Source organism: Roseateles sp. P2_H4 (assembly GCF_056403315.1).
On the sequence record NZ_JBFUFR010000001.1, the window covers coordinates 1 to 54644 of the forward strand.

Below are 54644 nucleotides of genomic sequence, written 5' to 3' on the forward strand. Positions count from 1 at the left end.
CTGACGGCCCGTGCCGGCCGGGTGGCGCCGTCGTCGCGCACGCGCTCGCCCCCCAGCAGCGCCAGGTGGGCGAGCAGGCTGGCCGCCAGCGCGAGCAGGGCGGCGCGGGGGAAGAGCAGGCCGGCGCGCATCGCACAATGCTGCCATCACCCCGGATCTCCGCCCATGAAACTCGCCAGCTACGCCGACGGCTCGCGCGACGGCCATCTCGTCGTCGTGTCGCGCGACCTGACCCAGGCGCATTACGCCACCGGCATCGCCACGCGCCTGCAGCAGGTCCTCGACGACTGGGGCTTCCTCGCTCCCCAGCTCGAAGACCTGGCCGTGCAGCTCAACCACGGCAAGCTGCGCCACGCCTTCGCCTTCGAGCCCGAGAAATGCGTGGCGCCGCTGCCACGCGCCTTTGGCTGGGCGGTGGTCGATGCCGATGGCGGCGTGCGGCGCGAAGCCGGCCAGTTCCAGGCCTCGCACCAGCCCCTGAAGGCGCCCGCAGCCTGCGAGCCGGTGCTGGCCGCCATCAGCGGCGACCTGGCTGCCGCCAGCGACACCGCTGCCGCACTGGACGCGCTGCGCCTGCTGACTTTCGCCGTGGACTGGCGCCTGGACGGCGAATTGATCGCCACCCACTGCGCGCCGCTGGCCGTCACACCCGATGAGCTGGGCGAGGCCTGGGCGGGCGGCCGCCTGCAGGCCCGGCTGAACGTGCTGCACAACGGCGCCAAGCTCGACCCGCGTGATGTGGCTGCAGCGCCCGGTGAAGTGCTCGCGCGGCTGGCCCGCCTGCGTTCGCTGCGTGCCGGCCAGCTCGCCGGCGCGACCCTCGGCAGCCTGGAACTGCCGCTCGCCGCCGGCGACAGCCTGCGTCTGGACCTCAAGTCCGCCGAGGGCGCCAGCCTCTTCGGCGCCATCGACCTCGACCTCGCACCCCCGCCCGCCCTCGTATGAGCCAAGCCATCATCATCGACACCGACCCCGGCCAGGACGACGCCATCGCCCTGCTGCTGGCCGCCGCCAGCCCCGAGTTGGAGCTGCTCGGCGTGACGACGGTGGCCGGCAACGTGCCGCTGGCGCTGACGACACTGAACGCCCGCAAGGTCATGGAACTGGCCGGCCGCCGCGACGTGCCCATCTGCGCCGGCGCCGACCGGCCGCTGGACGTGCCGCTGGTGACCGCCGAGCATGTGCATGGCGATACCGGCCTGAACGGCGTCGAGCTGCCCGAGCCGACTCTTGGCCTCGACCCGCGCCATGCGGTGGACTTCATCATCCAGACCCTGCGCGAGCGCGAGGCCGGCACGGTGATGCTGTGCCCGCTCGGCCCGCTGACGAATATCGCGCTGGCCCTGCGCCAGGCCCCCGACATCGCGGCGCGCATCCGCCGCATCGTGCTGATGGGCGGCGGCTTCTTCGAGGGCGGCAACGTCACGCCGGCGGCCGAGTTCAACATCTACGTCGATCCCCAGGCCGCGCATGAGGTCTTCACCAGCGGCGTGCCCATCACGATGGCGCCGCTGGACGTGACCCACGAAGCGCTGACGACGGCGGCCCGCATCGAAGCCATCCGCCACCTGGGCAACCGCGTCGGCGGCGTCGTTGCCGCGTGGATGGAGTTCTTCGAGCGCTTCGACGAAGAGAAATACGGCCAGGACGGCGGCCCGCTGCACGACCCCTGCGTGATCGCCTGGCTGCTCAAGCCCGAGCTGTTCAGCGGCCGTGACTGCAATGTGCGCGTCGAGACGCAGAGCGAACTCACGCGCGGCATGACTGTCATCGACTGGTGGGCCGTGACCGGCCTGCCGGCCAACGCCCAGGTGTTGCGTCATGTCGACGCGGACGGCTTTTTCGCGCTGCTGACGGAGCGCCTGTCAGCCTTGCAGTGAGCGAGCCACCAGCTTGAAGTCCGGGTCTTCCGGGAAGGGCTTGACCGTGAACCCGAGGCCGCGCATCAGCTTGAGCATGTCGCTGTTGTTCGTCAGCACCAGCCCTTCGATGTCGGCCAGGCCCTTCTCGCGCGCGGCGTCGGTGATGCCTTCCATCAGCCGCGAGCCCAGGCCCTTGCCGCCGAAATCGTCGGCCACCAGCAGGCTGAACTCGCAGCTGGTCTGGTCGGGGTTGGTGATGATGCGCGACACACCGACGATGCGCTCGGCCTCGTCGAAACCGCCGTCGTCGCGTGCCGTGCGCTCCGTGAAGACGGCCACCAGCGCCATCTCGCGGTCGTAGTCGATCAGCGTGAGGCGCGCCAGCAGCCCCGGCGGCAGCTCCCGGATCGCGCTGGCGAAGCGGAAGTAGCGGCTCTCGGGCTTCAGGCCGCGCACCAGGTCCTGCAGCATCTGCGCGTCGTCCGGCCGCACGGGGCGCACCGTCACCTCGCCACCGCCGGCCAGCGGCCAGACCTGCTCGAAGCGCGCCGGGTAGGGCAGGATGGCCAGGTGCGGGTAGTCGAAGGCGCGCGGGCTGCCGGCCTGTTGGCCTGGCTGCAGCACGATGCGCGCATCCACCGCGACGGCGCCGGTCTCGTCGACGATCAGCGGGTTGATGTCCATCTCGCGCAGTTGCGGGAACTCGCAGACCATTTCGCTGACGCGCAGCAGCACGCGCTCCAGCGCCTCCAGGTCGGCCGGAGGGCCGCCTTGCCAGCCCGCCGTCAAGGTCTCGGCGATGCGGGCGCGCTCGATGAGGCGGCGGGCCAGGAACTGGTTCAGCGGCGGCAGTTCCATGGCGCGGTCGGCAATCAGTTCGATCATCGTGCCGCCGGCGCCGAAGACGATGGTCGGCCCGAAGGCCTCGTCGGTCACCAGGCCGACGCAGACCTCGTGGCCTCCTCGGCCTCTGTGCGCGCGGGCCATCTTCTGCACCGTCACGCCGTTGATGCGCGCCTGCGGCTGCAGCCGCTTCACGCGCGCCACCATCTCGTTGAAGGTGTCGCGCGCTGCGGCGCCGCTCTGGATGTTCAGCGCCACGCCCTGCACGTCGGTCTTGTGCGAGATGTCGGGCGAGTCGATCTTCAACGCGACAGGAAAGCCCATTTGCGTGGCCAGCATCATGGCCTCGTTGGCGCTGCGCGCCAGCACCGTCTGCGTGACCGGGATGTGGAAGGCCGCCAGCAGCGCCTTGCTCTCCATCTCGGTCAGCGTGCGGCGGCGCTCGGCCAGCACGCTCTCGATCAGCAGCCGCGCGGCCTCGACGTCGGGCAAGGCCAGGTTGGACATCGGCGGCGGTGTCTGCAGCAGCAACTGCTGGTTGGCGTAGAACGATGCGATGTTGCCGAAGGCGCCCACGGCCGCCTCGGGGGTGCGGAAGTTGGCGATGCCGCCATCGTTGAGCACGCGGCGGGCTTCCTGCACGGAGKCGTCGCCCATCCAGCAGCCCAGCATCGGCTTGGCCGTGGCGGCCTTGGCCGCGACGACGGCGCGCGCCACGTCGGCGGCGTCGGAGCCGATCTGTGGCGCGTAGACGGCCAGCACGCCGTCGATGGCCGGGTCGGCCGCAGCAGCCTCCAGCGCGAGGCGGAAGTGCTCCGGCGTGGCTTCGGCCGACAGGTCGAGCAGGTCGGCCAGCGAGGCGCGCCTGGGCAGCTGTGGCGAGAGGGCGCGTGCGCCATCGGGCGACAGCCGGCCAAGCTGCAAGCCGATCTCGCTGACCCAGTCCGCCGCCAACACGCCCGGACCACCCCCGTTGGTGACGATGGCCAGGCGCCTGCCGACAGGCCGGTAGCGCGCGGCCAGGCATTTGGCGGCCGAGAACAGCTCCACGAAGCTGCGCACACGCACCGCGCCGGCGCGACGCAGGGCGGCGTCGAAGACGTCATCACTGCCGACGATGGCGCGGCAATGCGTCAGCGCGGCCTCGTTGCCGGCGCTGCGCCGGCCCGCCTTGAGCACAACGACCGGCTTGGCGTGGGCCGCCGAGCGCAGTGCACTCATGAAGCGGCGTGCGCTGGAGATGCCTTCCAGGTAGACGACGATGCTCTGCGTGCGGCTGTCGCTGGCCAGGAAGTCCAGCACCTGGGCCAGGTCCACCGCTGCGTTCGGGCCCAGCGACACGACCTGGCTGAAGCCGACGTGGTTCTGCTGCGCCCAGTCCAGCATGGCCGAGGTCAGCGCGCCGGACTGCGACACCAGCGCCAGCGACCCCTCGGCCGCCAGCGGRCCGGCGGCACTCGCGTTGAGCTTGAGGTGGGGGCGCTGGAAGCCCAGGCAGTTGGGACCCAGCAGATGCATGCCCTCACGCCTTGCGATGCGCTTGAGCTGGGCGGCCTGCTCGGGCTCCACGCCGTCGCTGACGATGAGCGCCGAGCGGCAGGCGATGCGACCGGCCACCTCCAATGCCGCGGCGATCTCCTCGGGCGGCAGCGCGATGATGGCCAGGTCGGCCCGCGAGCGCGCCAGATCGCCCAGCGTACCCGTCGTGTCGCCGTGCAGGAACTGCGGCGGGTAGGCGCCGGGGGCGGCCGCCAGCGCGGCGCGCAGCACGCGCGCCTGGCGGGTCTGGCGCTCGGGATCATCCGGTGGGCCGGCGAAGACCACCACCGAGCCCGGCATGAACAGCGGCGTGAGGAAGTGGTGATCCATTCGAGGAACTCTAGTCGGCGCCGATCAGCACCTGGACATGGGCCGCGACGCTGCGCGCCAGCGGGCTGAGGACGTAACCGCCTTCGAGGCAGGAGATGACGCGGCCGCGGCAGTGGTGCTCGGCGACGTCCATCAGCTGGCGCGTGACCCAGGCGTAGTCGGCGTCGACAAGGCCCAAGTTGCCCATGTCGTCCTCGCGATGGGCATCGAAGCCGGCGCTGATGTAGATCAACTCGGGCCGGAAGCGTTCCAGCGCCGGCAGCCAGTGCTGGGTGACGGCGGCGCGGAAGGCCTCGCTGCCGCTGCGCGGCGGCAGGCCGACGTTGACCATGTTGGCTGCGTCCTTCAGCGAGCGGGCGTCGGCGCCGTTGAAGGGGTAGAGGCCGATCTCGAAGATGCTGCACATCAGCACGCGCTCGTCGCGGGCCAGGATGTCCTCGCTGCCGTTGCCGTGGTGGACGTCGAAGTCGACCAGGGCCACGCGCGTGAGGCCATGCACGTCCAGCGCGTGGCGGATGCCGACGGCGACGTTGTTGAAGAAGCAAAAGCCCATGGCCGCGTCATGTTCGGCATGGTGGCCGGGCGGGCGAACGGCACAGAAGGCGGCCGGCACCTGGCCGCCCAGCACCAGGTCCGTCGCCAGCACGGCGGCGCCGGCGGCGCGCAGGGCGGCGGGCAGGGTGTAAGGGTTCATGCAGGTGTCCGGGTCCACCTGCACATAGCCCTGGGTGGGCGCTGCGTCGAACATGCGCCGCACGTGCAGGGCCGTATGCGCCCGCTCCAACTGGGCCTGGGTGGCCTGGGGCGCGTCATGGGGCAGCATGTAGTCCAGCAGGCCGCGTGCCAGCAGGGTGTCGGCGATGGCGTTCAGGCGCTCGGGGCATTCGGGGTGGCCTTTGCCCATGTCGTGACGGAGGCAATCGGGATGGCTGATGTAGGCGGGCAGCATGGCTTGTCTCCGGCGCGGCGTCTGTCATCCGGCTCTGGCGGCCATGCTAGGCAGGCTGGCCGGCGCGGTGTTGACTCAACGCAAGCCGCGCGGAATCGCCTCTGACTTTGGTGGTGAAATCTGCGTGTCGACATCATTTATGCCTCAGTGCAAAATCGCGTCGACAGGGGCTTGCCGACAGAGCGCGTAGCGCCACGGACCGCATTCGCAGCGGATGCAGCCAGGAGATGCCGGTGCCAAGCCGCGAAAAATTGCTCGAAGTGATCGCCATCCAGACCGAGGTGGCTCGTCTGGGCCTGGATCTGGGCGGGCTGATGAGCCTGGTCGTGCAGCGCACATTGAGCCTGGTGGGCGCCGACGGGGCGGCCGTCGAGCTGGCCGAGGGCGACGACATGGTCTACCGCGCCGCGGCCGGCATGGCCCGTGGCAGCCTGGGCCTGCGGCTCAAGCGTGGCGCCAGCCTGTCGGGCCTGTGCGTGCGCGAGGGCCATGCCCTGCACTGTGACGACGCGCTGGCCGACCCCCGCACCGACCGCGCGGCCTGCGAGAAGCTGGGCCTGCGCTCCATGGTCGTCGTGCCGCTGCGCCATCAGGGCGAGACGGTGGGCGTGCTCAAGGCCATGTCCAGCCAGGTGGCTCATTTCAATGACCGCCATTTCGCATTGCTGGAGCTGCTGTCCGACCTGGTCGCCGCAGCCATGTATTTCGCCACCCGGTATGCCCCCGGCGAGCTCTTCCACAAGGCGACGCACGACGGTCTGACCAACCTGCCCAACCGCTCCCTCTTCCTCGACCGGCTGCGCTCCTCCCTGTCCCAGGCTGGGCGCGATGGTCAGCCCTTGGCTGTGCTGATGCTGGACCTGAACGGCCTCAAGCCCATCAACGACAACCATGGCCATCGCGTGGGTGACGCGGCCCTTTTGGAGTTCGCCGGACGGCTGAACGCCAGCGTGCGTCAGTCCGACACGGCGGCTCGCCTGGGCGGTGACGAGTTCGGCATTCTGTTGCGGCCCCTGGCCCCTGAAGGCGGGCTGGAGGCGACGATCGCCCGCCTGCGCCAGCAACTCAACGGCGACTTCCACTTCGAAGGCCGCAACCTGCCGCTGGCGGCCAGCCTGGGTGCGGCCTGCTTCCCCGAAGATGGCAGCGATGTCGTGCAGCTGCTGGAACTGGCCGACCAGCGCATGTACCGCCAGAAGCGCGAGATCCAACGCGCGCTGCAGCACGTCGTCGCAGCCTAGAACGGGCGATGGCAAGATGGGGCTCCCCCGTCCGGAGCCTGTCACCATGCAACGCCGCCTCGTCATCGTCAGTGCGCCCGCTCTCCTGCTGCTGCGTCCGGCCTGGGCACTCAACCTCAGCGAGGGGGACGCCAACGCCGGCATCCGCACGGCCCTGGAGCGCGGCGCCAACTCGGCCGTGGCCTTGCTTGGCAAGCAGGACGGCTTCCTCGGCAATCCCCTCGTCAAGATCGAGCTGCCCGGCTATCTGAAGGACGCCGCCAAGCTGCTGAAGGCCACCGGCCAGGGCAAGAAGCTGGACGAACTCGTCACCGCGATGAACCGCGCCGCCGAGGCGGCGGTGCCGGCCGCCAAGCCCCTGCTCGTCAAGGCCGTCAAGGACATGAGCGTCGACGACGGGCTGAAGATCCTGAAAGGCGGGGACGACTCGGTGACGCAGTTCTTTGCCGGCAAGACGCGTGAGCCGCTGGGCCAGCAGTTCCTGCCCATCGTGACCAAGGCGACCGAGAAGGTGTCGCTGGCCGACAAGTACAACGCCGTCGCCAAGAAGGCCGGCGGCTTCGGCCTGGTGAAGGGCGACGAGGCCAACATCCAGCAGTACGTGACCGCCAAGGCGCTGGACGGCCTCTATCGCATGATTGCCGAAGAGGAGAAGAAGATCCGCCAGGACCCGGTCGGCACCGGCAGCGCCATCCTCAAGAAGGTCTTCGGCGGCCTTGGCTAGAGGCCGTGTGCCTGGTGCCACTCGGCCAGCGAGTGGTCCGGGTACGCATCGAAACGCGGGTCCTTTGGCGAGCCTTCCACCTCGACCCAGTCCGCCTTGGAGCCCACCATGCAGTGCACATGCTCAGGTGGCGTCGGCAGCGGCGTGTCGATGGCGCTGGCGTGCGGGTGCACGAGCTCGGGCCAGGTCGGGTCCCACAGCCACAGGGCGCTGCCGCATTTCATGCAGAAATAGCGTCGCGCGCTGCTCTTGTGCTTGCCCTTGCCCGACTTGTCGGGCAGCTTGGCGCGGTAGATGCGCAGATGCCGCTTGCCCTTGACCTTCATCGACAGCGTCTTCGCTCCGAGGTTGATCGCATAGCCGCCCGCACCGGCCGTCTTGCGGCAGATGGAGCAGTAGCAGCGCATGAAAGGGACGGGCGAATCCGCTTCGACGGAGAACCTGATCTGGCCGCAATGGCATGAGCCTTCGAGGTGCATTGGGCTGGCCTTTCCAAGAGATGGCGTGCAGGTGGCCATGATGGCCGACAATCCCGGCCCTTGCCTGTTTGCTGCCGCTTCGGCGGCTTTGCGATGAATTCCGATCTTCCCGATCCCGTCACCCCGTCCGAAGAACCGGCAGCCGCTGCGGCTGCGCCCGTGTCCGCGCCAGAGGCGACGCCCGCCACCGAGAGCGTGTCCGAGACGCCCGCCGACGCTGCGCCGGCTGTTGCCGAGGCCGCGCCCGCTGCATCGGCGGCAGACGCCACGGCCGAGCTGAAGGCCCTGTTCCCGGCGCTGTTCACCGGGAGGCCGAAGCCGGTCAAGCTGCGCGTGCAGGCCGACATCCAGGAGCGTGCGCCCGGCAAGTTCAGCAAGGCCCAGCTCAGCGCCTTCCTGCGCCGCTACACCGGTAGCACCGGCTATCTGATCGCGCTGACCCAGGCCAAGACCCGTTTCGACCTCGACGGCCAGCCGGCCGGCGAGATCACCGAGGAACACCTCAAGGCGGCCCAGGAAGAGCTGGCCCGCCGCCGCGGCCTGAAGCAGGAACGCGAGCAGGTGGAGCAGGAGCGCCACCAGCTGGAAGCGCAGCAGCGCCGCAACCGCGGCCAGCTGCTGTGGGACTTCGAGCGCACGACGCTGACCGAGGCCAACTTCTGCGTGCTCAAGGGCGTCGTGCCCGAAGAGCTGCCAGGCCTGCTGGAGATCGCCCGCAAGGAGCGCGCCGAGGCCCCGCCGGCACCGCCGCGTGAGGCGCGTCGCGACGGCCCCCCGCCGCGACGTGATGACCGACGTCCCGGCGGTGGTGGTCGACCGGAAGGCCGCCGCGATGATCGTCGTGAAGGCGGCCGCCCGCCCCAGCGCCAGGGGCAGGGCAGGAAGCCCGACCAGCCGCGTCGTGATCAGGCCGCCAAGCCCAAGGCTCCCGAGGCCGCTCCGGCCCAGGAGGCTCAGCCGCCTGGCAAGGATCAGGCGACCGAGTAATCAGGCCGAATACCGCTGCTCCAGGTAGGCGAGCAAGGTGCGGATCGTCTGCGCCTCGCCGCCCACCGGGCGGCCAGGGCGCGGCGCGTCGTTCCAGGCGAACAGGTCGACGTGCAGCCAATCCTGCTGGGCCGGCAGGAAGTCTTCGAGGAACAGCGCGGCGTTGATGGCGCCGGCCAGCGGGCTCTTGCCGGTGTTGACGATGTCGCCGATGGTGCTCTCGATGCCCGAGTGATACGGCGCCCACAGCGGCATATGCCAAAGCGGGTCGTCCAGCTTCAGGCCCAGGTCGACGAGGTCGCGGGCCGTGTCCATGTGCTTGGCGAACAGCGCCGGCAACTGGGCGCCCAACGCCACCCGCGCGGCACCGGTCAGCGTCGCCAGGTCGATGACGAGGTCGGGCTTGCCTTCGGCGGCATAGGCCAGCGCGTCGCAGAGGATGACGCGGCCTTCGGCATCGGTGTTGCCAATCTCGATGTGCAGGCCCTTGCGGGTCTTGATGACGTCGCCGGGCCGGTAGGCGTTGCCCGAGATCGAGTTCTCGACCGCCGGGATCAGCAACTGCAGCCGCACCGGCAGCTTGAAGGCCATGATGAGGCCGGCCAGGCCCAGCGCATTGGCCGCACCGCCCATGTCCTTCTTCATCTGGCGCATGCCTTCGCCGGGCTTGATGTTCAGGCCGCCGGTGTCGAAGCAGACGCCCTTGCCGACCAGGGCCAGCTTGGGGTGCTTGGGATTGCCCCAGTTCACCTCGATCAGGCGAGGTGAGCGCGTGCTTGCGCGGCCAACGGCGTGAATGCTGGGGAAGTTCTTCTTCAGCAGCGCGTCCCCGACGGTTTCGGTGAAGGTCGCGTCGTACTGCTTGGCCAAGGCCTTGGCGGCGGCGGACAGCTCGGCCGGGCCCATGTGCTCGGCGGGCGTGTTGACGAGGTCGCGCGTGGCGGTCATGGCCGTCGCCAGCGCGATGCCGCGCTCGGCGTCGCTGCCTTGCTTCAGCGCGAGCGTCGCCGGCGCCCGCTTGGCCGGCTTGTAAAGGTCGAAGCGGTAGCCGCCCAGCTCCCAGGACATGGCCGCCGCCTCGGGCAGCAGGGCCAGGCCGGCGTCATCCAGCTTGTAGAGCCCTTCCGGCAGGGCCAGCGGCAGATGGCTCAGCGCAAAGGGGTGGGCCGTGTGCGCCACGCCGGCAAACACCTGGGCGAGGCGGCCGTCGGCGCCGGGCAGCAGGGCGTGGCTGTCGGCGGCACCGACGAAGCCGACCGTCGCCAGCCAGGCGCGGGTGGCCTCGGGCAGGCTGGGGGCCAGGGCCTGGAAGGCAGCCCGGTCGACGACGGTGATGGGGGTGGCCTTGGCCGGGAGGGTCTTTTTGAGCTGGACGGTCATCGCGGGAATCCTGGGTTCCAAAACCGACATTGTCTTCACACCGGGTGACCGCAGGCCACAAGTGCAAAGAAGTGTGTTTGGCCTGTCAACCACCCCCGCCGGGCTGGCGTTGTGCCTCCCAATCGCGCCGCAATCGGCGTGAGACGGCCCCCAAGGGCCACCAGCCATCATGAAGATCCAGCCCCGCACCGAACACCAGCCGCGCCGCCTGCCCCTCCCCGAGGCGGCCTGGAGCGCCGAGGAATCCGTCGAAAAGGGCCGCAAGCACGAGGCCTTCGACACCGGCTTCTACAGCGGCGAGCGCCGCGGCCTGGCCCGCGCCATGCGCTTCGACCGCAAGCGCTGACACCCCCAGCGATCCACTTCCCAGCCCGCCGTCCGGCCCCGGACGGCGGGCTTTGTTTTGGGCCGATCGGGAAATCCTCCCGAATCCGGAGCGCCGACAACGCCGAGAATGCGCCCCCATGAAAGCCGCCCGCCGCTCCATCGCCTTCTTTTCCGGCCTCCTGCTTTACTGCTTCGGCGCGGGCGCCGCCATGAAGTACGCCAGCACCGGTCTGCCGCGCCAGGTCTATGCCCAGCTGGGTGGCCGCAACAGCCTGCCGGTGATGCTCGGCGAGGCCGTCGCCATTGCGGTACTGCTTTTCCTCGTCTCGCTGACCTGGGGATACCTGACGCTGCGGCCGCAGCGCCGCCGCCATCGCCCCTATGTCGCCTGGATGATGTCGGGCATCGGCGTGGCCTGGGCGGGCTGGCTGATCTTCGGCGCCTTCAGCTTTGCGCTGAAGCCGCGTGCCTATTCGGCGCCGCTGCAGAACATGCTGCTGTCGTCCAACGCGGCGCCGCTGTTCGGGGCGCTCAACATCTTCGGTGTCGTCGGCGGCGTCTGGCTGGCCGGCCGCCTGGCCAAGCGGCGCCAGGAAGGCCTGCCGAGCACGCGCTCGCGGCGTCGTGCCAGCGAGGAGGCGGCGGCCGCCGATGCGGGCGCCGACAGCACGGTGTCGACCATCGCGCCGCATTCCGTGTCGCCACCGGCGAACTGAGCCGCGACACCATGCCGCGCGCGGTCTGCCCGCGCTGCGAGCGCCCCGCCTCCACCTGCCTGTGTGCGACGCTGCCGGCGCCGCTGGCCGTGAGCACCGAGCTGCTGATCCTGCAGCACCCGGCCGAGGCCGGCCATGCCAAGAGCACCGCCGTTTTCCTGACGCTGGGCCTGTACCCGGCTGCGCGGCTGCTGCGGGGCGAGGCCTTCGACCCGGCGCTGGGCGGCCCGACCACGGCACTTCTTTACCCGGGCGAGGGCGAGCCGGCCAGGCCAGGCGACGTCGACCGACTCATCCTGCTGGACGGCAGCTGGCGCCAGAGCCGCCGCCTGTTGGCGGCCAACCCCTGGCTGGCCGCGTTGCCGCGGCTGAGCCTGCCGGAGCAGCCCGGCCGCTACGCGATACGCCGCGCGCACCGGCCCGGCCAGCTGTCGACTTTCGAGGCCGGTTTGCATGCCTTGGACCTGCTGGAAGGCGGGCCGGAACGCTTCGCGCCGCTATGGTCTGCGTTCGACGCATTTGTTCATGCGGGCCTGTCCCGGCGCGGTGAAAGCAGTTTGGCCTAGGATTTCAGGATGTTCTCGTTCCCGCGCCCCTTCCTTTCGGCCCTTCTGGCCGCTCCGCTGCTCGCGCTCGCCGCACCGCCCGAGGCAGCCACCGAGCATGTGCAGGCGCGCCTCGTTGCCAGCCAGGCCACGGTGGCGCCGGGCCAGCGCTTCACGGTGGCGCTGGCGCAGAACATCAAGCCGCACTGGCACACCTACTGGCTGAATCCGGGCGATTCGGGCCAAGCCACCAGCATCGACTGGCAGGGCACCGAGGCCGGCGCCATCCAGTGGCCCACGCCGTCCATCCAGGCCATCGGCCCCATCGTCAACTACGGCTACGAGGGCAAGCCCGCGCTGCTGGTCGACCTGACCGTGCCGGCCGACGCCAAGCCGGGCAGCCGATTCAAGCCGACGGCCGAGGTGCGCTGGCTGGTCTGCAAGGATGTCTGCATTCCCGAGCAGGTGTCGCTGGGCCTGGACCTGCCGGTGGGCGCCGAGGCCAAGGCCGGCGCCGACGCGGCCCAGGTCGAGGAGTGGCGCGCTGCCATTCCCAAGCCCGCCCCCTTTGCCGTGCAATTGAAGGCGGCCGCCCAGGGCGTGCAGCTCAGCGGGCCGGCCACTGGCGTCACCAAAGCGTATTTCTTCGCCGACACCTGGGGTGCCGTCGCGCACAGCGCACCGCAGGCGCTGAAGGCGCAGGGCGGCGGCTGGGCGCTGGATATTCCGGCCGGTGACGAACCTGTGCCGGCGGGCAAGCCGCTGTCCGGCGTCCTCGTGCTGACGACGGCGGCCGGCGAGCAGGCCTGGACCGTCTCCGCGCCCATGCCGCAAGGCGCCGGCAAAGGCCCCGGCCCGGCCGACCTGAGCGCACCGACCGCGGCCGCCGCGCCCACGCCCAGCCCCGAAAGCGACCTCGGCCTGCTGCCCGCGCTCGCGCTGGCCTTGGTGGGCGGCCTGATCCTGAACCTGATGCCCTGCGTCTTCCCGGTGCTGTCCATCAAGGCCCTGGCCCTGGTGCGCGAGGGCAACCACAAGGCGGAGGGCCTGGCCTACACGGCTGGCGTGCTGCTCAGCTTTGCCGCCCTGGCGGCCGTGCTGGTCGCGCTGCGCGCCGGCGGCCAGCAGGTGGGCTGGGGCTTCCAGTTCCATTCGCCGGTCTTCGTCCTCATCGTCAGCTATCTGCTCTTCCTCGTCGGCCTGAACCTGTCGGGGGTCTTCGACTTCGGCGGCAGCTTCACCGGCGTGGGCTCCAACCTGGCCGCTCGCCAAGGGTTGGCCGGCAGCTTCTTCACCGGCGTGCTGGCGGCCGTCGTCGCCACGCCCTGCACGGCGCCCTTCATGGGCGCGGCGCTGGCCTTCGCGCTGGCCCAGCCGGCCGCGGTGATGCTGGCCGTCTTTCTCGCCCTGGGCCTGGGCCTGGCCCTGCCCTTCCTGATCCTCGCCTTCTGGCCTGCCGCCCAGCGCTGGCTGCCGCGGCCCGGCGCGTGGATGGACAAGTTCAAGCAGTTCCTGGCCTTCCCGATGTATGCCGCTGTCGTCTGGCTGCTGTGGGTGCTGGCGCAGCAGGCCGGGCCGGATGGCGTGGCCATGGCCCTTGGCGGCCTGGTGCTGATCGCCTTCGCGCTGTGGGTGCGCCGAGCTGGCCAGGGCGTCGTCAGTGGCGTGGCCATGGTGGCCAGCTTTGCGCTGGCGCTGGGCGTGGTGCATTGGATCAAGCCGGTCGAGTTGACCGAGGTGCGCGCTGAATCCAACGTCGAGGCCTACAACGCCGAGCGCCTGGCCGAGTTGCGCGCTCAGAACAAGCCGGTCTTCGTCAACATGACGGCGGCCTGGTGCATCTCCTGCCTCGTCAATGAACGCGTGGCCCTGTCGCGCCCCGAGGTCAAGGAAGCCTTCGCCAAGGCCGGCGTGGCCTATCTGAAGGGCGACTGGACGCGCGAGGACCCCCACATCACCGCCGTGCTCAAGGCCCATGGCCGCTCGGGCGTGCCCCTCTACCTCTACTACGCGCCGGGTGCCGCCGAGGCCCAGGTGCTGCCGCAAATCCTCACCCCCGGCCTCATCGTCGAGGCTGTCTCCACGCCCCCCACCGCTTCCAGGAGTTCGACATGACCTTGCTTCGCCGCAGCCTGCTCGCCGCCCTGATCCTGCCCGCGCTGGCTCACGCCACCGCCAATGTCGACGCACCGGCGCCGACCTTCTCCGCCACCACGGCCGATGGCAAGACGGTCTCCCTGGCCGACTACAAGGGCAAGACGGTGGTGCTGGAGTGGACCAACCATGACTGCCCCTACGTGAAGAAGCACTACGGCGCCGGCAATATGCAGACCCAGCAGAAGGCCGCTGCTGCTCAAGGCGTCGTCTGGTTGCAGGTCATCTCCTCCGCGCCCGGCCAGCAAGGCTTCGTTGACGGCGCCGCCGCGCAGAAGCTCAATGCCGACCGCGGTGCCGCGCCCGCCGCGACGCTGCTGGACCCCAAGGGTGAGCTGGGCAAGCTCTACGGCGCGCAGACGACACCGCATATGTACGTCATCAAGGCCGATGGCACGCTGGCCTACAAAGGCGGCATCGACAGCCTGGCGACGTCCGACAAGGCCGACATCGCCAAGGCCGAGCCCTATGTGACCGAGGCCCTGGCCGCCGTGGCCGCCGGCCGCAAGGTGGAGAAGGCGTCGACGCGGCCCTATGGCTGCAGCGTCAAGTACGCGAGCTGAGATGAAGCCCCTCGGCCAGTCGCACACCGCTGGACGCGGTGCGTCTGACCGGTCCCCCGAGGGGACGGCGATGCTCGCGGCATCGAGCCGCGAGCACATCGCCAGACGGGCCGGCTCGGGAGCGGCCCAGCGCTCGGCCCGGAAGACCCCGGTTTCGTAGGGCGTGGGCAGCGCTCAGCGCAATCAAAAGCTGAGTTGATCAGAAGACAGACAGCCCCGTCTTCGCGACGAAGAGCTCCAGCGCCCGGCGGCCCAGCAGGGAGTTGCCTGTCGAGTCCAGCGCGGGCGACCAGACGCACAGGCTGAGCTCGTCGGGCACCACGGCGACGATGCCGCCACCCACACCGCTCTTGCAGGGCAGGCCGATGCGGAAGGCGAACTCGCCCGCTGCGTCGTAGGTGCCGCAGGTCAGCATCAGCGCGTTGACGCGGCGGGTCTGCGCTTCGCTGAGCACGGGCGTGCCGGCCAGCGGGTGGCGGCCGTCGCGACACAGATAGCCCGCGGCGCAGGCCACCTGCTCGCAGCTCATGCGAATAGCGCACTGGTTGAAGTAGACGTCCAGCACCGTGGCCACGTCGTTGTCCAGCGTGCCGAAGCCCTTCATGAAATTGGCCAGCGCGGTGTTGCGAAAGCCGGTGTCCGCTTCGGACTGCGCGACCTCCGAGTCGATGGTGACGGGCTCGCCGCAAAGCCGGCCCAGCAGCGCCAGCAGTTCGGTCTTGGCGTCACCCTGTGAGACCAGCCGGTCCGCGACCGCGATCGCGCCGGCATTGATGAAGGGGTTGCGCGGAATGCCGCGCTCCGTCTCCAGCTGCACCAGCGAGTTGAAGGGGCTGCCGGACGGTTCGCGGCCGATGCGATCCCACAGGGCCTCGTCCAGCGCGCGGATGGCCAGCGTCAGCGAGAACATCTTGGACATGCTCTGGATGGAGAAAGGCACCGCGCTGTCGCCTGCATGCGCCGTCTTGCCGCCCACCGTGCGCAGCGCGATGCCGAACTGCAGCGGCGACACGCGCGCCAGGGCCGGGATGTAGGTGGCGACCTTGCCACCGGCCGCGGCCAACTGCGGGCGCAGTTCGGCGTTGATCTCGTCGAGGATGAGCTGGAAGTCCATGGCGGCCATTCTGGCCCGGGACAATCGCACCACCATGCAAGCCCTGCTCGATGCCATCGCCGCGATGGCGGCCCTTCCCCAGGATGCCCGACGTCTCTTTCATGGCCGCGGCGGCCTGCACCCCGGCTGCGAACACCTGACGCTGGACGCCTACCCGCCTGCGCTGCTGCTGACCAGCTTCGAGCCGCTGGCCGATGACGCCCTCGCTGCCATCGGTGCGGCGATCGCCGCGCGCTGGCCCGAGGCGCCATGGGTCTTCCAGTGCCGGCAGGAAGGTGGCCGCGTCGAGACGCGGTTGATGGCCGATGTGCTGCCCGAGCCTCACGTCGTCACCGAGCTGGGTACAAGCTATCTCGTGCACCTGCTGCGCGGCCAAAACCATGGCCTTTTCCTCGATATGGCGGAGGGCCGGCGCTGGGTGCGCGAGCGGGTGGCGCCCGGCGACAAGGTGCTCAACCTGTTCGCCTACACCTGCGCCTTCTCGGTCGTGGCGCTGCAGGCCGGCGCGGCCGAAGTGGTCAACGTGGACATGGCGTCAGGCGCGCTCGCCATCGGCCGCAGCAACCATGAACTCAACGGTGTGAAGGCCAGCGCCAGGTTCCTGGCCCACGACATCTTCAACTCCTGGGGCAAGCTGACCCGCGGGGGACCTTACGACCTTGTCATCTGCGACCCGCCGAGCTTCCAGAAGGGCAGCTTCGTCGCCACCAAGGACTACGCGCGGCTCGCCCGGCGGCTGCCCGGGCTGTTGGCGCCGGGGGGCCATGCGCTGCTGTGCCTGAACACGCCCAAGCTGGGCCTGAACTTCCTGCGCGACGTGATGGCCGAGCACGCACCGGAGCTCGAGTTCGTCGAGAGGGTCGTGAACCCGCCGGCGTTTGCAGACGTGTCGGAAGACCGGGGACTCAAGGTGCTGGCCTACCGCCTGCCCTGAACCCGGGGCGGCCGCGCCTCAGCCCAACCGTCCCAGCTCCGCCAGCAGCTTGGCACGTGCCGCCGGGTCGTTGACGGCTTCCGCCAGCCGGTTGAAGAACACCGCGCGGCTGTCCGTGCCGGTGGCCGCGCGCTTGATCAGCACCTTGGCGATGGGCCCGACATGCTGGGCCAGCAGGGCCTGGGCCTTGTCCATGACGGCTTCGTTCAACGGGCCGCCAATCATCGTGCCGCCGCCGGATCCCGCCGTCGCGCCCTTGGAGCCACCCGCCGAGGGCGAACCCGCCGTGACGCCGCCCGCCGTGCGGTGGTGGTGGCCACCGGTGACCAGGCTGGCCTGGCCCAGGAAGGCGTCGCGTGCGCGCGGGTCGGTGACCTGCTCGGCCAGCTTGTTGTAGAGCTCGTTGATGTCGTGGCACTCGCGCGCAGCGCGGCGCACCAGCACGCTGGCAAGCGGGCCGACATGCTTGGCCAGCGTCAGCTCGGCCTGCGTGAGCTGGGCCTTGTCCCAGTGCGAGGGCGTGGGGGCGCTGGCGGTGCCGGCTGAGCCCACCGAGCCGCCCAGCGAGGTGCCGGCCAGGGACGGCGGTGCATGCGTCGGCGTGACCAGTGGCTGGGTGGGCTTGGCGCGCGCCGGCGCCAGCATGACGGTCTTTTCCCAGGACGACTCGTCGATGTCCTGGCCGATGCCGTGGGTCAGCGCCTGCTTGAATTCCTCGGCGGTGTCGAAGCGCTCGTCGGGGCGCTTGGCCAGGGCCCGGGCGATGATGGCGTCGAACCAGCCCGGGCGCTCGACGCCCTCGATGGTCGACGGCGGCTGGGGCATGTCGTTCACGACCTTGTACATCAGCGCCTCGGTCGTGCCGGCGAAGGGTGCGCGGCCGGTCAGCAGCTGGTACAGCACGACGCCGGCGCCGTAGATGTCCACGCGCCTGTCCATGGGCTTGCCGAGGAACTGCTCCGGCGCCATGTGGCTGGGCGTGCCCACCATGTAGTGGGTCTGGGTGAGGTTGGTGCTCTCGATGCGGGCGATGCCGAAGTCGGCCACCTTGAGCCGCCCGGCCGTCGTCATGATGATGTTGGCGGGTTTGATGTCGCGGTGCCAGACACCTTTCTCGTGCGCGTGGCCGAGGGCATCGAGCAGCTGGCTCATGATGCCGGGGATGTCGTTGTCCGTGAACCTGACCTTGGCGCTCAGATAGCTCGCCAGCGAGCGCCCCTCGACGAATTCCATCGCGATATAGGCCACGTTCTCGTCGCGGCCGAAGTCGTAGACGGCCACGATGCCGGGGTGGTGCAGACGGCCTGCGGCCTGCGCCTCGTTGCGAAAGCGCGAGGCCGGTGCGCCGGGGCTGTCGTCGTCGGCGTCGAGCTGGGTGCGGATGGTCTTCAGCGCGACGGTGCGCTGGATGTCGGGGTCGAAGCCCTTGTAGACGACACCCATCGCGCCTTCACCGAGGACCTCGGTGATGCGGTATTTGCCGAGTTTCTGCGGGTGCTTGGAGGGGTCAGGCATCGAGCAACTTCATGGCCTGCACGACGCTGGCGCGCATGCGGGAGAAGGAATCGGACAGGGTGGCGATCTCGTCCTTGCTGCTGGACTGGAATTCCGGCGCGTCCAGCTCGCCCTGGCTGACGCGGTCGGCCAGCGCCGACAGGCGGGTGACGGGGCGCACGACCAGCATCCACACCATCAGGTTCAGCACGATGCCGACGGCGACGAAGACGCCGATCAGCGAAGTGATGAAGACCTTGAAGGTCTGGTCGGCACGCTGCAGCGGCACGCCCAGGGGCACGGAGACGATCTGGGCGCCGATGACCTCGTTCAGGTTCCAGCCGAAGCCGTTGGCGGGGCCGTACTTGGCGACCATGGTGGCCGGCGCGGCCTCGACGCTGCTGTGGCAGGCCAGGCAGGCGGGGTCGGTGATGCGCAGCGGGCGGGCGATGTAGAGCGACGGGCCGGCGGGCGTGTCGCGCACGCCCGTCGTCTCCTTCAGGTCGGCCGCGCTGCGGAACTGGCCGACGATGTCGACCTCCCAGCTGGTGGCACGGTCACGCGGATTGGTCGGGTTCAGCGTCGCCTCCTTGTAGGCGAACTCGGGGTGCTTGGACAGCAGCGTGCCCAGCACTTCCGTGGCCGAGTAGCTCGGCACCGTCTGGGGCAGGAATTCATTCGCCATCTGGGACACGAGCAGCGGCTTGATCTGCGTGTTCGTGTAGGCGCGCACGGCCAGCGCCTTCTCCATCAGCATGCGCGCGCTCTCGACGACCTCCTGCTGGGCGTTGTTCTGCAGCAGATTGCGGGCGATGTAGCCGCTGAGCGCGATGCCCAGGCTCATCACGAGCAGGTAGACGAGATTGAATTTGGCGAGCAGTTTCATGGTGAATTTTCCCCCGAGGGCAGCAATGGTAGTGCGCTGACATGGCTGAGTGGCTGCGTGCTTGCTAGCGGTTCCCGGTGCAAATCCACAAAAGAAAAGGGCGCCCGACCGAAATCGGGCGCCCTTTGAAGGCTTGGGGGCGTCATCAACCCTTCACGCAGACCACCTGCTTGAGCGTGTGCACTACGTCCACCAGCTCGCGCTGGGCGGCCATGACGGCGTCGATGTCCTTGTAGGCCGCGGGCGTCTCGTCAATGACATCCTTGTCCTTGCGGCATTCGACGCCCTCGGTCGCGGCGCGGTGGTCGGCCAGCGTGAAGTGGCGCTTGGCGTCGCCGCGGCTCATGACGCGGCCGGCACCGTGGGAGCAGCTCTCGAAGCTGTCCGCGTTGCCCTTGCCGCGCACGATGTAGCTGCGCGCCCCCATGCTGCCCGGAATGATGCCCAGCTGGCCCTGCTTGGCGCTCACGGCGCCCTTGCGGGTCAGCCAGACCTGCTGGCCGAAATGGGTTTCCTTCTGCACATAGTTGTGGTGGCAGTTCACCGCCTCGATGTGGCTCTGGAAGTTCTTGCGGATGACCGTCTTCGCGGCCTCGATGACGCGCTTCATCATCAGCTCGCGGTTCAGCGCCGCGAACTTCTGCGCCCAGCTGACGCTGCGCACGTAGTCGCCGAAATAGCGGCTGCCTTCCTCGAAATAGGCCAGGTCACGGTCCGGCAGATTCGCCTGGTGGCGCATCGCGTCCTGCTTGGCCAGCTCGATGAACATCGTGCCGATGGAGTTGCCCACGCCGCGCGAGCCCGAGTGCAGCATGAACCACACGGCACCCGCCTCGTCAAGGCAGACCTCGATGAAGTGGTTGCCCCCTCCCAGCGTGCCCAGGTGCTGGATGTGGTTGGTCTTGGCGAGCTTGGGGTAGTCGCGGCACAGCTCGGTGAACTCGGGCTCCAGCTGCGCCCAGGCCGTGTTGACCGAGCCGGGAGGCTTCTGCCACGCGCCCGGGTCACGGTTGCCAGGCTGGCGGCCGTGGGGCACGGCGCGTTCGATGGCCGCGCGCAGCGGGCCCAGATTGTCGGGCAGGTCCTCGGCAGTCAGCGTGGTCTTGCAGGCCATCATGCCGCAGCCGATGTCCACACCGACCGCGGCCGGAATGATGGCCTTGACGGTGGGGATGACCGAGCCGACGGTCGCGCCGATGCCGAAGTGCACGTCCGGCATCGCGGCGATGTGCTTGAAGACGATGGGCAGGCGGGCCGCGTTCTGCAGCTGGCGCATGGCCTGCTGCTCGACAGGCACGCCCTGCGTCCACATCTTCAGCGGCACGCCGCCGGGGACGTCTTCGTGGATATGTTGGGGTTCCATGATCTGTTCCTTGGGAATTGTCGAGCGGACACCGCGGAACCGGCTTTGCCGGGCCGCTGGTGTCGCCCCTTGAGGGGAGCGGCGTAGCCGCTTCGGGGTGGTCTATTTCTGCAGCTTCACCAGCCCGTTGAGCACCTGGTCCAGACCTCCGAACACGGAGATCTTGTCGATGCGCTCGGCCACGCGTTCCAGCGTTTCCAGCTCCTTCAGGCGCAGGGCGACGGGGTTGTCCTCCATCACCTTGGCCGTGTTGAGCAGGGAGCGCGTCGCCGCGGTTTCCTCGCGGCGCCGGATCACGTTGGCTTCGGCGGCCTTGCCGGCCTCCACCACCTGGGCGAGGATGGTCTTCATCTCGCCCGGCAGCACGATGTCCTTCACGCCCACACCGTCGAGCTGCAGGCCGTAGCCAGCCAGCTTCGCAGTGACCTGGGCGGTCACGACCTCGTCGATGACCGACTTGTTCTCCAGCAACTCGTCCAGCGTGCGGGTGCCCACCGCCGCGCGGAGCCCGAACTGCAGCTCGCGGTAGAGGTGGTCCGCCGGCTTCGGAAGGGCCTGAAAGGCACGCAGCACGTCCGCCGAGCTCGCATAACGCCAGTTCGCGGAGAGGTTGAGCCGCAGCGCAACCTTGTCACGGGTCAGGATCTCCTGGCCCGTCACCTCCAGCGCCTGCAGCCGCAGGTCCACCAGCTCCACGGCCACGTTGCGGCCGAACTTCCAGAACGCGTGAGCGCCGGGTTCGAGCAACCGCTCCACCTTGCCGTCCACGCGCAGCAGCCCGGCGCCGTGCTCGGGCACCTCGACCTGCAGCAGGCCGGCCAGGCCGGTCACCGTGCGCGGCCGCAGCTGCGGCTGCGCCAGGCGAGCGGCGACGGCAGCCGGCAGCTCGGCGGACGCGCGGATGTCGAGCACCTCGACCTGCACGTCCACATGGCCGCGCCAGTACAGGCGCCGCGTGGCGGGCGGCAGCAGCTCGACCAGCACACCGTTCTCGGTCCGCAGGCCGACTTCGTGCTCGCCCAGTTCGACGCGCATGAACTCGGCGGCGACGACCTCGGGCTCCTTGGCCATCAGGTAGTCGGCCAGCGGGTGCACGAAGGCCGGTGCGCCGATGTTGAAGAGCTCGACCTTCAGCTCGTCCAGGCCGGCGAACAGCCAGTGCGTGCCCGGTTGCAGCACGCGTTCGAAATCGCCATTGCGCAGCAGCAGGCCGCGCTCGTTCTTCTTCACAGTCACACGCTTGATCGTCATGGTGTTCTCCTTGTGGTGACGCGTGTACGGGAAGCGCTGACCCAGTCACCTTGTGCGCAGCGCATCCCTGCTTTGGGCGGTCCGCTGCGTCGCAAATCCGCGCCATAGGCGAGCTATGGCTGTGGTTTGCGACTGGCGGCCCATCCCAAACCAGGGCGCGCTGCATCACAAGTGACTGGGCCAGCGCTTCCTGAGGGTGCCGTTACAGCAACCCGTGCGGACGTCGGATGCCAAGGCTTGGCGCCACGGTGCGCGTTGAACGCCTCCTCCCTGAAGACGTCCGCGGCTGGCCGTGGAAGCAGAGCCCCGCTTGCCCGACGTGCGAGCGCGGGCCGCTGATGCGCGGTCCGGCCGGGGCCGGGGCGCACGTTCGGCGGGTGGTCTTGCGACCGTTGTGGTTTGGAGTGGGAGTCGAACCCACGACAGACGAATTACGAGTTCGTTGCTCTACCGTTTGAGCTATCCAAATGGCGGAAATGAAGGGACTCGAACCCAACCCTTGCGGGACACCATGTCATTCCAGGATCAACCGATTCCGGCAGGGCGGCATACGGCGCAGCGACGGGCGGACCCGGCTGCGGCGCACCGGCGGGGCGTGGGAACCCCGGCCTGTGAGCCTTTGCCTTCCTCGGCAGACTCTTTGACGCCTCAGCTGAGGCGTGATCCTTTGGGCAGGCGCGCAGCCAGCCAGTCGTGCACGTCCGCGCGGATGTGCCGGCCCTTGAGGATGAAGTCCTCGAAGCGGCTCGGCACGAAGGGCGCGAACAGCAGCGGCATACGGGCCTCGTCCGGCGTGCGGTCGGCCTTGCGCGAGTTGCACCCGCGGCAGGCCGCGACCGTGTTCATCCAGCTCAAGGCGCCGCCACGGCTGGCGGGCACGATGTGGTCGATGGTCAACGCGCGAGCGTCGAACACCGCGCCGCAATAGGCGCAGGTGCAGCGGTCACGCTTGATGACCTTCGCCTTGCCGTAGGTCGGCGCCACGTCGAAGAGGTTGAGCCTTGAGGCGCCACGCAGCGCGACGATGGGGGGCACGGCCAGCACCGACGGCTTGCCGGTGACGGCGTTGAAGCCGCCGCGCAGCACGGCCAACGGCTGTTCGCCCGCCGACCACACGACCGAATCGGTCGCGACCAGGCAGGCGGCCTGCTCCACCGAGATCCAGGCCTGCGGGAGGCCGGTGATGTCCAACTGCAAAACGTCGTGCATGGGCGCCTCCTTTCTTTGGCTGGGCACGGTGGATAAGGGCCGGTGCATGTCGGCGGTGGTGTCGTGGTGCCTCAGGCAGGAATCGAACCTGCCCACCCGGCTTTTCAAACCGGTGCTCTACCTGCTGAGCTACCGAGGCGGCATGCACTTGGGGGTGACCGGCCGGATTCGAACCGGCGATGCGAGGATCACAACCTCGAGCCTTGGGCCGCTAGGCGACGGCCACACCCAAATGCACGAATGAAATGGCGTCACCAGCGGGCTCTGACCCCGCGACCTCCGGTTCGACAGACCGGCGCTCTGCCAACTGAGCTATGGCGACATTGGTCCGGGCGGCACGAGTTGAACGTGCAGCCACCTTCGCAGAAGCAGGCGCTCTACCTGGTTGAGCTACACCCGGATGTTCAAGAAAAAGGTTGTCGGTAACGGGTTCCGACGCCGCCCAATCATTGCGGCCGGTTTGCGCCCATCGAAGCGTGAGCTCGACGACGGGCTTCGGGTTGAGTGGTACCCCGTGCGGGAGTTGAACCCGCCTCTTCGGCTTGAAGGGCCGAGGACCTCACCGGAAGTCCAACGGGGCGTTGGTGAAGGAATGGACTCGACGCTCGGATTCGAACCGAGGTGGACATGACGCCAGCGGCCTTGCAGGCCGCCGCCTTCGACCGCTTGGCTAGGTCGAGATGTTTGGTGCCTCGTGGACGACTTGAACGTCCAACCTCCGGCTTCGTAGACCGGCGCTCTACTCCATTGAGCTAACGAGGCAAAAAGATCCATCTCGGCTGTGTCCACACGCGACGCGGCTGGCTTGCGCAAGCCAGAGGTGCGTCGCTGCACGCGACAGGCGGCCGCCCGAGCGCACATGCACACCGGGCCGGCCGGTGCTTGTGCGTGGGCACACCCGAGATGGGGCAGGGCAGCCGAGGACGAGCCTCGGCGCCTGCCAGTTGTGAGCGCTGTGCCAGGTCAAGCTGGCGCGGCACTCGGTGCGAGTTGTCAATGAGCGGGCGCTGCGCATGCGCAGCGGCGTCGGGGCAGCCCCGGCGCTGTGTTCGTTTGAACAGTGGAAAAGGAAAAGGCCCGGTTCCTTGCGGAGACCGGGCCTCGAATGAGCTTGGAAGGTCGGCGTCAGCCGGGTCCTTCACCCGATAGGTTGTTGTCATCACTGTCACGACCGAAGTCATAGGCATAGGCGACCGGGGCATGCAAGCCCGCCAGAGGCATCTGCACGGCATCGCACCGGCTCTGCGAGCCGGCGAGGGTGATGGCGGTGACGAGATGGCGGTTCATGGCGGAAAGCGGTTCGGTCGTCGGTTGGGGTTGGTAAAAAAGCTCAGTTGTGCTGAGCGAATATGCGCATTGTTAAGAATCTTCACTTTCTCGTCAACACCTAGAATGCCTGTGAAGTGTTTTCACAACACCGCGTTGCTTTGCTTCCCACGTGTCCAGCCCCGCCACCATCCGCCGGCTCAACGCCATCTCGCTTTTCCAGTCCTTTGCCGAGGAGCGCATCGCCGCGGGCGATCCGCCCAAGGGGCTGGAGGCGGCGTGGGCCGCTCGCATCGGCGTCAGCGGTGCGACCTGGTCGATGGCCAAGAGCGGTGCGCGGCCGCTGGGAGACAAGCTGGCGCGGCAGATCGAGCACCTCTGCGGCAAGGAGGCTGGCTGGCTCGACGACGAACGCGAACCCACCGGCCTGACGCCGGCCGAGCAGCAGTTCCTGGCGCAGGCGCTGAGGACCTATCGGAGCACCAACAGCGACGGGCGCAAGAAGCTGCGCCACTGGCTGAAGGAATTCGGCAACTAGCGCAGGCCCAGGCGCGACAGCTTCTTGATGAGGCCGACGCGGGACACGCCCAACTGGCGAGCGGCTTCGGATTGGTTGCCGCCCGCAGCGCTCATCGCGTCCTGGATCAGGCGGCGCTCCAGTTCGTTCATTGCCGCGTCGAGCACGCCGGTGCCGGCCGCGGGTTCGGCGCTGCGCTGGGGCTCGGTGCTGTCGCCCGCCGCCAGGCGCAGCAGCTCGGTGTCGACTTCGTGCTGCTCCGGCAGCAGCAGCGCGCCGGCCGATTCGACAATGGCCTTGAGTTCGCGCACATTGCCGGGCCAGTCCCGCGCCGTGACCCAGGCCAGGGCGCCGGCCGAGAAGCGTGCCTGCGGTGCGCCGCGCTGCAGAAAGCGCGCTGCCAGCACCGGCACATCGGCCATGCGCTCGGACAGCGCCGGCGTGCGCAGCACGACGCCCTTGAGGCGGTAGTAGAGGTCCTCGCGGAAGCTGCCCTCACGGACCATGGCCTCCAGATCGCGATGCGTGGCAGCGATGACGCGCGCCTCGGCCTGCTTCTGCACGCGGCCGCCCACGGGCACGAAAGTGCCTTCCTGCAGAAAGCGCAGCAGCTTGACCTGCATGGCCGGCGGCATCTCGCCGACCTCGTCGAGGAAGAGCGTGCCGCCATGCGCCGCTTCGACGAGGCCGGGCTGGTCGCGGTAGGCGCCGGTGAAGCTGCCCTTCAGGTGACCGAAGAGTTCGCTCTCCAGCAGCTCGGCCGACAGCGCACCGCAGTGCACGACGATGAAGGGTCCGTCGCGGCGCGGGCTGCCCTCGTGCAGCGCACGGGCCACCAGCTCCTTGCCGGTACCGGTGGGGCCCAGCACCAGCACGCTGACACGCGTTGGCGCGACCCGCCGCACCATGGCGCGCAGCTGCTGCATGGGCGGCGTCTGGCCGACGAGGCCGAGGTCGTCTGCACCTTGCTCGGCACGCAGCCGAACCAGTTCACCGTCCAGGCGCGACTTGCGCAGCGCGCGGGCCACGACGAAGCGAAGCAGGTCGGGGTCGATGGGCTTGGTAATGAAGTCCCAGGCGCCCAGCTCGGCGGCGCGCAGGGCCAGCTCATGCTCACCGTGGCCGGTCAGCACGACGACGGGCACGCCGGCCAGGCGCGGGATCAGCTCCAGGCCGCGCTCGGGGTCCATGTGGGGCGGCATGGCCAGGTCCAGCAGCACCAGCTCGGGCCGCTGCTCGGCGAAGCGGGCCAGGGCCGCGTCGCCGTCGCCGGCGATGTCGACTTCGTGCCCGAGGCTGCGCAGGAAATTGCCGCCCAGGCGCTGGAAGGCTGCTTCGTCGTCGACGAGCAGCACGCGGCCCGTTTCAGGATTGGGTTGAGTCATGAGGGAAGCTCAGCGTGAAGCAGGTGCGCCAGCCGGGACGCTCGGTCAATGCGGCCGTGCCGCCATGCGCGGCCATCACGCGGGCGACGATGGCCAGGCCCAGGCCGGTGCCGCCCGGGCTGCGCGAGGCGAAGGGTTCGAACAGGCGCTCGCGGATGCTGTCGGGCACGCCGGGGCCGTTGTCGCAGACATGCAGGCGCAGGCCCGCGGCGTCGCGCTCGGCGTCGACATGGACCGCGCCGCCGCCGGCCGTGCGGCCGTTCTCGACGAGATTGGTCAGCGCCTGTTCGACGCGGCGCGCGTCCAGCAGCGCCGGCAGCGGCTGCTGCAGGCCGGGGCCGAGCTCGACCTCGGGCTGGCGACGCGCCACCGTCTGCGCGAGGGCGGTGACATCGACCTCAGCGGTGCTGAGTTTCCAGGGCTTGGCGTAGTCCAGCAGGTCGCGCGTCAGGTGGGCGATGCGGTCGACCTGCTCGGCCACCTCGCGGCGCGTGTCGCCGGGCGCCATCGCGACGGCCATGGAGATGATGTTCAGCGGGTTGCGGATGTCGTGGGCCACGGTGGCGGCCAGCGCGCCCAGTTCGGCCAGGCGGGCCTGCAACTGCCGCTCGCGTTCACGCGCCGCGAGCTGCTGGGCCTGCTCCACGCGCATGGCGGCTTCCAGCACCAGGCTGCCAAAGAGTTCGGCCAGATGGCGCTGGCCCGGTGGCGCGGCGGCCCAGCCCTGCAGTTCCAGCCGCCACGGTGAATGCCGGCAGTTGAGCCGGGGCAGGGCCGGTTCGGACGCCGCGTCGAACACGACCTCGACCGGCGTGCCCAGGCGCTGGCTCAGCAGGCGGCCGGCCAGTTCGCCCAGTTCGGGCAGGTTTTCGGCCGGCAGCAGCGCCTCGCGCCAGGCCTGCAGGTCCGCGGCAGACGCTTCCCCGCCCGGGTAGATCAGGCGTTGCACAAAACGCCGCACCGGCCCGCTCAGCGCGAGGCAGCCTGCCGCCACGGCCACACCGCTGAGCCAGCGCGACTCGAAGGGCAGCAGCAGCGGCATCAGCCCGACGATGCCGACGCCGACGGCCAGCAGCAGCGTCCACACCAGGGCGCGGCCGGCCCAGGCATTGGCGACGAACACGCCCCAGCGCAGCACGCCGTAGACCAGGATGACGGGATAGAGCGGCAGCAGCAGCAGCGGCACCGGGAAGACCGGCACTTCCAGCAGCACCAGGCCGTAGCCGCTCAGGCACAGCAGCCCCCACAGGCAGGAGGCGGTGACGGCCGCGATCTGCTGCCGCGCCGGCGGCTTGGCGAGCGCGAGGCCACGCAGCAGCACCGCCACGCCGGCGATGCCCAGGAGGATCCAGGCGAAGCTGGCCGCCCAGCCCAGGCGGCCGGCAATGAAGATCCAGCCGACGGTGTCGCTCCACGCCAGATGGCCGGGCTGGCCCAGCAAGGCGCTCACCGATGCCAGGGCGCCGAGCCCATAGGCCGTTGCCACGCCGACGCGCCCCAGCGGCACGCGGCAGAACACCACGCAGAAGTGGAAGAAGAAGGTCGAGACGAAGGGCGCCATCGACACCAGCCGCAAGGCCAGGGGTTCGGCGGCCTGACCCCACCAGTTGGGCAGCTCGTTGCCCGTGATCCAGACCGCGATGCCAACCAAAAAGGTCGCCAGCAAGCGCCCGCCGGCCACCCGGTCCGACCACCAGAGCAGCACGCCGGCCAGCACCAGGGTCTCGAACAGCGAGAAGCCCAGGGCGAAACGGATCAGCAGCATGGGGTGTTAACGAAGTTGACAGATGGGGTCGTCGGCACTGTATCCGAGGTATGCGCATTGCGGATGTGATTTCAATGAAATCAATCACTTAGAAGCTGAATCGGGCCTGGCACGCTTGTCGCGATAGAGGGGGTATGAACGCCGCCAAGCCCCTCGACCTCTCCGCCCTCATCGGCCCCGCTGCCTGGGCCCGCCTGCCCGCCGCCGTGCAGCGTCGCTTTGCTGCCGGCCACCCGGAAGCAACCTACCGCGGCCTGATGGACATGCGCTGCTCGGCGCTGGGCCGCGTGCTGGCCTGGCTGGTCAAGCCGCTGCGCAGCCCGCTGGCCGCCGCGAATGCGAACGGCGTGCCGACGACGGTGCGCGTGCGGGCCGTCGGCGGTGGCGTCGTCTGGGAGCGCAGCTTCGAGGGCGGCGTCGGCCGCGTGTTCTCCACCAAGGAGTTGGACGAGCACGGCCGCCTGCAGGAGCGCACCCGCGGCGGCCTGGGCATGGCGCTGAATGTCTTCGAGCACGACGGCGCGCTGGTGTTCCAGAGCCATCGCTACTTCCTCGACCTGGGTGCCCTGCGCCTCGTCATGCCCCGCCTGCTCAGCCCCGGCACCTGCCGCGTCGAGCACCGCGACCTGGGCGACGGCCTGTTCCGTTTCACGCTTTCCATGACTCACCCCGTCTGGGGCGAAACCTTCCACCAAACCGGCGTGTTTGTTGACCCCTCGCCCACCCTCGCCGGCTGAACGCAGGCGAGTCCGGTCGGTCTTGCAGACCGCGCTGCGGCAGTGCCGCAGCCCTTCGGCAGGCACGACAAGTCCACAGGACTTGCCGTGTCCGGCCTCAGCCCCCGAGGGGATGGCGATGCCTGCCGGATCGACCGGCAGGCACATCGCCCCACGCGGGCCGGCTAGGGAGCGGCCCGGCGCTCGGCCCGCGAATTCACATCACCAAGGACAAACGACATGAACACCCTCTTCACCCTGCTCAGCGTCCAGGCCGTCATGGGCGCTTTCGACAACCTCTGGCACCACGAGCTTCAAGCCAAGCTGCCGCAGCGGCCTTCGGCGCGGCGTGAGCTGGCCCTGCACACGGCCCGCGAGGCCATCTACGGTGTCGTCTTCATCGGCCTGGCCTGGTGGCAATGGCAGGGCCTGTTCGCCGCGCTGCTGGCGGCGCTGCTGGGCGTCGAGGTCGTCATCACGCTGGCCGACTTCCTGGAAGAAGACCGCAGCCGCAGCCTGCCGCCTTTCGAGCGCGTGCTGCACACGCTGCTGACCATCAGCTACGGCCTCTTCCTGGCCGTCCTGGCGCCGGTGCTGTGGCGTTGGGGCCAGGAGCCAACGCGGCTGCTGACGGTCGACAACGGCTGGTGGGCGCCGCTGCTGACGGTCTACGGTCTGGGCGTGCTGGCCTGGAGCGTGCGCAACCTGATCGCCGTGCGCCGGTTGGCAGGCATGACGACGCCGACAGCGCAACCGGCTTCGATGCGCCGCCAGGGCGCCATCCTCGTCACCGGTGCGACCGGCTTCGTTGGCCAGGCGGTAGTGGCCGAGCTGTGCCGCGAGGGCCGCCGCGTCATCGCGCTGTCCCGCGACCTGCGCCAGGCGCGCGGTCTGTTCGGGCCTGGCGTCTGGGTGGTCGACGAGCTGGATGCCATCCCCTCCGAGACGCGTATCGACGCCATCGTCAACCTGGCCGGCGCCCGCGTGCTCGGCATGCCCTGGACGGCGGCGCGCCGGCGCACGCTGCTGGCCAGCCGCGTGGGCATCACGCAGCGGCTGGTGGCGCTGATGCGCCGCCTGGAACAGCGCCCTCGCGTGCTGGTCAGCGCCTCGGCCGTGGGCTTCTATGGCGCGGTCAATGACGGCTCGCCCTGCACCGAGGCCGGCCTGCCCCGGCCGGGCGAATTCCAGTCCGACCTCTGCGCCGCCATCGAGCACGAGGCGCGCCGCGCCGAGGCCCTGGGCGTGCGCGTCGTGCGGCTGCGCTTTGGCGTCGTGCTGGGGCGCGAGGATGGCGCCTATCCCATGCAGGCCCTGGCGGCGCGCCTGGGCCTGGGTGCGGTGCTCGGCAATGGCCGGCAACCCGCGCCCTGGCTGCACCGCGACGATGCCGTCGGCTTGATCCGCTTTGCGCTGGATCACGGCGAGCTGTCGGGCGCCGTCAACGCCGTCGCGCCCGACACGCCGCACCAGGCCGGGTTTGCGCAAGCGCTGGCCGCTTCCTTCGGTCGCCGCGCCTGGCTGCGCGCGCCGGCCTGGCCGTTGCGCCTGCTGGCCGGCGAGATGTCGACCCTGCTGCTCGATGGCCAGAACGTCGTGCCCGCCGCCGCGCTGGCCGCCGGCTATCGCTTCCGCCACGCGACCTTGCAGGCGGCGCTCAGCAACTTGGCCGCGCGGCATGATGCCGTCCATGAAATCCATTGACCGCTGCAACGACGGCAGCCCGCGCCCGCCGCGGCTGCGTCGCGACATCAACCTCGGCACCCTGGCCGAGCTGCCGCGGGGCTCGACCGGCTGGCGTGCAAGCCATGCCGAACAGCTCGCGCTGCTGAAAGCCGACGGCCACGAGGCGGTGCAGATCTGGCAGCCCGGCGCCGAGGCGGTTCAGGCCGCACGCGATGCCGGCCTGGCCGTCACCGGCATCTGCCGCGCGCTGACACCGCCCGATGTGGACGCCATCGTGCGCGAGCAGCGTGACCTCGGTTGCGAGATCACGACGCTGCACGTCGGCAACTCCTTCGAGACCGATGCCGAGATGGATGCCCTGGCCGCGGCCGTGCTGGAGACTTTGGCGCGCCATTCCCACCCGGTCTACGTCGAGACCCATCGCGGCACCATGACCCAGGACCTGCGCCGCACGTTGGATCTTGTCGAACGCTGGCCGAACCTGCGCTTCAACGCCGACCTGTCGCACTGGTACACCGGCCACGAGCTGACCTATGGCGGCGAGTTCTTCGAGCGCGCCGGCCGCCTGCAGCCGGTGTTCGAGCGCGTGCGCTTCCTGCATGCGCGCGTCGGCAACCCGGGCTGCATCCAGACCGGGCTGGACGACCCGGGCGACTATCTGAGCCATTTCCGCTGGATGTGGCAGCGTTGCTTCGAGGGATTTCTGCGCGAGGCGGGGCCTGGTGACTACTTGAGCTTCAACGCCGAGCTGCTGCCGCAGAAGATGGGCGCCGATTTCTGGCTGCACTACGCCCAGCCGCGCCGCGAACTCGTCGGCGACGCGTTGGGCGGCGAGCCCAGCGACCGCTACGACGACGCGGCGCGCCTGTGGCAGATCGCGAACGAATGCTTCGAGGCCGCCCGAGCAGCCGTGGCGCTTACTTAGCAGCCGCCTTCTTGTCGAAGTCGCCCGCCCAGGACCAGTTGGCCTTGGCGGGGTCTATCCAGCGCTTGATGGCGGCATTCACCTGCTCAAGCGTCAGCGCCTCGCCGCGCGCATCCAGCTCGGCATTCCACTTGAACTGGCGGCCGCGCTCCAGGTGGCCGGCGATGGCACCGGCCACGGCGCCGTCTTCGCTGCGCCAGGTGTCGCTCTGGGCCTTCATCGCGCGCTTGGCGGTGTCCAGCTCGGCCTGGGTCAGGCCGTCGTGCGCAAAGCGGGCCAGCTCGTCGTTCAGCGCCGCCTCCACGCGGGCGCGGTTCTCCGGCGCAAAGATGGCAAAGATGTCGAGCTGGGCGCGCGGCTCGAAGCTGGACGCGTTCAGCCAGGCGCCGGCGCCGTAGGAAACGCCTTCCTTCTGGCGCAGCCGGGTCAGCAGCCGTGAGTCGAAGCCGCTGGCGCCCAGCACATGGGCGGCGACGCGCAGGGCGGCGTAGTCGGCGTGGTCGTCGTTCATGGGCAGCAGCAGGCCGCCCAGCACCATCGCATTGGCCTTGTCCTTCAGCGTCGCGCTGAGCTTGAGCCCTTGCACGGGCGGCAGGGGCTGGGCGAGGCGGGCATAGGCCTGGGGCGCCGTCCAGCTGCCGAACAGGCGCGCGATCAGCGGCTTGACCTCGGCGGCGTCGAAGTCGCCCACCAGCACCAGCTCGCCGTGGGCGGCGCCGAAGAAGTCGCGATGGAAGGCCTGCAGCTTCGCCGGCGTCACGGCCTTCACGGCGGCGATGTAGTCGGGGAAGGCGAGGAAGGCGCGTGGGTCGTCGGCCGGGTAGGCGGCGGCCAGGGCCTGCTGCAGGGCCTGCGGCGCGATGCCTTGGGGCTGCTGGGCCATCTCCTCCAGATTGGCGACCTGCTGGCGCACCATCTGCTCGACCTCGGTGGCCGGGAAGATGGGGTCCCGCAGCACCTCGGCCATCAGGCCCAGGGCCTCGGCGAGCTGGCCGCGGCGGCTGCCCAGCGTCAGGCGTGCACCGTCGGTCGCGCCGCTGTTGGACGAGAAGCGGGTCTTGAGGCGGTCGAAGCCGTCGCTGAGCTGGGCCCGCGTGTGCTGCCTGGTGCCCAGGGCCAGCGCCTCGCCGACGAGGTTGGCCTCGGTGCGCCGGCCGCGCAGGGCCTCCAGCGTGCCGTACTGCAGGTTCAGCGCCACCTCCACCGTCTCGCCGCGCGAGCGCTTGGGCACCAGGGCGACCTTGAGGCCGTTGGGCAGCTGGTAGCGCTCGGTGCGGCGGTCGAAGTTGGCGGGGCTGGTGTCGAAGACCTCGCCGGCGGCGACGGCGGCCTTCGGCGTGTAGTCCTTCAGCGCGTCGGCGGCCGGCACGGCCAGGGCCAGTGGCGAGCGCGCCGGTGCGGCGGTGGCGAAGAGGCGGCCGAGCGAGCGGTTGCTCGGCAGCAGCCATTTGCCCAGCGTCGCGTTGACGTCGTCCAGCGTTGCGGCCTCGATGCGGTTGCGCATCAGGAAGAGCAGGCGCCAGTCGCCCGCTGCAATCGCTTCGGACAAGGTCACGCACAGCTGCTGCGGGTTGGCCATCAGGTCGTCGAAGCGCTGCGTCCACTGCGTCTTGGCGCGCTGCAGCTCCTCGGCGGTGATGGGCTCCTTGGCCAGGCCTTCCACGGTGTCGACCAGCAGCTGCTGGGCGCGCTCGACGTCGTTGTCTTCCTTCAACACCAGGCCAAAGTTCAGCAGCCCCGGCTCGGCATTGCGGCCGGGCCAGCCGAAGCTCTGGGCCGCCAGGCCGGGCTCGACGAGGCGCTTGTGCAGGCGGCCGCTCGGTGTGTCGGCCAGGGCGGTCACGGCGACGTCGAAGGCCGCGTACTCGGCGCTGGCGAGCGGCGGGATGTGATAGCTGACGAGCAGGCCCTGGTTGCCCGAGGGGCGGCGCAGCGTGACGAGGCGCTCGCCCTCCTGCACGGGCTCGACGGTGTAGGTGGCGCTCAGCTTGCGCGTGGGCTTGGGCAGGGCGCCGAAGACGCGCTGCACCTCTGCCAGTGTCTTGGTGGCGTCGAAGGCGCCGGCGACGATCAGCGTCGCGTTGTCCGGCTGGTAGTGGCGCTTGTAGAAGGCCTGCAGGTTGGGGATGTCGACGTTCTCGACGTCCGAGCGCGCGCCGATGGTGCTGCGGCCATAGGCATGCCACTGGTAGGCGGCGGCCTGGGTGCGCTGCACGAGGATGCCAAGGGCGTTGTTCTCGCCCGCCTCCATCTCGTTGCGCACGACGCTCATCTCGGTGTCGAGGTCGCTCTTCAGCACCTTGGCGCCGGTCATGCGGTCGGCTTCCATGCGCAGCGCCCAGCTCAGCGCCTCGGCATTGGCCGGGAAGGTCTCGAAGTAGTTGGTGCGGTCGACATTGGTCGAGCCGTTGAACTGCATGCCGCGCTTGGACAGCTCGGCGCCGACGTTGGCGAACTGCTTCGTCGTCTTGAACAGCAGGTGTTCGAGCAGATGGGCCATGCCGGTCTCGCCATAGCCCTCGTGGCGGCTGCCGACGCGGTAGGTCACGTTGACGGTGACGGTGGGCTTGGTCGCATCGGGGATCAGCAGCAGCTGCAGGCCGTTGGCCAGTCGGTACTCGCTGATGCCTTCGGCCTCGCGGACCGGGGCCGCCAGCGCCAGCAGCGGCAGGGCGAGGAAAAGGGCGGTGGCGCGGGCGGGCAATCGCATGGCTGACAGGGGGAGTCGGGTTGGCGGGCAGCATAGCCAGCGCCCACCCCGGCCGGGATGGTGACTAATGCCGCGTTGCCGCGACGGCTTGCCGCGAACTGTCGCGCCGTGACAGCCCTGAGTCAGCACTTGGGCCGCTCTCGCGCCATACTGCCGCCACCATGCGCATCCTGCTCGTCGAAGACGACGATCAACTCGTCGAAACCACCGCCCGCGCCCTGCGCTCCCAGGGCTGGGTCGTGGACTGCACCGCCCGCGGCGAGCCCGTGCCCCGTTCGCTGCGCGAGGACGCCTACGACCTGCTCATCCTCGATATCGGCCTGGCCGGCATCGACGGCTTCGAGACGCTGCGCCGCGTGCGCGCCGAGAGCATCGCCGTGCCGGTGCTGATCCTGACCGCCCGTGACGCCGTCGAGGACCGCGTGCGCGGCCTGGAAGGCGGCGCCGACGACTACCTCGTCAAGCCTTTCGCCTTGACCGAACTCGTCGCCCGCGCCCGCGCGCTGGTGCGGCGCAGCCAGGCGCGCACCAGCAACCAGCTGCAACTGGCGCGCCTGCGCATCGACCAGGAGGCGCGCCGCGCCTACATCGACGACGAGCCGCTGGCCCTGTCGGCTCGGGAATGGGATGTGCTGGGCTTCCTGATGGCGCGCTCCGGCAAGGTCGTGCCCAAGGAACACATCGCGCTGGCCAGCAATGCCTGGGACCAGGGCGTCAGCGACAACGCCATCGAGGTCTGCCTGTCGCGCCTGCGCGCCAAGATCGAGCCCGGCGGCGTGCAGCTGCGCACTGTGCGTGGCCTGGGCTACCTTTTGGAAGAAATAGGCTGAGTTGGCTCAACCCATGAAGCCGGCGTCTTTCGGGCCGAGCGCCGGGCCGCTCCCTAGCCGGCCCGTCATGGCGATGTGCTTGCCGGTCGGGCCGGCAAGCATCGCCGTCCCCTCGGGGGACCGGCCAAGGTACTCCTTGGACGAGGGGTTCGGTAGTGGCTGAAGCGCCGCGCTCCAGCCTGCAGCGGCGGCTGTTCGGCTGGCTGATGCTGCCGCTGCTCGTGGCCCTGCCGGTGCTGGGCACGGCGCTGTACGAGCAGGTCAGGCACAGTGCCCAGAGCTGGCTCGACGAGGGCCTGGAAGACACCGCCCTGACGCTGGCCGGCCAGATCGACGTGCGCAGCGGCGCTCCCCGCATCGACGTCAGCGCGACCATGGACCGCGCCCTGCGCTTCGACCGCCAGGATGACGTCTTCTACCTGGTGCTGTCGCCGCAAGGCGAGGCGCTGCAGGGCGACGCGGGCCTGGCGGAGCTGCAACCCCGGCCCGCCCTGCAGGCCGCCGGCCACACCTATTACGGCGACGTGAAGCTGCGCGGGCGCGAGCTGCGCCTCGTCCAGCTCGGCCAGGACTGCGGCACCGGCGTCTGCCAGATCCTCGTCGCCGAGACCCTGCACAAGCGCGACGCACTGCAGCGCGAGATCGGCAGTTCGGTGGCCCTGAACGGCGCCGCGCTGGCTCTGCTGCTGGCTCTGGCCGGCTGGTGGGCCATCCGCCAGGGTCTGGCGCCGCTGACCGACCTGAGCGCCGAACTGGAACACCGCGACCTGCATCGCCTCGCGCCGTTGGCGGCCAGCCTGCCGCGCGAACTCGTGCCGCTGCAGGCCGCCTTCAACCGGCTGTTTGAGCGCCTGGCCCGTGCGGCCGGGGCGCAGCGCGAATTCCTGGCCGATGCGGCCCACCAGCTGCGCACACCGCTGACCTCACTGCAGACCGAGATCGAACTGGCCATGCTGGAGCCGCACGACCAGCGCGTCGACCCGCTGCTGGAGCGGCTGCGCCAGCGCGTCGTGCGCAGCGCCCGCCTGGCCCAGCAGCTGTTGTCACTGGCGCGCGCCGAGGACCGCAGCGTCGACGTCGGCAATGCGCTGGACCTGCGCGACATCGCCACCGAAAGCGGCCAGGACTGGGCCCACCGCGACCTGCCCATCGGCGTCGACCTGGGCTTCGAGCTGGCCGAGGCGCCGGCCCTGGGGCATTCCTTCCTGCTGCGCGAACTGCTCGAGAACCTCATCCACAACGCCGTCAGCTACGCCGGCGCGGGGGCGCGCATCACGGTGCGTTGCGGCAGCGGGCCGGGCGGCTCGTGGCTGGAGGTGGAGGACAACGGCCCCGGCATTCCGGTCGCCGAGCGACCAGCGGCCATGCAGCGCTTTCGGCGCGGCAGCAGCGCCAGCGGCACGGGCAGCGGCCTGGGCCTGGCCATCGCGGCCGACATCGCGGCCCGCCACGGCGGCCGGCTGGAACTGCTGGACGCCCACGCCGGCCCGGGCCTGCGCGCGCGGCTCAGCCTGCGGYCGCTGCCACCGGATCCAGCCCCAGCTGCTTGAAGAGATTCATCGCGACGACGACGCGCCGCCCCGGCGTGGCCGGCACCTCGTGCATGGTGATGCCCGGGAACATGATCAGCGTGCCCGGCCGTGGCTGGAAGGCACTGGTCTTGGAGAACACCAGCGGCGCGCAGCCGGCTTCAGCCTCCAGGTAGACGACGCAGCTCAGGTCGGCCGGCCAATGGTTGTGCGGCGCCGTGTAGTCGGCCTGTTCGTAGATGGCGCCCCAGCAGTGGGTGACGAGCAGGTCCAGCCCCAGGGAGTCCAGGTCGCCAGACCAGGCCTTGGGCGCCGCGGCCTTGGCGATCTCGACGACGCTGGCGCACAGCGGCATCAGTTTGTCGTTGAGCATGTGGCTCTTCCACGGGCTCATATAGGCCGCCTTCACGTTCGAGGCCGGCGACTGCGGATGGCTGATGCGCAACTCGTCGATGGCCTCGCGCGCGAGCTGCAGGCGGTCCGCGATGGGGCCCAGTTCGGCAATGATGACGGGCAGCTCGGTCTGGACGCTGGCGCCGACGACGTGAACGGACGCGGATGTGCTCATCCGGGCATTTTGAAGCTGCCCCGGCCGGCCAGCGGATGGGCGATGCCGCCGTCGCCATAGCTGCCGACGACTTCGGCGACGACGACCTGGTAGCCCTTCAGCCAGCGCGCCTGGGCCTGTTTGGCCTCGCGGTGGTCGGGGTGGCCCATCAGCTGCTGCAGGGCCTCCATCGAGTCCCAGTAGTAGACGTTGGAGATCAGGCCCGTGGCGGCGTTCTCCCAGGCCTCCTCGCCGAGGTAGCCGGGAATGCCGCGGGCCACGGCGGCAATGCGCTCGTCCAGCGCGAAGAAGTCGGCGTCGTAGTCGCCCTTGGCGAAGGTGAAGGTGGCGGTGTACATCAGCTGATTGTCGACAGCGCGCGCTCGACGAAGCGGCGCGGCACGGTGGTCTTGGGCACGCGCACCGGGAACCAGCTGCGGATGTCCTGCTCGATGCCGATGCCGTGCATGAAGTTGTAGAGGCCCTTCTTCAGCCCCTGGCCGAGACCGTCGTGGTCGGTGGGCGTGGGGTCGACGAAGGCGATGTCGTTCTTCGCAAAGCGGCCGTCGGCGGGCAGGGGTTGCAGCGTGACACCGTACTCCGCCGGGTTCAGGCCGACGGGTGAATGCACGGTGCAGGCGAAGCGGTGGAAGAAGCCGCTGTGGATGCAGCCGTTCTCGAACAGCTGGCGCACGTATTCGAGCGCGTCGACGGTGTCCTGCGTCGTCTGCGTGGGGAAGCCGTACATCAGGTAGGCGTGCACCAGCACGCCGGCGTCGGCGAAGGCCTTGGTCACGCGCGCCACCTGCTCGATGCTGACGCCCTTCTTCATCAGCTTCAGCAGCCGGTCGGACGCCACCTCCAGCCCGCCCGAGATGGCGATGCAGCCGCTGTCGGCCAGCAGCTGGCAGAGCTCGGGCGTGAAGGTTTTCTCGAAGCGGATATTGCCCCACCACGAGATCGCCAAGCCCCGGCGGATGAGTTCTTCCGCCAGGGCCTTGAGGGCTTTCGGAGGCGCCGCTTCGTCGACGAAGTGGAAGCCCGTCTGGCCGGTCTCCCTGACGATGGCCTCGATGCGGTCCACCAGCACTTCGGCCGAGGCGGCCTCGTAGCGCGAGATGTAGTCCAGTGACACGTCGCAGAAGCTGCATTTCTTCCAGTAGCAGCCATGCGCCACCGTCAGCTTGTTCCAGCGCCCGTCACTCCACAGCCGGTTCATGGGGTTGAGCATGTCCAGCAGCGACAGATAGCGGTCCAGCGGCAGGCCATCCCAGGTCGGCGTGCCGACGTCGTCGAAGGGAATGTCGGGCTCGACGAAGTTGGTGTACCTGACCGCACCCTCATCGCGCCAGAAGGTGCGCACGAGCCGAGTCTTGGAGCGTTTGCCGGCCACGTGCTCCAGCAGCGCCAGCAACGGGCGCTCGCCGGCGTCCAGCGTCACGTAGTCGACGAAGTCAAACACACGCGGCTCGGCCAGTTCGCGCAGCTCGGTGTTCACATAGCCGCCGCCCAGCACGCAGACGACGTTCGGCCGTGCGGCCTTGATCGTCTGCGCGATGCGCAGTGCCGCATAGACCGAGCCGGGGAAGGGCACGGACAGCAGCACGACGTCGGGTTGGTGCTGCTCCAGCGCGGCCAGCGTCAGCGCGTGCAGCGTGTCGTCGACGAGATTGGGCGGCGCGGCCAGGGCCTGGGCCAGCGGATCGAAATGCGCCTGCGCTGCAGCCAGCGACTCGGCGTAGCGGACGAACTCGAAGCGCTCGTCGACGGCGTCGCGCAGCACGTCGGCGAGGTCGTTCAGGAACAGCGTGGCGAGATGGCGAGCGCGGTCCTGCAGGCCGAGGGCGCCAAAGGCCCAGGCCAGCGGGTCGCCGCCGTCCTCGTCGACATAGTTGTCCAGCGAGGCGAAACGCGCGCCCTCCGGCAGGAAGCTGCGCGTGTTGATGCGATGCGCCAGCGTCGGGTCGCTGCCCTGCAGAAAACCGAGGACGCGCGGCGTGGCGGCGGCGATGGCCGCGAACTCGGCGTCAAACCAGGCGGTCTGCGGCGTGCGCCTGGCTTCGGGCAGGGCCAGCACGGCTTCGTGGATCCGGGGCATGCCGGCGGGGGAGAACAGTTCCAGCACCAGCGTCAGCGCCAGGTCCACCTGCCGCGCCTCGACGCCGCGCGAGCGCAGAAAGCCGGTCAGATAGGCGGTGGACGGGTAGGGCGTGTTCAGCTGCGTCATCGGGGGGATGACGGCGAGCACGCGAGGGGACGGGGACGACATAGATCCGATTGTCGCGGGCATGCGCGATGGACGCGATGGACCGCCCGACGCGGATGCCTAGCCCAGGGCCAGCTCCAGCAGCAGGCTCAAGTGCACCGGCGCGTTGCCGCGAGCAATGCCGTCCAGGCCGCCATCACCGCCCAGCCGTAGCGCCGGCTCGTGGAAGTACATCTCGTCGCACTGCAGTGGCCCGGCCTTGGCCACCATTGCATCGAACTGCTCGGCATGTAGCTGGTCGACGAGGTTCTCGTCTTCACAGAGCCATTCGTTGAAGAATTGCGCCAGCGACCAGACCGTGCAGCCGGCCTCCGAGGTGTGAGGGTTCAGGAAGGACACGTCCTCGTCGCCGTCCTCGCTGAGCTTGCGGTAGTAGAAGATCGTGCCCATCGCGCTGATCGCGATGGGCAGGCGGTCCATGTCGGGTTCCTCGCGCATCAGCCAACCCCACAGGTTCTCGCTGTAGACGTCAGGGTTGATCAGCTGCACCAGCCCCTTGCCGTAGAAGCCGAAACCGTGCTGCTGCCACAGCGTCAGCAGCGGGGCGGGCAGGTGCTGGGCGTAACGGGCGAGCTGGCCGGCGCTGGCGCGGGTCAGGCCGGCGGTGGGCGGGTGGCGCTGCAGGAAGGGGTCCAGCCCTGGGGCGCTGCCGACGGGTTCCGCGGCAGACTCGGTGCTGAGGCCAAGAGCCCGCATGAAACGCCGCAAGGCCTGCATCACGCGGTCAGCCAGCCCGACAACTTCTCCGCAATCATCAAGGTCGGCGAATTCGTGTTGCCGCTCGTGATCGTCGGCATCACGCTCGCGTCCGCGATGCGCAGGCCGGCCACGCCCAAGACGCGCAGCCGCGAGTCGACGACGGCGCCGGGGTCTTCCCTGCGACCCATGCGGCAGGTGCCGACGGGATGGAAGATGGTCGTCGCGATGTCGCCCGCCAGGCGGGCCAGCTCCTCGTCGGTCTGGTATTGCGACCCTGGCTTGTATTCCTCGGGCTTGAAGCCGGCCAGGGCCGGTTGGGACACGATGCGGCGCGTCAGCTTCAGGCTTTGGGCGGCGACATGGCGGTCCGCCTCGGTGGACAGGTAATTGGGCCGGATGGCCGGTGCCACCGACGCGTCGGGCGAGGTGGCGTGCACCGTGCCGCGGCTGGTCGGGTTGAGGTTGCAGACGCTGGCCGTGAAGGCGTTGAAGCCGTGCAGCGGTTCGCCAAAGGCGTCCAGCGACAGCGGCTGCACGTGGTATTCCAGGTCGGGCCAGACCTTCTCGGGGTTGCTGCGCGTGAAGGCGCCGAGCTGCGACGGCGCCATGCTCATTGGGCCGCTGCGGCGCAGCGCGTATTCGAGGCCGATCATGGCCTTGCCCATCAGCGAAGCCGAGCGGGTGTTCAGCGTCCTGGCGCCCTCCACCTTGTAGACGCTGCGGATCTGCAGATGGTCCTGCAGGTTGGCACCCACGCCGGGCAGGTGCTGCTCGACCGTGATGCCGAGGCTTTGCAGCAGGTCGGCCGGGCCGAGGCCACTGAGCTGCAGAATCTGCGGCGAACCTACCGAGCCCGCGGCCAGGATGACCTCGCCGCCCGCATTGAGCCAGGGCTGCTCGACGCCATGCGGCGTCAGCACCTCGACGCCGCTGCAGCGCAGGCCAATGTCGTCGCGCATCAGCCGCAGCTTGCGCACCTGGGCACCGGTCCACAGCTCGAAATTGGGGCGGCCAAAGGTGGTGGGGCGCAGGAAGGCCTTGGCCGTGTTCCAGCGCAGGCCCTTCTTCTGGTTGACCTCGAAATAACCCACGCCCTCGTTGTTGCCGGCGTTGAAGTCGCTCGTGGCCGGGATGCCGGCTTGCGCCGCCGCGGCGGCGAAGGCGTCGAGGATGGGCCAGCGCAGGCGCTGCTGCTCGACCCGCCACTCGCCCTTGTTGCCATGCACGGCGGCAAAGCCTTCGGGCGCGGTCTTGGGGTTATCCAGCCGCCAGTGGTTCTCATGCTTGCGGAAGGCGCGCAGCACGCGCTCCCAGCGCCAGGTGTCGTCACCGGTTACCTCGGCCCAGTGCTCGTAGTCGCGGCTCTGGCCGCGCATATAGATCATGCCGTTGATGCTGGAGCTGCCGCCCAGCACCTTGCCGCGCGGGTAGCGCAGGCTGCGGCCGTTCAGCCCCGCCTCGGCCTCCGTGTTGAAGCACCAGTCGGTGCGCGGGTTGCCGATGCAGTAGAGATAACCGACCGGGATGTGGATCCAGTGGTAGTCGTCCTTGCCGCCGGCCTCGATGAGCAGGATGCGCTTGTCCGGATTGGCGCTGAGCCGGTTCGCGAGCAGGCAGCCGGCGGTGCCGGCACCCACGATGATGTAGTCGAAACCTTGACGGGCCATGGAGCGCTAACGGGGCGTGCGAGGGGGACTGCGGGATGCAGCCCCTAGCGTACGTTACCCGGCGCTGGCGTTGCTCAGTCGATACCAGTCAAGCTTGCGCGTGAGTGTCATCACGGTTGCGAGCACGCTGAACAGCAGGATGGCGCCGATGGCCAGCGCCGCCTGCTCGCGGCTCAGCAGCACATAGAGGGCGCCATAGAGCAGCGCGATGCCGCCACCGAAGGCCGCGCCGCGCAGCCAGCCGCCCAGCATGGCTGCGGCGTACTGCGTCAGCACCGCGGCGGCCGCGGCCGAGGCGACCAGATAGGCCACCAGGAAGGGCAGATGCTCGGACAGGCTGAGCAGCAGCAGGAAGAACAGGCTCAAAGCCAGGCCGACGAGCAGGTACTGCACCGGGTGCACGCGCCGGCCCGTCAGCAGCTCGGTCAGGCCGACGGTGACGAAGGTCAGTGCGATGAACATCAGGCCGTACTTGATGGCGCGGTCGCTCATCACATAGGGGTTCACGGGGTCGATCAGGTCGACGGCAAAGGTGTCGAGATTGCCCTTGCCGGCCACCACGTCGGCGACGCCGCTGCTGGCCAGCTCGTTGACCTGCCAACGCGCCTTGAAGCCGTCGTCGCTGACGTCGCTGCTCGTCGGCAGGAAGCGACCGCCGAAGCTCGGGTGCGGCCAGCTGGATTCCAGCGTCATGGTGGTGTCGCTGGCAGCGGGCACGACAGCCAGGCTCCGCGTGCCGGCCAGGTCCACGACCAGCTTCAACTCCAGGCGCTCGCCCGCTTGCGGGGCCTGCAGCATGGCATGCAGACCCGAGGTGTAGGCGGAGTCCATGGTGCCGGGCTTGACGGTCAGGGCACGGYCATCGCGTGTCAGCGTGACCTTGCGCAGGCCGCGCGCATCCCGGGCCGAGAACATCGCGATGACGTCCCCGCATTCGATGCGGCCACCGGCGTTGTCGGGCCGCGGTGTCAGGCCGGAGGTTTCCTCCCAGCGCGCCAGCAGCGTCAGCTTGCCGGCGTAGGTGTTGACCTTGAACAGGCCGCGGTGGCGTGGGTCGGGGACGAGGTCGCCGCTCACCTGCAGCTGGGCGGGCGGCAACCTGTGTGTGAAGGTCCGGTTTTGATAGCCATTCAAGATCTCGGAGCATTGGCGGACGAGGATGGGGCCGAGCAGGGTCTGCGGCCCCGCGAGTGACTGCTCGACGTTCTGCTCGGCCTCCTGCTGCCGGGCCTGGCGTTCATGCGCGAGGCCGCGAATTTCGCCCAGCACGACGATCAGCAGCAGGGTGATGACAGCCAGGATGACCAGCTTGAGAAGAAGGGGGTGCTTGTTCATGCCGCCAGCATCGCCAGCGGTGGTGAGGGCATGACGAAGTCTGTGAAGCGTGCGTGAAGTCAGCGCGGGAGGGTGAGCGACACGCGCAGGCCGGGCTCGACCGCCTCGAACGCCAGCCAGCCGCCATGCAGCTCGGCCACCCGGCGTGCGATGGCCAGGCCCAGGCCCGAGCCCTTGACCAGGCTGCCCGGCCGGGCCGTCGAGAAGAAGCGCTGGCCGAGTTGCGGAAAACCGGCGGGCGGCACGCCGGGGCCGTGGTCGCGCAGCGTCAGCCGGGCGGTGGTCGGCGTCGTGCTGACGGCCACCTCCAGCGCCGAGCCGGCGGGCGCGAAGTCGATGGCGTTGACGAGCAGATTGCCGAAGGCAAGCTCCAGCAGCGCCAGGTCGGCGTCGACGGCCACGTCCTCGCGCGCCATCCAGACAACGCGCAAGCCCTTCTGCGCAATGCGTGGGGCCTGCCGCTCCAGCTGGCTTTCGGCCCAGCCGGCCAGTGCGACGTGCTGGCGTTCACCCAGGCCCACCTGGGCTTCCAGCTGCGACAGCGCGAGCACCCGCTCCACCAGCGTCTGCAGGCGGGCCGTCTGGTCCAGCACCTGGGCGGCGAAGCGTTGGCGGTCGGCGGCGGGCAGTTCGTCCTGCAGCAGTTCGCCGCTGGCGCGCAGCGCGGCCAGCGGGCTCTTGAGCTCGTGGGTCAGCGCGCGCACATCGTGCTCGAGCTGCTCGCGCCCCTCCAGCCGGCGGCGCATGTCGTCCATCGCATGCGCCAGGTCGCCCAGCTCGCCGGGCATGGACGGTGGCGCGAAGGCCTGGCCGGCCTGGGCTTGCTGCGCATAAAGGCGCAGCCGCCGCACCGAGGCCACCAGCCACAGCGTGACGGCCACGCCGACGATGAGGCTGGTGGCCAGCAGGGCGGCGCCGGCCCAGAAGACGCGGCGTTCGGCGCGGTCGATGAAGCGCTGCACGCTGGCCGCCGGCTTGGCGACACTGACGACGCCCAGGGCGCGGCCGTCCTTGAGGATGGGTGCCGCGACGACCAGGATGGTGCTGCGGTCGTCGGCCGAGTAGCGCGTCGCACGGGCGCCGTAGTCGCCGCGCAGCGTCAGCGCCACGTCGCGCCATTGCGAGTAGTCCTGGCCCACGGCCGAGGGCTGGCCGGAGTCCGCCACCACCTGGCCCCGCGCGTCGGTCACGTACAGGCGCAGGTCCAGGCTCTGCTTGCGCAGCCCCCAGATCGGCACGTCGACCTCGCGCTTCACATAGCGCTGCAATTGCGCGGTGAGCTGGCTGCCTGGTTTGAGACCGTTCGAGTCCATCTCGTCGGCGGCGGTTTCGGCCAGCAGATGGGCCGTGTCCACCATCAGGTCTTCCATGACCTCGCGCACGCTGGGCTTGACCTCGGCCAGGAAGACCTTGAGCAGCAGCACGGCGCTGAGGCCGGCGATCAGGAAGAAGCCGAAGAAGACGCGGAGCCCCAGTCTCATCAGAGCTCCAGGGAATAGCCGAGACCGCGGTGCGTCTTGATCGGGTCGCGGCCCGGCGCGGCCTCACGCAGCTTGGCGCGCAGCGTCTTGATGTGGGTGTCAACGGTGCGGTCGGTGCTCTCGGCGCTGCTGCCCCAGACGGCGTCCAGCAGCGTGTCGCGACTGTGGATGCGCCGGGGTGCGCGCAGCAGATGCGTCAGCAGGCCGAGTTCCAGCTTGGTGAGGTTGAGCAGCACGCCGTCCAGGCTGATGCGTGAGCCATCGACCACGAAGCCCGCCGTGGCCCGCGGCGGTGGCGGCACGCGGCGCAGCAAGGCGCGCACGCGGGCGACCAGCTCGCGCGGGCTGAAGGGCTTGGCGAGATAGTCGTCGGCCCCCAGCTCCAGGCCGAGCACGCGATCCATCTCCTCGCTGCGGGCGCTCAGCACGATGACGGGCAGCTGGGCCAGCGGCCCGCTGCGCAGCTCGCGGCACAGGTCCAGGCCATGACCGTCGGGCAGGCCGATGTCGAGGATGAGCAGCTCGGGTGCGGGCGCCTGCCTGAGGCGCTCGCGGGCTTCGGCCAGCCACGCGCGGTGCTCGACGACGAAGCCCTCGCGCCTCAGCGCGAAGGCGACCGTGTCCGCGATGGCGGGATCGTCTTCCAGCAGCAGGATCAAGCGCGCCAGCCTTTCGACGATGCCGCGCTGGACGCCTCGCTGGCCATTGGTGCCGTCCAGATCGGCGGCAGATTGAAGAGGGTCATGACAGCCTTCCGTTGCGTTTGCGCGGGCCGAGCGCCGGGCCGCTCCCTAGCCGACCCGCCTTGGGCGATGTGCTTGCGGCTCAACGCCGCAAGCATCGCCGTCCCCTCGGGGGACCGGCCAAGGTAGTCCTTGGACGAGGGGCTTCACGATCACCCCACGGTTCGCGCGGCCAGCACGGGGAAGAGCTTGATGAGGCCGTCGGCCAGCAGTTCCACCGCCAGCGCGGCCAGGATGAGGCCCATCAACCGCGTCATGATGTTGATGCCGGTCTGGCCCAGCACCTTGGCGATCTTGCTGCTGGCCGAGAAGACGATGAAGGTCACCAGCGCGACGACGACGCCATAGCCGCACAGCACGGCCAGCTCCCACCAGACGCGCGTCTTGTCGGCATAGATGACCATGGTGGAGATGGTGGCCGGGCCGGTCAGCAGCGGGATGGCCAGTGGCACGACGGCGATGCTGGCGCCGGCGTCGGCCTTGGTGTTGCCCTCCGACACGTCCTCCTTGCGCGCCTCGGCCGGCTGGGCGTTCAGCATCTGCAGCGAACTGATCAACAGCAGGCAGCCGCCGCCGACCTGGAAGCTGGCCAGGGAGATGCCGAAGAACTCGATGATCTTCAGCCCGAACAGTGCGCTCAGCGCGATGACGATGCCGGCGGTGCTGGCGCTGACCAGGATGGTCTTGCGCCGCTGCGTGCGCGAGAAGGCGGACGTGAAGTGGATGAAGAAAGGCACCACGCCGACCGGATTCACGATGGCCAGCAGCGCGACGAGGGGCTTGTAGATGTCCATGGCGGGCGATTGTGAGTCAGCTCCTTATCATCCGCCCGCGGCCGCAGTCCGAGGTCTTTGCAAGCCTTCCAGGGCAAGCACTCCGGGGCAACCCCGGGGGTCTTGAATCTCTCGTCCAGCAGGGCGTGAGCCTCATGGCGCGCAGGCGCCAGCCCGCTCACGCATCACCCGTCGCTCGGGCAGCGCGCCGCGCCTTTTCGCAGGGAGACCCCAAAGGGTGGATCACGCCCGCACGATGACGGCTCGGGCCTTGGCCCGCGCGATGCTTGCCGGCCCTCGTCACGAGGACGGGTTGGCGGCGCGCATGGCTGTTTGCCTGGCGGGGCGTCCGCCTTGGCTCGCGGCGCTGGCGCACGCGATGGCGCGTGTGCCGGGCGAGGTCTGGCGGCAGCTGGACGTGCAGGCCCTGGGTCAGCGCGTCGAAGCGCACACGGGCTTTGCCAGGGCCTGGGCCAGCAAGGCAAGACCCGAGGCCCGCCGCTGGCTGCTACGTTCGCCCGACGGGTTGACGCCAGCGCCCGCCGGCCTGGAGCGCCCGCATTGGCCCACCGTCGGTGCACTGGCCCGTGGCCTGGGGCTGACGCCGGCCGGCCTGTGGCGGTTGACGCTGCCGGCCGACTGGCAGCGCCGCCGGCCGTTGATCCAGCAGCACTATCGCCAGGCGCTGATCCCCAAGCGCGGCGACAGCGCCGGCTGGCGGCTGCTGGAGGTGCCCGCGCCGTATCTGCTTGCCGTGCAGCGCCGCCTGCTGACGCAGTTGTTGGACGGACTGCCGCCCCACGATGCGGCCTTCGGCTACACGCCCGGCCGCTCGGTCGTGCAGCACGCGGCCCTGCATGCCGGCCAGGGGCGGGTGCTGCGCTTCGACCTGAGGGACTTCTTCTCAACGGTGAGCGCCGCACGCGTCCATGCCCTCTTCAAGACCCTGGGTTATTCGACGGCCGTGGCCCGCTCGTTGACGGCGCTGTGCACCACGTCCGCGCCCGAGGCCTGGTTGCGCAGCGAGACGCGGCTGAGCTGGTTGCAGAAGCAGCGCCTGCGCGACGCCCATCTGCCCCAGGGCGCGCCCACCTCACCGGCCCTGGCCAATCTCTGTGCCTTTGGCCTGGACGCACGCCTGACCGGTCTGGCCGGCAGCTTTGGCGCGCGCTACAGCCGCTATGCGGACGATCTCGTCGTCTCCGGACCCGCAAGCCTGCCAACGCGGGCCATCTCGGCCTGGGTCGCTGCCATCGCGGCCGACGAGGGCTTTGTCATCAACCCGCGCAAGACCCGCAGCCTGGGCCCCGCGCAGCGCCAGGCGGTCTGCGGCGTCGTCGTCAACGCGCGGCCCAACCTGCCGCGCGACGAGTTCGATCGGCTCAAGGCCATGCTGCACCGCTGCGTCGTCGACGGACCCGCGACACAGAACCGCGACGGCCATGCCGATTGGCGCGCCGATCTGCAGGGCCGCGTGGCCTGGGCGGCTCAGCTCAATGCCGTCAAGGCCGAAAAACTCAAGTCGCTGCTTGATCGCATCGACTGGTCGCGCTGAGGCTGCACAGATAGTCCAGCCCCGCGGCGCCGCGTGAACCCCACCAGCTCAGCAGTTCACCGTCGACGAGCTGCACGCTTGCCTGCGGGCACAGGGCAAGAGCTTGCGCAAGATGCTCGGGGCCGAAGCGGTAGGGCTCGGAGCTGAGCAGCACCCTGTCGATGTCGAGAAGCCAGGTTTCGTCGCCGGTCAGGGCTGGGTAGCGGCCGGCGCCATGTTCGCCCCCGAGCACCGCCGGCCAGGTCTGCCAGCGGCATTCGGCCAGCAGCGTCGAGATGTAGGTGTCGCGGGCCACCGTCATCCACGGGTCGCGCCAGATCAGATAGAGCACCTTCTCGCCGGGCCAGGCTCGGCCACGGCAGCGGGCCAGCGCCGCCCGGAACTCGGCCGACAGCGCGGCGGCGCTCTCGTTGACGCCCGGCTCCCCGGCAAAGGCCGCGCGCAACTGCTCGAACAGCGCCAGGTTGTCTTCGGGCCGGCTCGGGTGGGTCACGATGACCTCGGGCACGAACTCACGCAGCGCTTCGGCCGTCTCCAGCCGGTTCTCGTCCACATTGACGATCACATGCGTGGGCGCGAGCTTCTTCAGCTTGGCGAGATTGACGTCCTTGGTGCCGCCCACCTTGGGCACGGCCGCGACGGCCTCGGCTGGGTGGATGCAGAAGCCGGTCCTGGCGACGAGGCGGTGGCCGAGTCCCAGGGCCACCAGCGTTTCGGTCGCGCTGGGCACCAGGCTGGCAATGCGCGGCTTCATTCAGCCTCGGTCACAGCCAGGTAGACGGCACAGCAGCCGCGCAACCAGACCAGGGTCGGCAGCACCAGCGCGATGGCGAAGACGACGCCACCGCCAATCAGCGCCGCCAGGCCGAGAGACCCGCCCTGCAGCGGCACACCACTGGCGCCCAAGCCACGAGGCCCCAGGCCCATGACACCGGCCAGCAGCTGGTTGGCGGGCAGCTCCACGCCGGCACCGAGGATGGCCAGACCGGCCACCAGCCGCCCACCGCTGACGACGACGAAGCTGATCGCCGCCGTGGCCAGCGCCGTCATCAGGTAGACGGCGGCCATCAGCAGGGCCGTTTCGGGCAGGCCATGGCGCAGGCGTTCGCGCAGAAACCCCAGCACGCCGGCGCTGCGCCGCCCGGCCCAGACCGCCGGCCCGGCCAGCGGTCCGACGAGAACGACCAGCACAAAACTGACGCCGCCCAGTGCCAGCACGCCCACCGGCAGCACCACGGCCAGCAGCGGCGCGCCGACCAGCGGCCAGCGGGTCGCCCACAGCAGGCCGGCCAGGACGAGCACCACGGCGCCGGCCAGTGCCAGGCAGGCCAGCAGGGCCAGCAGCACGCGGTGACCGCTGCGCAGCGCATCGGCCAGCGCGTCCTGGGGGTCACGCACCGGCAGGCCGCGCGCCTGGTCCATCAACATCAGCCCCGTCGCATTGACGCCAAAAAAAGCGACAGCCAAACCCAGGCCCAGCCAGACCGCGCTCAGCAGATTCTGTTCGCGCACCAAGGCCGACTGGGCCATCGCCACCAGCAGGCCGGCGAAGCAAAAGCTGGCCAGCAGGGCGTAGAGGGCGCGCAGATTGCGCAAAGCGTCGACGCTGGCGAGGACGCGGGACAGGGCGGAGAGCAGGCTGGACGTCATGAATTCGGGCACGGGCGGCATGGTATCGATGACGAAACGGTGATGGCTCCCAGGCGCCAGGGTTTGTGCTAGCTCTGAAAAACAACACTTGCCGGAGTGGCGTTCCGCAATCGCAGGACCCCGCCACCATAATCAATTGCCTGTGTCTGGACGCCGCACCTTCGCTTGAATGGTTCACGATGGGTTGAAAGTCCACATGGTTTTTTGGTTTTGAGAAGAGAAGGGCTTCCCCATGGGAAACAAGCTTTATGTGGGCAATCTGGCCTACAGCGTGCGTGACGAATCGCTGCAAGAATCGTTCGGTCAATTTGGTACGGTGACCTCTGCGAAGGTCATGATGGACCGCGAGACGGGCCGTTCCAAGGGTTTCGGTTTCGTCGAAATGGGTTCGGACGCTGAGGCGCAAGCAGCCATCAACGGCATGAATGGCCAGGCCCTTGAAGGCCGCGCCATCGTCGTTAACGAGGCTCGTCCTCGTGAAGAGCGTCCGGGCGGCTTCGGTGGTGGCGGTGGCCGCTCCGGCGGCGGCGGCTTCGGTGGTGGCGGCGGCTACGGCGGTGGCGGCGGTGGCCGTTCCGGTGGCGGTGGTGGCTACGGCGGCGGCGGTAGCGGCGGTGGCGGCTACGGTGGTGGCGGCGGCTACGGTGGCGGCGGCGGCGGTGGCCGCTCCGGTGGTGGCGGCTACGGCGGCGGTGGCCGTTCCGGCGGCGGCGGCGGTGGCGGCTACGGCGGTGGCGGTGGTGGCTACGGCGGCGGTGGCCGTTCGGGCGGCTACTGATCCTCCCAGCCTCGCAAGAGATTGAGCAAAGCGCCCTTTCGGGCGCTTTGTCTTTTCTAGGGTTGTCTCTCTAGGGCCTGGTGGCACTAAGGCCACGGGCCCTAGTAGCCGAGAGTCGCTTTCGCGAAGAGTTCGTTCGCTCGCACGCCGCCCGGCTGCTCGCGGGCCCGGTTCAGGCCCAGGCTGAGGATGCGGCTCAGGCCGACGCGGTGCTGGAACATCAGGGACAGCACCCGCCCCCTGTCATCCTGGGCCGCCAGTTGCGTGCCCGCGTCGTCGCGGCGGTTGAAGCGGGTCTGCTGATGGATGAGGCGCACCGAGTCGCGGGGGCTCAGGTGCAGCACGACCAGGCTCTGGGCGCTGCGGTCGGTGAAGGCGCGGTGGCCGTCGGGCGCGTCGACCCAGGCCAGCCCCAGGCGCTGCTCCAGCTCCAGCCACAGCCCTGAACCCAGGAATGACGGCAGCGGCAGGCGCATCTGGGCCTGGGTCTGAACCTGGGCCCCGAGGCCGACGCGATCGGCGTCGACGTCCAGGCGCCGGCCCCATTCGACCTCGGCGTTGACGTAGTTCAACACCTCGCCGGGGTTGGATTCCATGCCGAGCACCAGGGTTCGCGTCGGGTGCAAGCGGCCGCCGCTCCTGGCGCGGTGGCTGTCCATGCCGACATGGCCCCAGACGCCGGTGTTGCGGGCGCTGGCGAACCAGAAGCCCGGCTGAAAGAGCCGGTCAACGACCTGACCCGCGGCGACGCCCAGCAGCGGGTCGGCCAGGGTGCGCGTCTCCTGGGCTTTCAGCTGGATCTCGTGGTCGTGCATGTCGATGCCGGCGAACTCCCGCGGGCCCATGCGCAGATAGCCGAAGGCCGACGCGCGGCGCACGCCGCTCTGGCTGACGAAGCCGTTGTCGTTGGCGAAGCGCGGGCTGATCTCCTCGACGTTGACGTTGGCGACCCAGTTCGCGTCGCGGTGGCGCCAGGCCGCCCAGGCGCGGTGGCCGCGCTCGGGGGCCACGCGCAGCACCTGGCCATTGGCGTCGAGGCCCAAGGTCGTGTCCGACAGCAGCAGGTGGCCGCGCCATTGGTCGCTGTCGCCGGCGCGCCAGACGCCGTCGCTGCCGACGACGCGGGTCGTCAAGCCGTTGCCGAAGTCGCGCAGCGACACCAGGCCCGCCAGGCCCAGGCCACCAAGCTGCGTGCGGCCGCGCGCGAAGCTGGCCTGGGAGCCGCGCGGTTGCACGCCACTGCGCGTCGCGAAGGCACCGGCACGCAGCAGGGTCCCGCCGCCGGCGTCACGCAGGTGCAGGGCCGTGGCCTCGGCGCCGGCGCCGCGCCAGGTGGCGCGCAGGCCCCAGTCGGGGTCGGTGATGGCGCGCGTGTAGAAGGCCGCGAGGCTGCGGTTCTCGCCCGATTCATCCGGCTGGGTCGGACCGACGACGTCGGCGCTCTCCAGGAAGAAGGGGCGCTTCTCGGGCACGCTCAGCGCAAAGCGGGTGTTGCCGGCGAGCTGGGGAGCGTCGATCTCGACCTGGGAGAAGTCGGGGTTCAGCGTCGCGTCGATGACCCAGTCGGCGCGTGGCCGCCACTTGAACTCGGCACCCAGCGAGGCCTTGCGCGAGCGGCGCGTGCCGTCAGCGTCGCTGCTGTCGCGCGTGCTACGCAGCGTCAGTTCGGGGCGAAAGCTGATGAAGCTGCGCTCGCGCACCTGTTCGACGAGGTCTCCCAGCGCGTCCAGCGGCTGCAGTTCCGCGATGAAGCTCAGCGCATCCTTGGTCAGGGCGGGCGAGCTGACGTTGAGGGTGCGGTCCTCGCGCGGGATGTTGCGCGCGACCATGACGCGCCAGGGCGCGCCACCGGCATGCGGAAACCTGAGCGCGGCGAGCGGCCAGCGCAATTCGATGCTGTAGCCATCGGGCAGCCGAGTGGCGGCGGCGTTGATGTCGAAGTCGGGCGCCGAATCCTCGGTGTCCTCCTCGGCGGCGAACAGCCCATCCTCGACGCCGCCGGCCGCGCTGACGCGCACGTACTGCGCCGTGCGCCGGTGGCCCACGGGGTCGATGAAGACGGCGATGAAGTCCTGGTCGGCCTTGACCTGGTCGCGCCGCGCCAGCGGCGCGCGGATGCGGCCCGGCTCGGGATCCCAGGCGCGGATGCCGAAGACCAGGGCGTCCTCGGTGACGAGGACCTGCACGGTGGTGCGCCAGCGCGCCGCCTGCTTGTCGGCGGGCAGGAATTGCGCGAAGCGTTCGTAGACCGGGGCGCGTTGCCAGGCGGTGTCGTCGAGGCGTCCATCGATGACGGGTGCGGCCTCGCCGGTGGTGAGGCGCAGCGCGGTGGGGTGGGCAAGTTCGGGGGCGTTGCCCCAGGCGGGCAGGGCCAGGGCGCAAAGGCCCAGGGCAAGGCCCGGGCCAAGAAGGCGGAATGTCATGACGTGGTCCGAGATCGGCCGCCATGCAGGCGGCTGCGGGGATCAATGGGCTGGCGCAGTCGATCGACGTTGCGGCAGCCAGCGAGCGGCGCTGAAGCGATGTTCAGCGCGCGGGCTTAGCAGGGGTGAAGCACCTTGGCCATGATGTCCTCCTCAGCTGCGTCGGGCAGCTCTCGGTCCGAAGAGCGCGCAGTGTAGCCACGGCACGTGGGCTGTGAACAGCCCTATTCGCTCGCCCGTTTCTTGCGCGGCCGGCTCCCTAACGCACGGTCATAGAGCCAGTTGGGCAGCAGGCGCAGCAGCTTGGCCATCACGCCCATCTGCCAGGGGATGACGCGGTAGCTGACCTGGGCGTGGATGGTGCGCACGGCTTGGTCGGCGAAGTCCTCGACCTGCATCAGGAAGGGCATGGAGTAGCGGTTGCCGCGCGTCAACGGCGTGTCGATATAGCCCGGCAGGATCGTGACGACACTGACGCCGAAAGGCCGGCATTCGCCGCGCAGGCTTTCGCAGTAGGCGACGACGGCCGACTTGCTGGCGCAGTAGGCGCCATGCCCCGGCAGGCCGCGGATGGCGGCCACGCTGGCGACGCCGACCAGCGTGCCCGAGCGGCGCTCGTTCATCGCCGCGACGAAGGGATGGAAGGTGGCGGCGAGGCCGACGTTGTTGGTCTCGAAGGTGCGGCGCATCACTTCGAGATCGTCGAAGTGGGCCGTGTCCATGCCGATGCTGATGCCAGCGTTGGCGATGACGACGTCGGGCAGGCCCTGGGCGGCGATGCACTCGCGGCCGATGCGGGCCATGGCGTCGAGGTCGGCCACGTCGGCGCCATAGACCTTGAAGCGCCCGGCGTCGAGCTTCTGCTCGGCCGCCCAGCGCTCGACCTCGGTGGTGCGCCGTGCCACCAGGGCCAGGCGGGCGCCGTCGCGGTAGTAGCGCAGCGCCAGGGCCTGGCCGATGCCGCTGGAGGCGCCGGTGATGAAGACCAGTTCAGTCATGTGAGCCCCTCGTCTCGCGGGTACGCGCGCCGATCCCTGCGGGGATGCAGCGCCGGCTTGGGGCGGCCCGGCGCTCGGCGCTCATTTGCCGCCCTTTGCCGAGATCTGTCCCTGGGCCTTGCCGGTGAAGCTGACCTGGCCGGTCAGGTGGCGGTATTCGAAGTTCTGTGCGTTCAGCGTCGAGCCGCCCTGGCGGATGGTGACGGGCAGGTGGGAGCGCAGCACTTCGCTGTTGGACAGGGCCTGCAGGAACTCGCCGCGCACCTCGAGCTGGGCCGGCGCGTTCTCGCCGGCACCCGGCGGCAGGCGGCGCAGATGCACATTGCCCATCAGCTGCATGTCGCTGCCGTCGCCATTGCTGATGGCGCGCTTGGCCTCGGCGATGGCCAGGCTGCCGTCGGGCGCGATGGCGCGCACGCGTGCCTGGTCGATCTCGACGGTGTCGGTGTCCGGGTAGTGGCGCAATTCGGCGCCGGCGATCTGCACATGCAGGCGGCCATCGGCGGCGATGCGCTGGATCTCGAAGTTGGCCATGCGGTAGTCCGGCACATGGCGCAGCGGCGCGACTTCACCCGGCGCGTCGATCAGCGGCGTGTTCTTCACCAGCCACCAGGTGCCGCTGGCGAGTACGGCCATCAGCAGCAGCGGCAGATAGTTGGACAGCAGGGTCTGCGCCCGCCACAGCAGCGGCCGGGACTTTTGACGACGTGGAGCGGGAGCGGGCAGGGCCACTGGAGTCACGGGGTCTTGCCCCCATCCAGCGTGTCGTGATGCGCATTGAGCAGGCGCTCGTAGTGGCCGGCCGCCATCAGCAGCACGTCGCAGTACTCGCGCGCGGCGCCATGGCCGCCGGCAGCCTGGGTGACGTGGTGGGCGATGGCCAGCACCTCGGCGTGGGCGCCGGGCGGGGCGCAGGCGAAGCCGGCGCGCAGCATCAGCGGCAGGTCGGGCCAGTCGTCGCCCATGACGGCGACCTCGTCCCAGCTGGCGCCCAGTTGGGCCAGCAGCGGCTCGGCGGCGGCCAGCTTGTCCTTCACACCGTAGAGGGCATGCGACAGGCCGAGGTCGGCGACGCGACGGCGCACGGCCGGGCTGTCGCGGCCGGTGATGATGACCGGCGTGATGCCCGCCTGCTGCAGCGACTTCAGGCCATGGCCGTCCAGCGTGTGGAAGGCCTTGAACTCCTCGCCGCGCTCGCTGATGTAGATGCGGCCGTCGGTCAGCACGCCGTCGACGTCGAAGATGGCGAGCTTGATGGCCAGGCCGCGGCCTTGCGCCTTGACGAGGAGTTCGGGCGGGAATTTCAGTGCGGGCTGCATCAGATCACTTTCGCGCGCATCAGGTCGTTGATGCTGATGGCGCCCAGCAGGCGCTGCTCGGCATCGACGACGAGGACGACGGTGATGCGCGCGGCTTCCATCAGGTCGGCCGCATCGACGGCCAGGGCCTCGGCGCCGACGGTGCGTGGCTTGGCGTGGGCGACCTCGGCGGCGGTGAGGGCGCGCAGGTC

At 69.7% G+C, this 54644-nt stretch carries 49 protein-coding genes and 8 tRNA genes (1 of these 57 running past the window's edge); 19 read left to right on the top strand and 38 right to left on the bottom strand.

What is annotated here, in order from left to right; genetic code table 11:
* Positions 1-165: 165 nt before the first annotated feature.
* Entirely contained in the window at positions 166-945 is a 780-nt protein-coding gene (locus AC1DW3_RS00005) for a fumarylacetoacetate hydrolase family protein (RefSeq protein WP_477927443.1), read from the top strand.
* On the top strand, positions 942-1880 hold the full coding sequence (locus AC1DW3_RS00010; RefSeq protein ID WP_477927445.1) for a nucleoside hydrolase: 939 nt from the start codon (positions 942-944) through the stop codon (positions 1878-1880). Before AC1DW3_RS00005 ends, AC1DW3_RS00010 begins: the two co-directional genes overlap by 4 nt.
* Here AC1DW3_RS00010 and AC1DW3_RS00015 read toward each other — a convergent pair.
* Positions 1866-4574, bottom strand: coding sequence for a bifunctional acetate--CoA ligase family protein/GNAT family N-acetyltransferase (locus AC1DW3_RS00015; RefSeq protein ID WP_477927447.1), 2709 nt, complete (start codon positions 4572-4574; stop codon positions 1866-1868). The genes AC1DW3_RS00010 and AC1DW3_RS00015 overlap by 15 nt on opposite strands.
* A gap of 10 nt (positions 4575-4584) precedes the next feature.
* On the bottom strand, positions 4585-5523 hold the full coding sequence (locus tag AC1DW3_RS00020; protein ID WP_477927449.1) for a histone deacetylase family protein: 939 nt from the start codon (positions 5521-5523) through the stop codon (positions 4585-4587).
* 227 nt (positions 5524-5750) lie between these two features.
* Here AC1DW3_RS00020 and AC1DW3_RS00025 point away from each other — a divergent pair, with 227 nt between their 5' ends.
* Positions 5751-6764 (top strand): diguanylate cyclase domain-containing protein, encoded by a 1014-nt coding sequence (locus tag AC1DW3_RS00025; RefSeq protein WP_477927451.1) that lies wholly within the window; start codon positions 5751-5753, stop codon positions 6762-6764.
* 46 nt (positions 6765-6810) lie between these two features.
* Positions 6811-7488 (top strand): DUF4197 domain-containing protein, encoded by a 678-nt coding sequence (locus AC1DW3_RS00030; RefSeq protein WP_477927453.1) that lies wholly within the window; start codon positions 6811-6813, stop codon positions 7486-7488.
* Here the strand turns inward: AC1DW3_RS00030 and AC1DW3_RS00035 are convergent.
* On the bottom strand, positions 7485-7967 hold the full coding sequence (locus AC1DW3_RS00035) for a GFA family protein (RefSeq protein WP_477927455.1): 483 nt from the start codon (positions 7965-7967) through the stop codon (positions 7485-7487). The genes AC1DW3_RS00030 and AC1DW3_RS00035 overlap by 4 nt on opposite strands.
* Before the next feature lie 93 nt (positions 7968-8060).
* Between AC1DW3_RS00035 and AC1DW3_RS00040 the strand changes: the two genes are divergently transcribed.
* Positions 8061-8954, top strand: coding sequence for a ProQ/FINO family protein (locus AC1DW3_RS00040; protein WP_477927457.1), 894 nt, complete (start codon positions 8061-8063; stop codon positions 8952-8954).
* On the opposite strand, the gene AC1DW3_RS00045 is transcribed toward AC1DW3_RS00040, so the two are convergent.
* Positions 8955-10334, bottom strand: a complete 1380-nt coding sequence (locus AC1DW3_RS00045) for a leucyl aminopeptidase family protein (RefSeq protein WP_477927459.1) — start codon at positions 10332-10334, stop codon at positions 8955-8957. It lies immediately after the preceding gene.
* A 169-nt stretch (positions 10335-10503) separates the two neighbouring features.
* Here AC1DW3_RS00045 and AC1DW3_RS00050 point away from each other — a divergent pair, with 169 nt between their 5' ends.
* The 5 genes from AC1DW3_RS00050 to AC1DW3_RS00070 all read left to right on the top strand — a co-directional run bounded on the left by AC1DW3_RS00050 (position 10504) and on the right by AC1DW3_RS00070 (position 14639).
* Positions 10504-10680 (top strand): hypothetical protein, encoded by a 177-nt coding sequence (locus AC1DW3_RS00050; protein ID WP_477927461.1) that lies wholly within the window; start codon positions 10504-10506, stop codon positions 10678-10680.
* A 118-nt stretch (positions 10681-10798) separates the two neighbouring features.
* Positions 10799-11377: a hypothetical protein gene (locus AC1DW3_RS00055; RefSeq protein WP_477927463.1), complete on the top strand. Its 579-nt coding sequence runs from the start codon at positions 10799-10801 to the stop codon at positions 11375-11377.
* Between the two features lie 11 nt (positions 11378-11388).
* Positions 11389-11943 carry a tRNA-uridine aminocarboxypropyltransferase gene (locus AC1DW3_RS00060; RefSeq protein ID WP_477927465.1) on the top strand — a complete coding sequence of 185 codons (555 nt, stop codon included), beginning with the start codon at positions 11389-11391 and terminating at the stop codon, positions 11941-11943.
* Positions 11944-11952: 9 nt separating this feature from the next.
* The gene (locus AC1DW3_RS00065) at positions 11953-14037 is read left to right on the top strand and encodes a protein-disulfide reductase DsbD family protein (RefSeq protein ID WP_477927466.1); all 2085 of its coding nucleotides are present in this window, start codon (positions 11953-11955) and stop codon (positions 14035-14037) included.
* The gene (locus AC1DW3_RS00070) at positions 14034-14639 is read left to right on the top strand and encodes a redoxin domain-containing protein (protein ID WP_477927467.1); all 606 of its coding nucleotides are present in this window, start codon (positions 14034-14036) and stop codon (positions 14637-14639) included. The genes AC1DW3_RS00065 and AC1DW3_RS00070 overlap by 4 nt, the downstream gene beginning before the upstream one ends.
* A 199-nt stretch (positions 14640-14838) precedes the next feature.
* Here the strand turns inward: AC1DW3_RS00070 and AC1DW3_RS00075 are convergent, their stop codons facing one another.
* Positions 14839-15762: a glutaminase gene (locus AC1DW3_RS00075; protein WP_477927468.1), complete on the bottom strand. Its 924-nt coding sequence runs from the start codon at positions 15760-15762 to the stop codon at positions 14839-14841.
* Positions 15763-15787: 25 nt separating this feature from the next.
* On the opposite strand from AC1DW3_RS00075, the gene AC1DW3_RS00080 reads away from it, so the two are divergent.
* On the top strand, positions 15788-16687 hold the full coding sequence (locus AC1DW3_RS00080) for a class I SAM-dependent methyltransferase (protein ID WP_477927469.1): 900 nt from the start codon (positions 15788-15790) through the stop codon (positions 16685-16687).
* Between the two features lie 18 nt (positions 16688-16705).
* Here the strand turns inward: AC1DW3_RS00080 and AC1DW3_RS00085 are convergent, their stop codons facing one another.
* From AC1DW3_RS00085 to AC1DW3_RS00150, 14 genes are all read right to left on the bottom strand, one after another.
* Positions 16706-18202 (bottom strand): serine/threonine-protein kinase, encoded by a 1497-nt coding sequence (locus AC1DW3_RS00085; protein ID WP_477927470.1) that lies wholly within the window; start codon positions 18200-18202, stop codon positions 16706-16708.
* The gene (locus AC1DW3_RS00090) at positions 18195-19067 is read right to left on the bottom strand and encodes a Tll0287-like domain-containing protein (protein WP_477927472.1); all 873 of its coding nucleotides are present in this window, start codon (positions 19065-19067) and stop codon (positions 18195-18197) included. The genes AC1DW3_RS00085 and AC1DW3_RS00090 overlap by 8 nt, the downstream gene beginning before the upstream one ends.
* 145 nt (positions 19068-19212) lie before the next feature.
* On the bottom strand, positions 19213-20430 hold the full coding sequence (locus tag AC1DW3_RS00095; RefSeq protein ID WP_477927474.1) for an RtcB family protein: 1218 nt from the start codon (positions 20428-20430) through the stop codon (positions 19213-19215).
* Positions 20431-20532: 102 nt separating this feature from the next.
* A complete protein-coding gene (locus tag AC1DW3_RS00100; RefSeq protein WP_477927476.1) occupies positions 20533-21681 on the bottom strand; it encodes a slipin family protein in 1149 nt (382 codons plus the stop codon).
* A gap of 395 nt (positions 21682-22076) precedes the next feature.
* Positions 22077-22148: transfer RNA gene (locus AC1DW3_RS00105), tRNA-Thr, on the bottom strand.
* A 181-nt stretch (positions 22149-22329) separates the two neighbouring features.
* The gene (locus tag AC1DW3_RS00110; RefSeq protein WP_477927478.1) at positions 22330-22890 is read right to left on the bottom strand and encodes an HNH endonuclease; all 561 of its coding nucleotides are present in this window, start codon (positions 22888-22890) and stop codon (positions 22330-22332) included.
* Between the two features lie 64 nt (positions 22891-22954).
* Positions 22955-23029, bottom strand: a tRNA-Phe gene (locus AC1DW3_RS00115).
* A 14-nt stretch (positions 23030-23043) separates the two neighbouring features.
* Positions 23044-23116: transfer RNA gene (locus AC1DW3_RS00120), tRNA-His, on the bottom strand.
* Between the two features lie 20 nt (positions 23117-23136).
* Positions 23137-23212, bottom strand: a tRNA-Asp gene (locus AC1DW3_RS00125).
* A 2-nt stretch (positions 23213-23214) separates the two neighbouring features.
* Positions 23215-23290: transfer RNA gene (locus tag AC1DW3_RS00130), tRNA-OTHER, on the bottom strand.
* Between the two features lie 105 nt (positions 23291-23395).
* Positions 23396-23470 (bottom strand) — tRNA-Glu (locus tag AC1DW3_RS00135).
* A gap of 13 nt (positions 23471-23483) precedes the next feature.
* A tRNA-Cys gene (locus AC1DW3_RS00140) sits at positions 23484-23570 on the bottom strand.
* Positions 23571-23575: 5 nt separating this feature from the next.
* Positions 23576-23652 (bottom strand) — tRNA-Arg (locus AC1DW3_RS00145).
* A 363-nt stretch (positions 23653-24015) separates the two neighbouring features.
* Complete coding sequence (locus AC1DW3_RS00150; RefSeq protein WP_477927480.1) at positions 24016-24177, bottom strand: hypothetical protein; 162 nt, start codon at positions 24175-24177, stop codon at positions 24016-24018.
* Between the two features lie 151 nt (positions 24178-24328).
* Here AC1DW3_RS00150 and AC1DW3_RS00155 point away from each other — a divergent pair, with 151 nt between their 5' ends.
* Positions 24329-24694 (top strand): thioredoxin domain-containing protein, encoded by a 366-nt coding sequence (locus AC1DW3_RS00155; protein WP_477927482.1) that lies wholly within the window; start codon positions 24329-24331, stop codon positions 24692-24694.
* Here AC1DW3_RS00155 and AC1DW3_RS00160 read toward each other — a convergent pair.
* Positions 24691-26058, bottom strand: coding sequence for a sigma-54-dependent transcriptional regulator (locus AC1DW3_RS00160; RefSeq protein WP_477927483.1), 1368 nt, complete (start codon positions 26056-26058; stop codon positions 24691-24693). The genes AC1DW3_RS00155 and AC1DW3_RS00160 overlap by 4 nt on opposite strands.
* Positions 26039-27823 carry a sensor histidine kinase gene (locus tag AC1DW3_RS00165; RefSeq protein WP_477927485.1) on the bottom strand — a complete coding sequence of 595 codons (1785 nt, stop codon included), beginning with the start codon at positions 27821-27823 and terminating at the stop codon, positions 26039-26041. Before AC1DW3_RS00165 ends, AC1DW3_RS00160 begins: the two co-directional genes overlap by 20 nt.
* A gap of 134 nt (positions 27824-27957) precedes the next feature.
* Here AC1DW3_RS00165 and AC1DW3_RS00170 point away from each other — a divergent pair, with 134 nt between their 5' ends.
* From AC1DW3_RS00170 to AC1DW3_RS00180, 3 genes are all read left to right on the top strand, one after another.
* Complete coding sequence (locus AC1DW3_RS00170; protein WP_477927487.1) at positions 27958-28560, top strand: DUF4166 domain-containing protein; 603 nt, start codon at positions 27958-27960, stop codon at positions 28558-28560.
* Between the two features lie 219 nt (positions 28561-28779).
* On the top strand, positions 28780-30243 hold the full coding sequence (locus tag AC1DW3_RS00175) for a TIGR01777 family oxidoreductase (protein WP_477927489.1): 1464 nt from the start codon (positions 28780-28782) through the stop codon (positions 30241-30243).
* Positions 30230-31150 (top strand): sugar phosphate isomerase/epimerase family protein, encoded by a 921-nt coding sequence (locus AC1DW3_RS00180; protein ID WP_477927491.1) that lies wholly within the window; start codon positions 30230-30232, stop codon positions 31148-31150. The genes AC1DW3_RS00175 and AC1DW3_RS00180 overlap by 14 nt, the downstream gene beginning before the upstream one ends.
* On the opposite strand, the gene AC1DW3_RS00185 is transcribed toward AC1DW3_RS00180, so the two are convergent.
* Complete coding sequence (locus AC1DW3_RS00185) at positions 31143-33860, bottom strand: M16 family metallopeptidase (protein ID WP_477927493.1); 2718 nt, start codon at positions 33858-33860, stop codon at positions 31143-31145. The genes AC1DW3_RS00180 and AC1DW3_RS00185 overlap by 8 nt on opposite strands.
* A gap of 161 nt (positions 33861-34021) precedes the next feature.
* Between AC1DW3_RS00185 and AC1DW3_RS00190 the strand changes: the two genes are divergently transcribed.
* On the top strand, positions 34022-34690 hold the full coding sequence (locus AC1DW3_RS00190) for a response regulator (protein ID WP_477927495.1): 669 nt from the start codon (positions 34022-34024) through the stop codon (positions 34688-34690).
* A gap of 155 nt (positions 34691-34845) precedes the next feature.
* Positions 34846-36240, top strand: a complete 1395-nt coding sequence (locus tag AC1DW3_RS00195) for a sensor histidine kinase (protein WP_477927497.1) — start codon at positions 34846-34848, stop codon at positions 36238-36240.
* On the opposite strand, the gene AC1DW3_RS00200 is transcribed toward AC1DW3_RS00195, so the two are convergent.
* The 9 genes from AC1DW3_RS00200 to AC1DW3_RS00240 form a co-directional block, all read right to left on the bottom strand.
* Positions 36197-36787, bottom strand: coding sequence for a 2OG-Fe(II) oxygenase family protein (locus AC1DW3_RS00200; RefSeq protein ID WP_477927499.1), 591 nt, complete (start codon positions 36785-36787; stop codon positions 36197-36199). The genes AC1DW3_RS00195 and AC1DW3_RS00200 overlap by 44 nt on opposite strands.
* Positions 36784-37125 (bottom strand): antibiotic biosynthesis monooxygenase family protein, encoded by a 342-nt coding sequence (locus AC1DW3_RS00205; protein WP_477927501.1) that lies wholly within the window; start codon positions 37123-37125, stop codon positions 36784-36786. The genes AC1DW3_RS00200 and AC1DW3_RS00205 overlap by 4 nt, the downstream gene beginning before the upstream one ends.
* Positions 37125-39035 carry a B12-binding domain-containing radical SAM protein gene (locus tag AC1DW3_RS00210; RefSeq protein ID WP_477927503.1) on the bottom strand — a complete coding sequence of 637 codons (1911 nt, stop codon included), beginning with the start codon at positions 39033-39035 and terminating at the stop codon, positions 37125-37127. The genes AC1DW3_RS00205 and AC1DW3_RS00210 overlap by 1 nt, the downstream gene beginning before the upstream one ends.
* A 57-nt stretch (positions 39036-39092) precedes the next feature.
* Entirely contained in the window at positions 39093-39728 is a 636-nt protein-coding gene (locus AC1DW3_RS00215; RefSeq protein WP_477927505.1) for a GAD-like domain-containing protein, read from the bottom strand.
* A 20-nt stretch (positions 39729-39748) separates the two neighbouring features.
* Positions 39749-41398: a GMC family oxidoreductase gene (locus AC1DW3_RS00220; protein ID WP_477927506.1), complete on the bottom strand. Its 1650-nt coding sequence runs from the start codon at positions 41396-41398 to the stop codon at positions 39749-39751.
* A gap of 54 nt (positions 41399-41452) precedes the next feature.
* A complete protein-coding gene (gene creD / locus AC1DW3_RS00225) occupies positions 41453-42733 on the bottom strand; it encodes a cell envelope integrity protein CreD (RefSeq protein ID WP_477927508.1) in 1281 nt (426 codons plus the stop codon).
* A 59-nt stretch (positions 42734-42792) separates the two neighbouring features.
* Positions 42793-44214, bottom strand: a complete 1422-nt coding sequence (gene creC / locus AC1DW3_RS00230) for a two-component system sensor histidine kinase CreC (protein WP_477927510.1) — start codon at positions 44212-44214, stop codon at positions 42793-42795.
* The gene (gene creB, locus AC1DW3_RS00235; protein WP_477928038.1) at positions 44214-44882 is read right to left on the bottom strand and encodes a two-component system response regulator CreB; all 669 of its coding nucleotides are present in this window, start codon (positions 44880-44882) and stop codon (positions 44214-44216) included. The genes creC and creB overlap by 1 nt, the downstream gene beginning before the upstream one ends.
* 227 nt (positions 44883-45109) lie before the next feature.
* Positions 45110-45751, bottom strand: coding sequence for a MarC family protein (locus AC1DW3_RS00240; protein ID WP_477927512.1), 642 nt, complete (start codon positions 45749-45751; stop codon positions 45110-45112).
* A gap of 304 nt (positions 45752-46055) precedes the next feature.
* On the opposite strand from AC1DW3_RS00240, the gene AC1DW3_RS00245 reads away from it, so the two are divergent.
* On the top strand, positions 46056-47285 hold the full coding sequence (locus tag AC1DW3_RS00245; RefSeq protein ID WP_477927514.1) for a reverse transcriptase family protein: 1230 nt from the start codon (positions 46056-46058) through the stop codon (positions 47283-47285).
* On the opposite strand, the gene AC1DW3_RS00250 is transcribed toward AC1DW3_RS00245, so the two are convergent.
* A complete protein-coding gene (locus tag AC1DW3_RS00250) occupies positions 47248-48039 on the bottom strand; it encodes a helical backbone metal receptor (RefSeq protein WP_477927516.1) in 792 nt (263 codons plus the stop codon). The genes AC1DW3_RS00245 and AC1DW3_RS00250 overlap by 38 nt on opposite strands.
* Positions 48036-48947 carry a hypothetical protein gene (locus AC1DW3_RS00255; RefSeq protein WP_477927518.1) on the bottom strand — a complete coding sequence of 304 codons (912 nt, stop codon included), beginning with the start codon at positions 48945-48947 and terminating at the stop codon, positions 48036-48038. Before AC1DW3_RS00255 ends, AC1DW3_RS00250 begins: the two co-directional genes overlap by 4 nt.
* A 220-nt stretch (positions 48948-49167) precedes the next feature.
* On the opposite strand from AC1DW3_RS00255, the gene AC1DW3_RS00260 reads away from it, so the two are divergent.
* Positions 49168-49713 carry an RNA recognition motif domain-containing protein gene (locus AC1DW3_RS00260; RefSeq protein WP_477927520.1) on the top strand — a complete coding sequence of 182 codons (546 nt, stop codon included), beginning with the start codon at positions 49168-49170 and terminating at the stop codon, positions 49711-49713.
* A gap of 101 nt (positions 49714-49814) precedes the next feature.
* On the opposite strand, the gene AC1DW3_RS00265 is transcribed toward AC1DW3_RS00260, so the two are convergent.
* From AC1DW3_RS00265 to AC1DW3_RS00285, 5 genes are all read right to left on the bottom strand, one after another.
* Positions 49815-52136 (bottom strand): carbohydrate binding family 9 domain-containing protein, encoded by a 2322-nt coding sequence (locus tag AC1DW3_RS00265; protein ID WP_477927522.1) that lies wholly within the window; start codon positions 52134-52136, stop codon positions 49815-49817.
* Positions 52137-52360: 224 nt separating this feature from the next.
* Entirely contained in the window at positions 52361-53134 is a 774-nt protein-coding gene (locus AC1DW3_RS00270; RefSeq protein WP_477927524.1) for an SDR family oxidoreductase, read from the bottom strand.
* Between the two features lie 81 nt (positions 53135-53215).
* Positions 53216-53866: an LPS export ABC transporter periplasmic protein LptC gene (lptC, locus tag AC1DW3_RS00275; RefSeq protein WP_477927526.1), complete on the bottom strand. Its 651-nt coding sequence runs from the start codon at positions 53864-53866 to the stop codon at positions 53216-53218.
* 5 nt (positions 53867-53871) lie between these two features.
* Complete coding sequence (locus AC1DW3_RS00280; protein WP_477927528.1) at positions 53872-54453, bottom strand: KdsC family phosphatase; 582 nt, start codon at positions 54451-54453, stop codon at positions 53872-53874.
* Positions 54453-54644: the end of a KpsF/GutQ family sugar-phosphate isomerase gene (locus AC1DW3_RS00285; protein WP_477927530.1), read on the bottom strand. The gene runs 795 nt beyond the window's last position; only the last 192 of its 987 coding nucleotides appear in the window; its start codon lies off the right edge, out of view; its stop codon occupies positions 54453-54455. Before AC1DW3_RS00285 ends, AC1DW3_RS00280 begins: the two co-directional genes overlap by 1 nt.

What these genes read in the sequence shown, in the direction of transcription:
- AC1DW3_RS00005 (WP_477927443.1), top strand. Translation starts at nt 166, where the DNA reads ATGAAACTCGCCAGCTACGCCGACGGCTCGCGCGACGGCCATCTCGTC.
- AC1DW3_RS00010 (WP_477927445.1), top strand. Translation starts at nt 942, where the DNA reads ATGAGCCAAGCCATCATCATCGACACCGACCCCGGCCAGGACGACGCC.
- AC1DW3_RS00020 (WP_477927449.1), bottom strand. Translation starts at nt 5,523, where the DNA reads ATGCTGCCCGCCTACATCAGCCATCCCGATTGCCTCCGTCACGACATG.
- AC1DW3_RS00025 (WP_477927451.1), top strand. Translation starts at nt 5,751, where the DNA reads ATGCCGGTGCCAAGCCGCGAAAAATTGCTCGAAGTGATCGCCATCCAG.
- AC1DW3_RS00030 (WP_477927453.1), top strand. Translation starts at nt 6,811, where the DNA reads ATGCAACGCCGCCTCGTCATCGTCAGTGCGCCCGCTCTCCTGCTGCTG.
- AC1DW3_RS00035 (WP_477927455.1), bottom strand. Translation starts at nt 7,967, where the DNA reads ATGCACCTCGAAGGCTCATGCCATTGCGGCCAGATCAGGTTCTCCGTC.
- AC1DW3_RS00040 (WP_477927457.1), top strand. Translation starts at nt 8,061, where the DNA reads ATGAATTCCGATCTTCCCGATCCCGTCACCCCGTCCGAAGAACCGGCA.
- AC1DW3_RS00045 (WP_477927459.1), bottom strand. Translation starts at nt 10,334, where the DNA reads ATGACCGTCCAGCTCAAAAAGACCCTCCCGGCCAAGGCCACCCCCATC.
- AC1DW3_RS00050 (WP_477927461.1), top strand. Translation starts at nt 10,504, where the DNA reads ATGAAGATCCAGCCCCGCACCGAACACCAGCCGCGCCGCCTGCCCCTC.
- AC1DW3_RS00055 (WP_477927463.1), top strand. Translation starts at nt 10,799, where the DNA reads ATGAAAGCCGCCCGCCGCTCCATCGCCTTCTTTTCCGGCCTCCTGCTT.
- AC1DW3_RS00060 (WP_477927465.1), top strand. Translation starts at nt 11,389, where the DNA reads ATGCCGCGCGCGGTCTGCCCGCGCTGCGAGCGCCCCGCCTCCACCTGC.
- AC1DW3_RS00065 (WP_477927466.1), top strand. Translation starts at nt 11,953, where the DNA reads ATGTTCTCGTTCCCGCGCCCCTTCCTTTCGGCCCTTCTGGCCGCTCCG.
- AC1DW3_RS00070 (WP_477927467.1), top strand. Translation starts at nt 14,034, where the DNA reads ATGACCTTGCTTCGCCGCAGCCTGCTCGCCGCCCTGATCCTGCCCGCG.
- AC1DW3_RS00075 (WP_477927468.1), bottom strand. Translation starts at nt 15,762, where the DNA reads ATGGCCGCCATGGACTTCCAGCTCATCCTCGACGAGATCAACGCCGAA.
- AC1DW3_RS00080 (WP_477927469.1), top strand. Translation starts at nt 15,788, where the DNA reads ATGCAAGCCCTGCTCGATGCCATCGCCGCGATGGCGGCCCTTCCCCAG.
- AC1DW3_RS00085 (WP_477927470.1), bottom strand. Translation starts at nt 18,202, where the DNA reads ATGCCTGACCCCTCCAAGCACCCGCAGAAACTCGGCAAATACCGCATC.
- AC1DW3_RS00090 (WP_477927472.1), bottom strand. Translation starts at nt 19,067, where the DNA reads ATGAAACTGCTCGCCAAATTCAATCTCGTCTACCTGCTCGTGATGAGC.
- AC1DW3_RS00095 (WP_477927474.1), bottom strand. Translation starts at nt 20,430, where the DNA reads ATGGAACCCCAACATATCCACGAAGACGTCCCCGGCGGCGTGCCGCTG.
- AC1DW3_RS00100 (WP_477927476.1), bottom strand. Translation starts at nt 21,681, where the DNA reads ATGACGATCAAGCGTGTGACTGTGAAGAAGAACGAGCGCGGCCTGCTG.
- AC1DW3_RS00110 (WP_477927478.1), bottom strand. Translation starts at nt 22,890, where the DNA reads ATGCACGACGTTTTGCAGTTGGACATCACCGGCCTCCCGCAGGCCTGG.
- AC1DW3_RS00150 (WP_477927480.1), bottom strand. Translation starts at nt 24,177, where the DNA reads ATGAACCGCCATCTCGTCACCGCCATCACCCTCGCCGGCTCGCAGAGC.
- AC1DW3_RS00160 (WP_477927483.1), bottom strand. Translation starts at nt 26,058, where the DNA reads ATGACTCAACCCAATCCTGAAACGGGCCGCGTGCTGCTCGTCGACGAC.
- AC1DW3_RS00165 (WP_477927485.1), bottom strand. Translation starts at nt 27,823, where the DNA reads ATGCTGCTGATCCGTTTCGCCCTGGGCTTCTCGCTGTTCGAGACCCTG.
- AC1DW3_RS00170 (WP_477927487.1), top strand. Translation starts at nt 27,958, where the DNA reads ATGAACGCCGCCAAGCCCCTCGACCTCTCCGCCCTCATCGGCCCCGCT.
- AC1DW3_RS00175 (WP_477927489.1), top strand. Translation starts at nt 28,780, where the DNA reads ATGAACACCCTCTTCACCCTGCTCAGCGTCCAGGCCGTCATGGGCGCT.
- AC1DW3_RS00180 (WP_477927491.1), top strand. Translation starts at nt 30,230, where the DNA reads ATGAAATCCATTGACCGCTGCAACGACGGCAGCCCGCGCCCGCCGCGG.
- AC1DW3_RS00185 (WP_477927493.1), bottom strand. Translation starts at nt 33,860, where the DNA reads ATGCGATTGCCCGCCCGCGCCACCGCCCTTTTCCTCGCCCTGCCGCTG.
- AC1DW3_RS00190 (WP_477927495.1), top strand. Translation starts at nt 34,022, where the DNA reads ATGCGCATCCTGCTCGTCGAAGACGACGATCAACTCGTCGAAACCACC.
- AC1DW3_RS00205 (WP_477927501.1), bottom strand. Translation starts at nt 37,125, where the DNA reads ATGTACACCGCCACCTTCACCTTCGCCAAGGGCGACTACGACGCCGAC.
- AC1DW3_RS00210 (WP_477927503.1), bottom strand. Translation starts at nt 39,035, where the DNA reads ATGTCGTCCCCGTCCCCTCGCGTGCTCGCCGTCATCCCCCCGATGACG.
- AC1DW3_RS00215 (WP_477927505.1), bottom strand. Translation starts at nt 39,728, where the DNA reads ATGCGGGCTCTTGGCCTCAGCACCGAGTCTGCCGCGGAACCCGTCGGC.
- AC1DW3_RS00220 (WP_477927506.1), bottom strand. Translation starts at nt 41,398, where the DNA reads ATGGCCCGTCAAGGTTTCGACTACATCATCGTGGGTGCCGGCACCGCC.
- creC (WP_477927510.1), bottom strand. Translation starts at nt 44,214, where the DNA reads ATGAGACTGGGGCTCCGCGTCTTCTTCGGCTTCTTCCTGATCGCCGGC.
- AC1DW3_RS00240 (WP_477927512.1), bottom strand. Translation starts at nt 45,751, where the DNA reads ATGGACATCTACAAGCCCCTCGTCGCGCTGCTGGCCATCGTGAATCCG.
- AC1DW3_RS00245 (WP_477927514.1), top strand. Translation starts at nt 46,056, where the DNA reads ATGGCTGTTTGCCTGGCGGGGCGTCCGCCTTGGCTCGCGGCGCTGGCG.
- AC1DW3_RS00250 (WP_477927516.1), bottom strand. Translation starts at nt 48,039, where the DNA reads ATGAAGCCGCGCATTGCCAGCCTGGTGCCCAGCGCGACCGAAACGCTG.
- AC1DW3_RS00260 (WP_477927520.1), top strand. Translation starts at nt 49,168, where the DNA reads ATGGGAAACAAGCTTTATGTGGGCAATCTGGCCTACAGCGTGCGTGAC.
- AC1DW3_RS00265 (WP_477927522.1), bottom strand. Translation starts at nt 52,136, where the DNA reads ATGACATTCCGCCTTCTTGGCCCGGGCCTTGCCCTGGGCCTTTGCGCC.
- AC1DW3_RS00270 (WP_477927524.1), bottom strand. Translation starts at nt 53,134, where the DNA reads ATGACTGAACTGGTCTTCATCACCGGCGCCTCCAGCGGCATCGGCCAG.
- AC1DW3_RS00280 (WP_477927528.1), bottom strand. Translation starts at nt 54,453, where the DNA reads ATGCAGCCCGCACTGAAATTCCCGCCCGAACTCCTCGTCAAGGCGCAA.